Here is a 54,994-nt window from a genome sequence, read left to right on the forward strand (position 1 = left end):
GGCGTTCAAGCTGTGGATAACTTATTGGGTTTCGGTGCCTATTATACTTTGTTTTTTGTATACAAGGGGCGTATTGCATACGCCCAAAAAAGATCGAGCAATAGGGCGTATACAATACGCCCCTACAAAATGAGAATAAATAATGCAACCTCAATACTACATCGGCATTATGTCAGGCACGAGCCTTGATGGCGTGGATTTGGCGTTAATGGATTTTGGGCAATCTCCACCAAAAACCGTCGCTTGCGATTTTGTGTCCATGCCTGAAAAAATTCGGCAAAAAATCACCGCACTGGTGCAATCGGGGCAAACGACCTTACAGGAATTTGGCGAACTGGATCATCTATTAGGCAAACTTTATGCCGATTCAGTGAATCAATTCTTGCTGAAAGTGCGGTTAAAATCAGATGAAATTATCGCCATTGGTGGTCATGGTCAAACCGTGTGGCATTCCCCTAATTCAGATTATCCTTTCACGATGCAAATAGGCGATATGAATCTTGTTGCCACTCAAACTGGCATTACCACGATAGCAGATTTTCGCCGTAAAGATATGGCCGTTGGGGGACAAGGGGCACCACTTGTGCCGGCCTTTCATCAAGCCATGCTAAGTGCTCCTAACACATTTAGGGTCATTTTGAATATCGGGGGAATCAGCAATATTTCTGTGTTAGCCCCCAGTGCCGAAACCATTGGTTATGACGTGGGAGCAGGCAATACATTGTTAGATTGTTGGATTGAAAAGCACCTTGGCAAGCGTTATGACAAAAATGGCGAATGGGCGTCCAGTGGACAGGTTAACCAGTCTTTATTAGCGGATTTATTAGATGAACCGTTTTTTCAACAAGCCCCACCGAAAAGCACTGGGCGAGAGCTGTTTAATTTAGTTTGGTTAGAAAAAAAATTACAAAAACACACCGCACTTTTACCACAAGATGTGCAACGCACCTTGCTAGAATTTACCGTGCAAGCAGTGGCAAATGAGCTGAATAAATTAGCCAAAGACAATTTCCCCAACCAATTATTGGTATGTGGTGGTGGGGCGAAAAATCCGTTGATTATGCAACGCTTAACGGATTTATTGTCAACTTGGTGGGTGACCACGACCAATCATCTCGGGTTTGACATAGATTATATGGAAGCGGCTGCCTTTGCATGGTTGGCTTATCAACGCATCCATAATTTACCGAGTAATTTGCCTGCCGTCACTGGAGCAAAAAGTGCGGTCAGTCTTGGGGCAATTTTTCCGAGATAAGCTCCTTATTCCAAGCCATTTTTTGATTGTCCATATAAATCAAAAGTGCTAGGATTATCACATCCACAGAAGGGGGAAATATGATTACCAAAGAACAAGGCTATGATGAATTTTTAGCAGAGAAAGTCCGCTTAGGGCGTGAAGATATTGCAAATGGACGATTTTATACGTTAGAAGAAGCGGAAGCTCATTGGCAACGTACCATTGAACGCAAAGCCTTAGAGTTGGCGTTATTGGATGAAGAATTAGCTGAAGAGTTAAATTATGCCTAAAGATGTGATTATTTCTAAAGAAGCCAATAAAGACATTGATGATATTTTAGAAAGTATTTATCAATATACGCTATTTGCTTCTACGCCACAGAAATTATATGATGAATTTCGGCGTACCTTTAGGCTGTTAGGCATAGCACCTAAAATGGGAAAATTACAACCTGATGGTACAAGAATCATCTTTTGTCGCCATTATCGTATTATCTATCAAGAAGTTGATGATCGAGTAGAAATTCTTACCGTTATTCATTCTCGCCGATTATACCCCCAACCACACACTTACTAATATGACAGAAAAAAATCTACTCAACGCCCTCGGGCAAATGCTCACGGAGCAACGAAATCCTGACTCGACCAATATAGATCAAATGACCGCCTTGGAAATCGTGCGCTTGATAAATCAGCAAGATAAAGCCGTGCCGCAAGCCATTGAACAATGCTTGCCACAGATTGCGTTAGCCGTCGAAAAAATCGTACAAGCCTTTCAAACTGGTGGCCGATTGGTCTATATCGGGGCTGGCACCAGTGGACGATTAGGTGTGTTGGATGCGTCGGAATGTCCACCGACCTTTGGTGTTTCCCCTGACATGGTGGTGGGGTTGATTGCCGGTGGGGAACGTGCTTTGCGTCATCCGATTGAAGGAGCGGAAGATAATTTGGAGCAAGGCAGAATTGATCTGCAACAAATTAATTTTTCACAAAAAGATGTATTGGTTGGCATTGCAGCGAGTGGGCGTACGCCTTATGTGATCGGGGCATTGCACTATGCGAAAGAACTTGGAGCCACCACGGTGGCTATTGCTAGTAATCCAAATTCCAAAATGGCACAAATTGCCGATATAGCCATTGAAACCGTGGTTGGCGCCGAAATCTTAACTGGATCTAGCCGAATGAAATCGGGTACCGCACAAAAGCTAGTTTTGAATATGCTCACCACAGCAAGCATGATTTTACTCGGAAAATGTTATCAAAACCTGATGGTTGACGTGCAAGCTAGCAATGAAAAACTTAAAGCTCGGGCGATTCGTATTGTGATGCAAGCCACGGATTGTGATGAATATAAGGCAACTAAAGCCTTAAAATTAGCAGAAAATGATACCAAGTTGGCGATTATGATGATCTTGTCACAGCTTGATATTCAACAAGCCAAAGCCTTGTTGGCGGAGTATAACGGGCGATTAAGAGAGGCGTTGCCGTAATAAAAATATATCAATAGACTATTGAGAATTATTTTTATTTGATCTAAGATAAAGGCGATTTTTCATGTTATCCTCACTTCAAATTAAGGAGATTTATATGCGTTTAAAACTCATTGCTGCCGTTATTTCTGGTTTATTACTTTCTGCACCGGCTATGGCAGCGGATTTATCTAAAGAAACCAAAGACTACAAAGATTTTGTGGTGGCACAAATTGATGAATTGGTGACCCAAACCGAATCTTTTGTTGGAGCATTAAAATCGGGCGACGTAGAAAAAGCCAAAGCGATTTACCCACAAGCTCGTATGTATTATGAACGTTCTGAACCCATTGCAGAAAGTTTTGGGGACTTAGATCCACGTATTGATGCTCGTTTGGCAGATTTAACCGAAGAAGGCAAAACCGAAAAAGATTGGTCAGGTTTCCACAAAATTGAAAAAGTCTTATGGGAACAAAATACCACTAAAGGCACCGAAGAAACCGCCGATCAGTTACTCAAAGATGTAAAAGAGTTACGTGCTAAAATCCCAACCGCAGAAGTCACCCCTGAGTTAATGATTACAGGTGCGGTGGATTTGTTAAATGAAGTTTCCACTAGCAAAGTGACCGGTGAAGAAGATATTTTCTCCAAAACTGACTTGTATGATTTTAAAGCCAATATTGAAGGGGCTGAAAAAATCTATGAACTATTCAAACCTGAATTGTTGAAAAAAGACAAAGCATTAAGTGCTAAAATTGAAAAACATTTCAAAGAAGTGAATGATTTATTGCAAACTTATAATAAATCTAGCTCAGGTTATGAATATGTTCCATACAATAGCTTAACCGAAAAAGACACCAAAGCCTTGGCTGAGGCTGTGAATAAATTGGGTGAACCATTGGCTCAATTAGGTGTCATTTTAGGTAAATAATCCGTGGAGTCACTATGAGTCATACAAATAATGCTCGGCGTGACTTCCTAAAGAGTAGTGTTATTATCGGTGCTGGCCTCATGGCTAGCACCGCTTATTCTTTAGAACCACGCCAAAAAATCACCATTAAAAATATCTATCCATTTTTCAACACACACCAACAAGGCATCACTTCTCCTGCACAACATCATATTTACTTTATTGTGCTGGATTTGCATAGTCAAAATCTTGATGAAATTAAACAGATGTTTAAAACTTGGACAGCATACAGCCAACAATTAACACAAGGAAAAAATGTCCAGATATATAGCGAAAATGGCTATGTGCCTGCGGTAGATACCGGTGAGGCGGATAGCTTAAATCCTTATAATTTAACCCTAACGTTCGGCGTCAGCCCAAGTTTCTTTACTAAATTAGGTATTGAAAAAGCCAAACCCGCAGAATTAGTGGATTTACCGCATTTTCCACGTGATCAACTCAAAGATCAATTTGTCGGGGGCGATATTTGTATTCAGGCTTGTGCGGACGATCCACAAGTAGCTTTTCATGCAGTGCGCAATTTGGTTCGTGTGGCTCGTTCTGAAGTCACCATGCGTTGGAGCCAATCAGGGTTTAATTCCTTCGAGGGGACCGACACGCCACGCAATCTGTTCGGTTTCCGTGATGGCACCGGTAATCCACAAGGAGAAGAATTAGACAAAACCGTGTGGTACGACAAAAATAACTGGCTGAAAGGTGGTTCATTCCTCGTGGTGCGTAAAATCCAGATGTTCTTAGAAACTTGGGATCGTACCAGTTTAAGCGAACAACAAAATACCTTTGGTCGCCATCGTGATTCAGGCGCTGCCTACGGACAGAAAAAAGAATTTGACCCAGTGGATTTAGACAAAAAAGGTCAAGATGGACAACCGCTCGTGCCTGAAGATTCGCATACGCATATTGCCCATAAAACGGGGTTAAAATTATTACGCCGTTCTTTTTCCTATGCCAGTGGCATTGATCCACGCACAGGGCAATTTGACGCAGGTTTATTATTTGTGTCATTCCAAAAAGATCCACAACAATTTATTACCATACAAAATCATTTCGGCAATATTGATAAAATGAACGAGTACATTACCCATATCGGCAGTGGACTGTTCGCTTGTTTCGCAGGAGTAAAAGATGAAAATGACTACTTGGGCAAAGCCCTTTTTGAATCCCTTTAAATTGAGTTTATTATTAGGCTTATGTTTCTCCACTTCGGTTTATGCCAAAGTGGAATTGGGGGCGTTATTTGTGCATTTATCGGACGCTTTGTCTGCCGTTAAAAAAGAAAATACACAGCAAACAAAACAGTATTTACAAGCCTTACAACAAGAGTTTAATGCGATTCCAAACCATGATTCTGAGGCAGGCATACAAACAAGCAAAGCACTCGAAACCGCTATTGCTACCCCAACGTTAGCCAATGTAGAACAAATTTCTAAAGATCTGTATGCGTTTGAGAAAGAACAAAACCCCGTGAATCACGATAAAAATCGTCAAAAATTTGCCGAGCAAGTGGTGCCAACGTTGCAAGATTTAGAACAAGTGCTAGCGAGTAAAAACATAGATGACATTCAAGCAAAATTTCACCGTTTTGGTGCCACTTGGGGAGCGAATGAATTATCCATGCGTGGCGCCAGTTTAAGCCATTACGGCAAAATGGAAACGGCGATGTCTTTATTCCGTAGTGCTATGCAAGCCAATCCGGCCAATTATGAACAAATGCAGCAACAGTTAGCAGTGTTAAAAAACACGGTGGATGATTTTGTTAACAATAAATCTAACTAATTGATTTAATCAAGAGAAAAAGTGCGGTAAAAATACCGCACTTTTTTCTGCCTACATAATCATTTCCAGCTGTTCAAGCACATCTTCTGTACCAATTTTAGTCATATCATCTTTATGTAAATAATGCTGATTTTTACCATAACAACCAATGAGTTTAGGATCCGTTGCGCCATATAAGGTCACATTCGGCACATCCAACGCCGCTGTTAAATGCGCCAACCCTGTGTCCACGGACACCACCGCTTTGGCATTGGCAAGTTGATGGGCTAATTCAGTTAAACTGGATTTGGGTAACACAAGCACATTGGGTAAGCCTTGCGCAATCCACTCCGCTCGCTGTTTTTCTTTCTCATTCCCCCAAGGTAAACGAATCTCTATATTGGGATAACGTGCGGTGATTTTTTCCGCTAATTTTTTCCATTCGCTATCTACCCAATGCTTATCGGATCTGGTTGTGGCATGAATAAACATCATATAAGGCGTTGCTGACGATTGCTGTTGGAAATGCCGAGCTATGCCGTAATCCCCTTTGCTGTTGGGCAAGTGATAACCTAAGGATTGTGCGAATAATTGACGAATTCGCTCCACCGCATGTTGTTGATAAGGAATGGAAAATTTATGCCGATAAAAACAACTCGCCAAAGGTTCACGAATCGATTTTCGGTCATAACCGAATTTTTCACCCTGTGCCAAACGGGTTGCAAACAACGCACTTTTTATTAACCCTTGTGCGTCAATTACAACATCATATTGCGTGCTTTGTAATTGATTTTTATAAGATTGCCATTGCTGATAGGTTTGTTTATCCCACAAATTTCTCCGCCAACGGCGAATAGCGATAGGAATCACCTGATTGACTGCCGAATGCCAAGCCGGAATTTCCGCAAAATTTTCCTCCACCACCCAATCAAATTGCACATCACCTAACGCATGTTGTGCGTCGGTGAGTGCAGGCAAGCAATGTAATACATCACCAAGGGAGGAGGTTTTAATAATGCAAATTCTCGCCATTTCGCTGCTCTAATTGATTTAATAACGCCTGACTACTTGCCAAAAAATCATTCACTGAATCGCAGACTTGATGGGCCTTATCTTCGTCATAAGTATGCGAAGTAATATTTCGCATTTTGCGATACTCAAACCAATTTTCTACATTATCAATCAGCCCTTTTTCACCCGCCAAGCGCAACAGATCACGGAAATTACTTTGGTCAATTTCATCAGGACTGAGTGCGTCTTGTTCCAACTGCCGTTTCAGCATTTTAATACTCAACTCATAAACAAACTCAAAATTTTGAATTAAGCCTGCAATCAACGTATTTTGCACAGACATTTCCTGTTGTTCAAACCATTGTTTATTGGACACAATGTCATTGGCCGATTGCAAAGCAGAAAGGGCTTTTTGTAAACTGGAAAGATCTAATGTATTCGTCATTTACGCCCCCTTAATTTGCCAATAATTGGGTTAATTTTTCCATCACCATTTCAGGCGTAATATCCATTAAACTTTGGTGATACCCCTCGCTACTGTCTGCTCCTTTACGGATTTTTATTAAACCGCCCTCAATCAAGCGAATAATCACCGCTTTATCAGACAATGGCGGTGTATATTGTGGGCTCGTTGGTCCATAAACCGCCACCAACGGACGACCGACCGCTGCTGCAATGTGCATTAAACCACTGTCATTGGCCACCATGGCCGTACAATCCGCAATCAAATCCACCGCTTGATTAAGTTCCGTTTGCCCAGCCAAATTAACACAATAGCGTTGCAACGATTCAGGCAAACTTAAACGAATTTGTTCGCCGACGTCCACATCTTTGTTGGAACCAAACAGGCGAATACTATACCCCCGCTCAATCAGCTTTTCCGCTAATTTGGCATAATGATAATGCGGCCAACGTTTGGCGGGTCCAAATTCTGCCCCAGGGCAAAAACCTATGGCAGGGCGATTTTCTGCCAAATCAAATTGTGCGGTAAATATTTCTTTTGTTTTTTGCACCGCACTTTCGTCAACGGTTAAATACGGCGTAGGAATTGGCAAATCTTGAGCCGTTGGGATTTTCCCTTTTTCATACCCTAACGCCACATAACGCTGCACCATCATGGGATAGTCGTTTTTATTAGATCGTAAATCATTCAAAAAGAAATAACGGCTTTCCCCTTTCCAACCACGGCGAACAGGGATTTTAGCGAACAAAGGAATAAAGGTGGATTTCAACGAGTTAGGCAACACAATCGCCATATCATATTGATTACGCAAGGCTTTACCAATTTTATAACGTTCCCCCAAGGAAACCGCACCATGTCCAATCGGCATGGTCAACGCATGACGCACCTCAGGCATACGAGCCAACAACGGCTTACACCAATTCGGTGCCAGCACATCAAGCTGACAATCGGGATATTGCTGTTTTAATGTTTGGTACAGACTGTGCGACATCATCATATCGCCAACCCACGAGGGGGCAATGATTAGGATATTCATAGTTTTAAGATTTCATTCTTGAATTCAGTTTCAGTATATAAAATACCATTTTGTGTGATTTTCAAACTATCTAAAATATCCACATCCAAAAAGGCTTTGATGATATTGATTATACGGATAACTTCATAGTTATCTACATCAATTTCAAAGGAAATAGTTGTCATATTTCTGTTCCTATTGTTCAATGCCTTGAATGGTATACTCAGGCATTTCATCCATTTCTTGGTTTTCAGATGTTGAAATAATTTCGTACGTGGCGTCGAATTTCTTTAAAAGCCCTTCAAACAACATTAAATCTGATGTTTTGATATTGACGAGTAATGTTGTTACCGCCATTTTCTTGTCATCACTATATTTTTTCAACATAGTGAAAGACTAACAAAACTTATCTATCTAAGCAAGTTAGCTTTTGTTTTTCTGTTAATTTTTATCATTTGAAGTGTTTTTGGAATTGAATGGCAAATTAATTAGCGGTAAGTAAAACCATGGAATATTCGAAATTTTACCGCACTTTTCTCGTAAAAGTGCGGTATTTTTTAGGGAAATGTTGTTAAACCTTAGCTTTGCTTAATGCCTGTTCAAGATCCGCAATTAAATCTTCCACATTTTCAATCCCAATTGCTAGCCGCAATAAACCTTGTGTGATACCAATTTTATCCTGTAATTCTGCGGAATAAGATTCGTGGGTCATACTGGCGGGGTGGCAAATTAGGCTTTCTACGCCACCAAGACTGACGGCCAAATCAAACAATTCAAGGCTTTTGGCGAAGATTTTGCTGTCGTAACCGTCCTGTAAGGCTAAGGAAATCACGGCACCAATACCGCTCGCTTGTTTTTGTTGTATGGCTCGCTCGTGATCGCTATAAGATCCCGCATAATGCACGGCTTTCACGCCCGAATGTTGAGTTAAAAAAGTAATGATTTTTTGGGTGTTTTCCGCTTGACGATCAAGGCGCACACTGAGGGTTTTTAAGCCCTTGATCAACGCATAAGCGTCCATGGGGCTAAGTGTTGCGCCGAGGGTATTTTTCATAAATTGAATACGTTCAGCCAATTTCTCATGATTCGTCGCCACCACACCTGCGATCACATCCGCATGTCCGCCAATATATTTGGTGGCGCTGTAAACGACAATATCTGCGCCCAATGACAAGACTCGTTGATAATAAGGCGTGAGGAACGTGTTATCCACCACCACTAACGCCCCTTTTTGATGAGCAATATTGGCAATGCGTTCAATGTCGGTCACTCTTAACAACGGATTCGATGGTGTTTCAATAAAGATCATTTTGACATTATCATCAATCTCATCAATCACATTTAAATCGTCCACCAATTCGTATTCAATGCCTTGATTGGCGAAAATGCCATGTACATAACGATAAGTGCCACCATACACATTATTGTTTAGTAGAACCTTATCTCCTTGTTTTAACAGACTAAAAACGCTACTCGTTGCCGCCATGCCAGACGCAAACGCAAAGGCCTGTTTTGCACCCTCCACACGAGCAAACAAGTCTTCAAAATTATCTCGAGTCGGATTATGACTGCGAGAATAGGCAAAATCCTGCCATTCATCAATACCGTCTTGCACAAAGGTAGTAGCGAGAAAAATCGGCGGAATAATGGCTTTATGGGGGTTATGTTTGGCCTCAATGCCTTTCACAATCAGGGTGTCAAATTTCATGTTTTTCCTACCTTTAAACAAATCGGGATGAATATTTTTCTAATCGGGCTTGCCCATAGGTTAATAGGGTGCAAACCAATAAATACATCAACGCCGCCAACACATACAGCGTCAACGGGTCAAACACCCGAGCGGCGATACGTTGCGCGGCCATAAACATGTCCACCATGGTGATAGAGGCCACTAAGGAGGTTTCTTTTACCGTGCTAATAAAGGTGTTAGAAAGGGACGGCAAGGCAATGCGTACAGCTTGCGGTAACACCACGTAGCTCACAATTTGCGGATAAGATAAACCGAGAGACGTGGCGGATTCCCATTGTCCTTTTGATACGGAAAGAATAGCGGCACGCACGGTTTCACTGGCAAATGCGCCAATATTGAGGCTAAAAGTAATAATCGCTGCCGCCCACACATCTAAGCTAATACCAATGATCGGCAAGCCAAAATATACAATAAACAGTTGCACTAACAACGGCGTGCCACGGAAAATCCAAATATAAAATTGGCATAATTGGGTGAAAACGTTCACTTTGGCGACTTGAATCAGGGCGGTAAATAAGGCAATCACTAACCCGATAGCAAAGGAAATAATGCTCAGTGGAATGGTCACTTTCACCATGGCGTCCGCCATAATGGGAATTGATGTTAAACAAAGCTCGTAAATGCGAGAAAATTCTTCCATATTTAATCTGTTGGGGAAATGTTAAAAAAATACCCCAAAAATCACCGCAGTTTAGTGGCGATTTTTGGGGAGGGATAGTTATTCGGTAATATCTTTACCAAAATATTTTTCGGAAATGGCTTTTAATTTTCCCTCCGCTTTTAATTCCGCAAGGGCTTTGTTGATTTGGTCTAACAATTCGGTGTTGTCTTTTTGCAACAAGGCGGCTTGTTGATTACTTTCTTCACTGGTAAAGGCAATTTTTAACGGTGAATTTGGACGTTGTTTTAAGTAATCATATAAAATCACATCATCTTGCAAAACGGTGTCGGCACGTTTGTTGATAACCAACTCTGCACCTTTACTAAAGCCGTCCACGGTCACTAATTCTGCTCCGTGCGATTTGGCCAATTCACCCCAGTTACTGGTGGCTGAACTTGCATTTTTCTTGCCTTTCAAGTCCGCAAAAGAATGAATGTCGGTATTATCTTTATGAGCAATAATCACCGCATGGGTGACGGTGTACGGCGTACTGAAATTGTATTTTGGCTTGCGGGAATCTGTAATGGTCACTTGGTTGAACACCACATCAGATTTACCCGCATCAAATGCCGCCAACATGGCATCCCATGGGGCAGTCACATAATCAATTTTAAGACCTAACTTTTCCGCCACCGCTTGAGCGATTTCTACATCAAAGCCAGTGAGTTCATTCTTATCGTTATAAAATGAAAACGGGGAATAGGTGCCCTCGGTTCCCACGGTTAACACACCGTCTTTTAAGGTTTTGGCGTTCACAGATGTGGCTAATAGGGCGAATGCAGCGGTAGTGAAAAGTGTTTTGATTGAAAGTTTCATAATGGTTCCTTAAGTTGAAATAATAAAGTGATTTAATAGTAAAAAAAGGTGTTGCGCTTCGCAATCAAATTTTAATGCTTTGTTAGACTTTAACGTTACTTGATATTTCAAAAAGGAATAAGCGCCCCAAAAAAGAGGATACTGCGTTCCCCTTATTTTGGGCAATATTTATTTAAAAAACCTTGCTCACCGATGAGGGGGATATTGAACTCAACAATAGCGTGATTCGGCGAGTGATTAAAAAACGAAATGTCTTCCCGACAGACGAATCCGTGATTAAAATAGCCTGGCTTGCGATTAAAAGTGCATCTAAAAAATGGTCAATGCCAATCCGAAATTGGCGAGCAACATTGAACCATTTTGTGCTAGAATTTGGTGATCGTTTAAATGATCACCTTTAAGTGAAATTGGTGTTTACACAAAATGTGGGATAGGCCCTTTTTCACTATTAGCTAAGTTAGATTGGTGAACACTAGATAGTAAATCTGTTATCTCATTTTTTTGTAAATCATCAGGCATCATAGTATCTGCCCTAATTCAGAGCAACCCAATTTTCTAATTGAATATGAAAACGTTCAAAGTCTTGTGTATTATTACTCACTAGAATAAGGTCAAGGCTTTTGGCGTGGGCGGCAATTAAAGTATCAAAGTTGGGTTTATGTGGATAATCTTTCATAAGTTGAGCAAAACACACTGCGGCATTTTCGTCAAAATTCACTACGGGTACTAAAGAACGTAATTTATCAAACGCAGACTTAGGTTGGTATACACCACATCCTCGCAATAATTCCGCCCAAGTAATGCTACTGACCCCCACATCTCCGATTTGACAACGAGAGAATTTGTCAATGACGGAGGGGGGTTGATGTTTAAGCAGATAAATACAAATATTGGTATCCAATAAATATTTCATTACCAACTCCGCTCTTTATCATCTAAATCTATACGCTCAAATTCCCCTATTTGTTTACCAATTTGAGCAAAGATATCAGGTACGGAAGATAAATTTTCCATAGGTTGGATCGTAATTACCCCGTTGTTTTTGCTTAAAATTAATGGCGTATTATCGGGATAAGCAAAATCTTTCGGTAATCGAATGGCTTGACTATTCCCCGCCGTGAATGGTTTAGTATGAATGGTCGGCATACCGTTTCCTTACTTTTTTCTTGTAATAACAAAATATAATTACAAATATAAGCGAATTGTGACGAGATTGCAAGTCATTAACCTTTGTTTGGAGGGCAAAATTACGCTTAGAGATTTTATTGAGAACAGCTTAGGGTTAGACTATAATACAAACCATTACTAAATAAACATTACTTTGAGGTAATATATGAATCCAACCATTCCCCCAATTTTCATCATCAGCCTTAAACACTCACCTCGCCGAGAAGTCATTACACGGCGTTTTAATGCTTTAAATATTCCTTTTCAATTTGTTGATGCGGTTTATGGTAAAGACCTCAATGAAGAGCAACTTGCACAAGTTGATTATGAATTTTACCCTAAAAAGTATCGAGCGAAAAAACCGCTGACCATTGGTGAAATCGGTTGTGCAATGAGCCATATTAAGTTTTATGAATATATGGTTAAGCAACAGATTGAACAAGCTATTATTTTTGAAGATGATATTATCATTCATCACGATTTTAAAAGGATTATTTCAGATGTGTTGAAAAAAATACCCGCAAGACGAGAAATCATCTTTTTAGATCATGGTAAAACAAGATATTGGCCTTGTAAGCGTAAACTAGTGGGTAGTTATAAATTAGTACATTATCGCACTCCTCTATTTAAAACGTCTAGACGTTGTATTACTGCAACAGACGCATACTGGCTTACTCTCAATGGAGCAAAAAAATTATTAAATAATGCTTACCCTATCAGAATGCCATCAGATTATCTAACTGGATTATTACAATTAAACAAACTGAATGCTTATGGTGTTGAACCATCTTGTATTTTTAGAGAGGTTGCAGAATCGGAAATTGATCAACTTGAAGATAGATACAATTAAAAAACTAGAATGAATTACCTTTAGGCACGAAACAACGTAATACTCACGCTAAACTCAAAAAAATTCATTGAGTGGATTTTTCCGGATAAATATATCCGTTACTTTCACTAAAAAGTGCGGTGAAAAGCACCGCACTTTCAACATTTCTCATAAACTCAATGCGTTACACATAATCCAATGCCAATTTGCCTGCAGCCTCCACCCCGACTGCAACAGCTTTTTGTTCCGTGCTATGAATCGTCGTTTCATTCGGAATTTCTTGTTGGGTACGATTCACAATCACGCCAGCAATCATGCCTGCACGTAGCCCCAACGCACTACACATAGTGAACAATGTAGCAGATTCCATTTCAAAATTCATCACATTGAGTTCCTGCCATTGTTCTAGTGAACCACGAAAATGACGGTAGATTTTACCCGAAAAAGTGTCATAACGTTCTTGCCCAGGATAGAATGTATCAGACGATGCCGTAATCCCCACATAAGGTTGCACCCCTTGATTTTTCGCTGCGGCAAAAAGAGCATTGGTACAATCAAAATTGGCTACCGCAGGATATTCCAACGGTGCAAAATGGCCACTGGCACCATCTAAACGAACCGCCCCTGTGGTAATCAGTAAATCCCCCACATTAATATGTGGCTGAATTGCCCCTGTGGTGCCAATACGTAAAAAAGTACGTACGCCTAATTGAGCCAATTCTTCCACACAAATCGACACCGACGGACCACCAATGCCAGTGGAACAAACCACAATAGGTTGTCCACCGACATAGCCCAACCAAGAAGTAAATTCTCGGGTAGAAACCAAAAACTCAGGATTATCCATCAATTTCGCAATACGCTCACTACGAGCAGGATCACCCGGCACAATCGCCACTTTTGCCCCTTTTAACATGGCTTTCGTTAAGCCTAAATGAAAGACTTCTGACATATTATTCTCCTTTTTATTATGTGATTATTCATTTTTTACCGCATGATGGTATCTTTATTACAATAAATCAATACGAATAACAGCATGTGTGGGGTACTGACAATATTTGCATAGTGGGGAGTTTTTGGTTTTTTGGTGTAGGTGGTTGATTTTGTTTGGGTTGTGGGGTGTTTGGGGGAGAGTTATGCAAATAATGAAAATGGTGGGGAATGGTGGAAAATGGGCGGAAATTGCATAATTATTTGCATAGGTTTGGGCAAGAATGAGCGGGTTTTAAATGTTTTTTAAAATGGGTTTAAATTTTTTAAAATTGGCGTTTAAGTTTTTAAAATTGGCGTTTAAGTTTTTAAAGTTGGCGTTTAAGTTTTTAAAGTTGGCGTTTAAGTTTTTAGAATTAGGGGTTGGTTTTTAAAATTGGTTTTCGTTTGTTGTGGGGGAAGTTTTGGACTTCCCCTTTTTTTGTTGTTTTTTATTTGCCTTTCTTTGGCTAAAAATCTCGGTAGCCACGGACGACTTGGCCTATGATGTTGAGTTGGTTGGATTCTTCTTCGTTGAGTTTTATTGGGTCGTAGAAGTTGTTGTCGCTAATAAGTTCTATGCTGTCAAAGTTTCTTTTAATGCGTTTTACCCACATGGTGCCGGAGTGGTTTATTATAAAGATTTTGCCTTCGGTGAGGTCTTTTTTGGAGCAGTCCACTATGATTTCTTCGTTGTCGTCTAGGGTTGGGTACATGCTGTCGCCGCTGACTTTGAACATGGCACAATTCTTGGCATTTAAGCGGTTGCGGAGAAACCATGCACGCTCTACTTTAATTGTGTTTAATTCGGTTGGTTCGTCATTTTCGTAGCCGAAGCCTGCGGAAATTCGCACATCTCTATAATCCACAATATCATCATAGGTTTCATCTTCTTGTTGGAAATTTACGTTTTTTTCCGTTTCGTTGGGCTGCTCTTGCTCTGTGCTTGGGGTAAAGCCTAGTGCTTGTTGATTAATTGAGGTTTTCTCGCCTGTTAATAAATAATTTGGGGTTACCCCTAGCTGATCGGCTATGGTGATAATCATTGATGCTTGCGGTTCTCTTTCGTTTGTTTCCCACAACTGTAATGTAGAAAGTGAAACCCCTAGTGTGTCCGCTAATTCATTTCTTGTTTTTTTTAACAATTCTCTTTGTTTTCTAATACGAGTTCCAAGCTGAGTATCATTTTTAAACTTAATCTTCATAACTTTAAAAAAATCTCCATAAATTTTAAAACTTTTAAAAGTTACAATAATAACTATTTAAATCAATATTTTAAACATTATAGTTATAATTGTAGTGTTTATTTTATAACCAAACAACTTTAAAAGAGTATTTTTAAAGTTGTAATAGATTTTAAAAAGGTTTATTATCTCACTTGTTAAGTCAATGAGGTTATCCAATGAGTACATTAAATGACACTAAAAAAACAGCAATGGATTGGCATCGAGCCGACATTATTGCTGCTTTACATAAACGAGGGTGGTCTCTTAGACAACTCTCATTACAACACGGTTATAGTCAAGCTAGCACGCTAAAAAATGCGTTGGATAGACCGTGGATCAAAGGTGAGCGAATTATTGCCGAGGCAATTGGTATCCCTGCGGAAATAATTTGGGCAGGGCGTTTCGCTCAACGTCATCATAAAAAATTCGCTGAAAGATAGCGTAAAGAGTTTGTTATGGGTGAAAACAAGTTAAAAACACATTATTCAGCGAAAGAATTATTAGGTTTTAGTTTATCCCTTTTGCCTAGTTCTGTGCAAGGAATTATTTACCAAGCGAAAAAACAAGGCTGGAAAACACAAAAACGTAATGCTCGTGGCGGTGGGGTTGAATACGCCCTTGATTCTCTCCCTGAATCGGTACAAATGGCGATTCGGGAGCGGTTTGTGCGGGCGGTGGTGGCGGATAAGCCTCGGTTGCCTGTGGTGCGGGTGCGTGAGGTGGATTTGGCGAGCTTGACGGCACAACAGCGGGCGGTGGCGGATGCTCGGATGGCGTTGGTGGTGGCGGTGTTGGAATTGGAGCAGTCTATGTCACGTCAGAAAGCCATTCATTATTTTTGTGAGCAGGCAAAGTGCGGTGCGATTTCGGGGCGTTTTATGGGGTTGGTGCAGGTGGCTAATGCGAAAAATGGTAATGGGAGCGGTCGGGTGTTGAGTCCGAGGACGTTGCATGATTGGGTGTTGCGGTATGTGAAAGCGGAAACGCCTGAAGAGCGGTTGATGGCGTTGGTGCCGTTGCAACGGCAGGCGACGTCGCCTGATATGTTGGGTTGGTTGCCGGAGTTTTTGGCGGTGTATCGGCAGACCAATGGGGTTTGTGTGGCGGAGGCTTATGATGAATTTGCGCAACGGTGGCATGAGGCATTTTGGGATCAGCCGTTGCGGTTGGCTATGTTGCCAAGTTTGAGTACGGTGCGACGTGGGTTGGCGAAGTTGCCTGCGATCGTGCGTGAAGTAGGTAGAAAAACAGGTGCGGAGTTAAGAGCGATGAAAACGTATGTAAAAAGAGATTGGTCGGGTTTGCGAGCCAATGATGTGTGGGTGGGTGATGGTCACTCTATGAAGATGAAAGTGGCACACCCTGAGCATGGTCGTCCGTTTATTCCTGAAGTCACTTTGGTGATGGATGCGGCGAGTCGGTTTATTGTGGGCTGGTCGGTGAGTTTGGCGGAGAACTGTTTGGCGGTGGCGGATGCGATTCGCTCGGGGGTTGAGCAGTATGGGTTACCGGCGATTTATTATTCAGACAATGGCGGCGGTGAGAAGAACTGGATGTTAGATGGCGATATTACGGGGATTTTGCCACGATTGGGGATTAATCATCAGACAGGGATTCCGGGCAATCCGCAAGGGCGTGGGATTATTGAGCGGTTGAATAAGACGTTGTTGCTACGGATTGCTCGGCAGTTTGAGACTTATCATGGTTTGGGTGCGGATCGGGAGACGGTGCGGAAAACAAGTACGGCGGTGGTGTCGTTGGATAAGGCGATTCGGCAAGGGCGGACGGAGCTTACGGATAAACAGCAGTGGGCGAAGGGCAAGTTGCCTAGTTGGCATCAGTTTATTGATGCGGTGGCTGAGGGGGTGCGTTGGTATAACGAGGAGCATGTGCATCGGGAAATTGGCACGACCCCTGCGAAGAAGTATGCGCAGTTGTTGGATGAGAAATGTGTGTTGATGGTTTCCAAGGCGGAGGCACGGGATTTATTCCGTCCGCATGTGATTCGCACTGCAGAACGTGGCTGGGTGAGGGTGTTTAATAATTATTATTTTCACCGTGATTTGATTTTGGTGGATGGTGAAGAAGTGCAGGTGGCGTTTGATATTCACTGTGCGGAGAATGTGATTGTGCGAGGTCTTGACGGGCGGTTTTTGTGCGAGGCGGTGTGGAATGGTAATAAGCGTGATGCGTTCCCGAAAGCGTTTGTGGAGAAAGCGAGGGAAGAACGGGGCAGACGTCGGTTGAAGTTGAAAGAAGAACAGGTTGATGAAATTCGGGCGGAGATGATGCCGGCGATTGAGGTTAAGGAAAGCGAGGGGGCGGTGTTGTTGCATGGTATTCGGGTCAATGCTATGCCACAGGCTTGGGAGGATATGGAAGACATTCCGATGTTACCAAGTGAGATGAAACGTTATCAACAGAAAAAGGTGGGTTAGATGAAAGCACAATTACAGCAATATATGCAAGAAAACGGCATGACACAGATTCAGGTAGCGAATGCGATTGGTAAATCGGTGGCGGTGGTGAATCAGTATCTGAAAGGCACTTATAAGGGCAAAACCGAGGAAGTGGACGAGGCGGTGGGGCGTTTGATTGGTCGTCATCGGGACAAGGTGGTGGAACGCCGTTTTAATGGGGAGTTTGTGAATACTTATGCAGCGGAGCGGTGTTTAGATGCGGTGGCGATTGCGCATATTGAGGGGGAAATTTCGGTGATTACCGGTGCGGCAGGGTTAGGCAAAACCAAGGCATTAAAGCGTTATGTGGAGATGAACCCTGAAACCTTGTTAATTGAGGTGGAGCCAAGTTGTAGCCCGAAAGTGTTGTTAAAAAATCTGTGTCAGCAGTTGGGGTTAAGTGAGATTGGCTTGAATCATGATTTGTTTGAGCGGATTTGTGGCCGTTTGGTGGCAGGTCGGTTGTTGATTGTGGACGAGGCGGAATTGTTGAGTACGAAAAGTCTGGAATATATCCGTCGCATTCATGATTTGACTGGCTGTGGCGTGGTGTTGGCGGGTATGCCACGGTTGATTATTAACTTGAAAGGGAAATATGGCGAACTGGATCAGTTGTATAGTCGGGTGGGGATTGCTTGTGATTTGGGCAATAGCTTAAGTGAGGAAGATATTGGTTTGTTGGCGGAAAAAGGGCTAGGCAGACAGGATTTTAACACTGCCCTATTTAAAGCCAGTCAGGGCAATGCGAGACGGTTAAATAAGTTGATGCGTGGGGTGATTCGGGTGGCGGAAATGCACGGTCGGGAGATTGATGAACGCTTGATTCAGAGTTACGCCAATATGTTGATTAAGTAAGGAGGTGGCAGATGAAAGGTCGGCAAATTTATGCTCTTTATCGGGGGGATGAAAATTTGGCGGACGGGACGGCGGAGGAATTGGCAAGGTTTCTGGGGGTGAAGGTGAATACGGTATTACATATGTCGACACCGGCACATCATAGGAAAGATAAGGGGCAACAGTTAGTGGTTGTGAAGTTAGAGAAAGAAAAATTAGGTTAAACAATAGGAGAAAATCATTATGGCAAAAACAGCAAGTCGAATTAAAGCACCTACGCAGGCGGTGCGTGTGCAGTCGAGAGAAGAAGTGGAGATTGCGATTAAGCAGTTAGGCGATAAACAGCGTGAGTTGCAACGCTTGACGACCGCTCAGAATGATGAAATTGCGGTGATTACGGAGCGTTATGCGGAGCCGTTGCAAGCATTAAAAGGGGAGATTGGCGACCAACAACAGGCGATTCAGGCGTGGTGTGAGAGTCACCGTGATGAATTGACCCTTAACGGTAAGCAGAAAACGGGCTACTTCAATACGGGCGAGGTGCAGTGGCGTACTAATCCGCCGAGCGTGCGAATTACCAAGGCGGATCAGGTGGTGGAGAACTTGAAAACCTTGGGGATGTTGGAATTTATCCGCACCAAAGAGGAAATCAATAAGGATGCGATTTTGCTTGATCCTGAGAAAGCGAAAACGGTCAATGGAATTTCGATTAAATCAGGTGTGGAAGAATTTGTGATTAAGCCGTTTGAGCAAGATGTGAAGTAAGGAGGCGTTATGTTTGGTGAAACTTCTCTGGTGATTTGTACGGTGTTGTGTTTTGCATGGTTATGGTATTTGGCAGACCAATGGGAGAACAGACAATGACAGAGTATTTACCCTTTGCCTATTTGGCTTTTATGGCGTGGTTGGGTTGGCTGATAGCCCGTTATTTTTAAATTAAAGCCGTTTTCAATGCCATTTTAATGCGGTTTGAAGTGGCATTTATAAACGATTTTATCTAACACAACAAGGAGAAATTATGGCAAGTGTGAGTGAGAAAAAAGCGGTCTATTTAGAGTGGAGCGAGGCAGCCGTGGAGGCCGAACGCAAGGGCGATTATGCAGCCGCTGCGAGGGCGTGGCAAAGGGCGAAACTTTATGCTACAGGACGCAATTATTACTGGGCGAAAGATCGGATTGAGTTTTGTGATCGTATGATGAAAAAGCCGTTTAGGGGGGGGATGATGAACGGATTTAACTGCGATCTTGAAGATGTGTATTGCCAACTTGAAATGGCAAAATATTTTTATGAACAGGGTGATAAAAAAGAATCTCGCCTTTTTCTAAAAAGCGCAAGTCAAGAGTTGAAGAATATCATTTGGCGGTTGACGCCAGTAATTAACCAAGCATGTTCAACAGGAGAACACAATGAAAAACAGTGATTTTATTAAAATGACCAGCGTGAGTATTTATAGTCTCGCCTTTCCAACCAACAAACTGGTGGAAACTTTAGAAAACGCCACCTTTGATACGGTGAATGATGAAAAACTTGAACTGATCCGCAACCCTATCACAGGGGAAAAGGTGCATAAATTAGGCGAGAATGGCTTGTTTTTCTCCCTTCGGGCGGAATACAAACCGATTACCGCCACCATGCTGACCAGCAAAACTTATGCCATGATGCAAGATAATCCCGAAGGTCTAGCGGAAGATGAACTGCAACAACTGGCGTATGCTGAATTGATGCGAACACTGCCTGCGGTATCCGAAATCTACAACGTTTTCTACAACACTGAAACCCAATTATTGATAATGAACAACCGTTCAAAGCGGGCTAAAAAGGCATTAATTCAATTAATTGAGCTATTTGGTTTAGCCGGTGTGAAAAGCGTGATTGTATCTGATGAAAAATTAGGTTTAAACAAAAAATTTGAAGACTATTTAAACCACGGCACGCCGTTATTTAAAGGCGTTGAATTTGATTTTGAAGCAACGCTGGTGCGTGAAAATGCGGATGAAAAAGCCTATCTCACCTGCAAACATGTGGATCAACCAAGTGGCAAGGAAAAAGCCTTGCAAGACGGTTATGAAGTACAATCCTTGAAAATGAATTGCTTAGATGAAGTGAAATTTAAATTGGATAGACAGTTGAAGATCCGTTCCATGCGTTGGACAGGCATGGCGAAAACCGCTAACAAATTAGACCGACAAGGCACAGGGCGGACAGGCTTTTTTTATGGTTTTATCCAAAATCAATTTGATGTATTAAATCGGATTGAAAAGCATACATTATTAGCCTTTACGCAAGATACTAAACTCGAAACCTTTGCTTAAAAGTTATTTACAGCCCATTGTACGTTGTGGCAGTGGGCTGAATAATAGGTTTTAGATAGGAGAAAAGCGAATGCAATATACCAAAGCAAAGCTGATTCAGTTGATCCATATTGGCAAGCAACAACTGGGCATGGACGAGGTGAGCTATCGGGCGTTGTTGGTGCAGATGACGGGCAAGGATAGCTGTAAATTGCTTGGATTGGCGGAGCTTGAGGCGGTGTTTGGGATGATGAAACAAAAGGGCTTTAAGCCAACCACGACGAAGTTTAAGGGGCAGAAACGGGCAATTCCAAGGGCGGATAAGCAAAAATATTTAGCCAAAATTACCGCACTTTTGGCCAATCTTGGGTTGCCTGTGCAGTATGCGGACAGTATGGCAAAAAAAGCATTTAATGTTGATTTTGTGCATTGGTTGGAACCGTGGCAGTTGCATAAGGTGGTGCAGATGTTGGCGGTGTATGAGTACAGGAAACAGGGGGCAGGTGTTAGGGAACAGGGATTTGGCTAGGGGGAAATGACCTAGGGTTTGCACCCTAGGTTAGGCATGGTGTCGCCCCGCTGGGGCTGTTTTAGGATATATTTGATGAGCCTACTTGAAAAAGTGGGCTTTTTTGTGGTAGATTTGTGGCAATTCTTACATTATTGAGGCAGTCAAAATGAAAAAAATTGTATGTGTAATTTGTATTCTTTTTTCAGGTTTTAGTTACGCTAATTGGTTTTCATCTACTCCACCAAACTGCGATAAAGTAGATGATGTACTTAAACGAATGTTAGATCCTATCTGGAAAGATAGAGGATATACTGAAACCCTTGAAAAAGTTTCTTCTGTAAGAGAACAATACTTAGACTCAAAAAATAATACTCGTTACTGTTCCGCTGTTTTAGAAACACAAGAATATAAATTTGCTACGTCATACTCTATTTCACCTATGTCAAATGATTTTTTAGTTAAAATTGAAAATATGTCTCTCATTATAGATGAATCACTAGTTGCTAAAAATACGACTAACCTTTCAAATCAACTTGCAGAAGAAAAAATTAAAGCATTTGAAATGGCAAAAAAATATGGGGAAATGTCAGAAGCCTGTCTTTCATTAGATGTTGCAAAGAAATTTTATTTAGATGCTGCGAATGAAGAAGGTTACAAAAAAACGATGGAACTATTAAAGCAAAATTGTCATTAATCTTCATTTTTAAAAAAAAGACCGCACCTGCGGTCTTTTTTTTGCCTGAAATATCTAAAGTTTTGCAAATGTTGTGGTCTAATTTAGCGGAGAAACTGATTTTTAATGGGGTTTTAACAGGAGGCGTTATGGCGAGGGGGTTGCGTGATGTGGCGGAGTTGTTGCCTGATGTGGTGTTGGAAATGGTGGATTTGATTGGGTTTGCTCAGACAGAGAAAGTCATTCGGGCATTTGGTGGGGTGTCGTTTCGGTTTTCGGATGGGGCGGTGTATTTTCCGCAGTTAGTTGAACTGATTGGGCGTGAAAGTGCGGTGAAAATGCGGGAGTATTTTCGGGCGGAGCATGTGTATATTCCCCGCTGTGAAGTGGCGTTGCGTGCGTTGCGGAATGGGCAGTTTAAGGCGGAGTTTGATTATTTAACCCAAGCAGAGGGGAAAAGTGGTCGGCAGGCGATGTTGTGTTTGTGTCCGCAGTTTGGGATTTCGGATAGATTGGGGTGGGATATTGTGACGAAATCTGTGGCGGATGGGTCGCAGTTGGGGTTGTTTGCTTAGATGAAGTGAGTTTTACCCTCACCCTAGCCCTCTCCCAGAGGGAGAGGGAATGAGATAGGGAGATTTGTTTTTGAGGTGGGTTGTCTGCTGAATGCGGTCATCTCGGTGAAGTGATTAAAATAGATAAAAATAGTCCTTGAATATTGGTTATTTAAGGGCTTTTTTTATGGGCGTAACTATTGAAAAAATTGTGGTGCATTGTTCGGCTACCCGAAATGGGAAAACATTAGCCCGCAAGGGGTTGTCATCTGCGCAGGTGATTGATGGGTGGCATAAACAGCGAGGCTTTAAGCGACTTGAAAGCAATCGTCAAGGGTTTAATCCGCAGTTGGGGGCGATTGGCTATCATTATGTGATTGACGTTGACGGCACGGTTGCCACTGGGCGCAAGGTAGGCGAAACAGGGGCGCATGTGAAAGGGCATAACCTAAATAGTGTGGGGATTTGTTTAGTGGGTGGGATTACCGCAGACGGCAAAAACCATGGGGAATATACGGCAGCGCAATGGTATGCGTTGTATGAGCTGATTTGTGGGTTAGAACAACGTTTTCCGAATGCCAAAATTTATGGACACCGTGATTTGTCGCCGGACTTAAATGGGGACGGGACGATTAGTCCGAATGAATGGGTTAAGGCTTGTCCTTGTTTTGATGTGTGGGAATGGTTGGACAGTGGCAGTGTGATTAATGTGGATCATTTGTTTAAGGGGTAAGAAATGGAATTTATTCAAGTTGTATATATGTGTTTACTCATTGGTTTTCTTTTTAAGCTAGGCAGTGATATTGGTGAAATTATCGGGCATTTTTTAAAAGTCCGTTATGTAGCATGGTTTCGTAAGGACAAAACAAAATGAGAAAACGAGTAAAAAATACTACGGCTTACAAAGGCTATACCTACTTTACAGGGGGCTGTGGAAAATTGAGCAACAATGCTAAACGCAATAAAAAATTGAATGGTGGGCGTACTGCTGCACCCCTTTTTTATTTAACCGTTGGAAGTTATTAATTATGGCAATGAAAGAATTAATTACGAATGCCGACGGGCGATTATCTACCACGGCCACTATCCAATTTTTCGGTTTTGTGGCAGCGGTGGGGGTGATGCTTTATTCGGTGTATATGGATAAGGCGTATGTGCCGGAGTTGTTTAGTACGTTTTTATTTGCGTGCGTCGGGACAGCAGCGACGAAAGGCGTTGCCAATGCACTTCAGAGGACAGATAACAGAGGACGGAGGACAGAAGAACAATGAATTTGATTTTGATTGGGATTGTGTTGGCGCTGATTGGGGTCGCTGTGGGGTGGTTTAAGTGGTTTATGGCAAGCCGAGAGGTTGAGCGGTTGCTGGAAACGACGGCGACATTGGAAGAAGAAAAGGCGGCACTACAACAGCAAAAAGCGGTGGTGGAAACGCAGGTTAAACATTATCAGGTGAAACAGAAAAATGAAGAAAGTACTCGTCATCTTGAGCGTGATGCTGTTATTGAGCAGTTGTACGCCGAAGGCGATCTCCGTGATTAATACAAGCTGTGCGGGGTTCGGGTTGATTAAAGCCAGTCGACAGGATACCACGGAAACGTTGCGACAGGTGTTGGCACATAATCGTAATTACCGCTCTATTTGTGGTTCTGAACAGAAAGGAGGCGACAATGGAAGTGGAGATTAATGGGGCGATTGTGTTTAATTTCTTGGTGAGTATTGCGGTGTTTTTTATCGGGCTGTGGTTTAAGCGGTTGGATAATGATTTAAAAAGCATGCAAGGGGATATTGTGCGGATCCGTAGCAATTATCAGCGTAAGGATTTGGCGGAACAAGTCAGTCATGGGTTTGAGGCACAATTAGATCGGATTTTGCAGAAATTGGATTCGATTGATGAGAAGTTAGATCGGAAAGTGGACAAATAATAGGGGTGAACATGAAGAAACAACAGCGAAAATCAGCGGAAGAAAAGCTGGATTTGATTTTGCAGATGACGGAAATCATTAATGATAAAGTCGACCAACAAAATCAGGAAATTGCGGATTTGCAACGGCAGATTCGGGGATTGCAGGAAGATTTAAAGAGCCTCGCTCGTCGCAATCGCTATCAGTCTTTGGTGGCTGGCGGTTTGGGCGGTGGTTTGGTGGCGGTGGGGTTTGAGTTGATTCGCTTAAAACTCGGGGGCTAGGCAATGGCATTTGATGAGAAGACCAAGGCATTTGTGCGGCGTTTTTATGTGTTTGAACGGTTGAGCCTTGAACTGGCAGCGGAGAAAGCGGAGGTGTCGTTTAATACGGCACGCCGTTGGAAAAAGCAGGCGTTAAGCAAGGGGGATGACTGGGACAAGGTGCGTGATGCGCATGTGATGGCGGGCGGTGAATTGGAGAATGTGTCCCGTTCTTTGTTGACGGGGTTTATTCTGGAATATCGACAAGCCATGGCAAGCCTGAATGAGGCCGATTTAGACCCGCTTGAGAAAGCGGAAGTGTTGGCGAAGATGGCGGACAGTTTTACTAAGATGACGGCAGCGAGCAAGCGGATTATGCCCGAGGTGTCAGCGTTGGCGACGGCACTTAAAACGGTGGAATTGTTGGGCAAATTTATTCAACAGCATAAACCGCAGTTGTTGGCGGAATTTTTGGATTTGTTGGGGGCGTTTGGGGAAACGTTGGATAGCGAGTTTAAATAACCCTCACCCTAGATCTACCCTCACCCTAGCCCTCTCCCAGAGGGAGAGGGGATTTTTGTAGAAAGGGATTAATAAGAGAAATGGCAGATGAAAAGTAAAGAATTTTTGAAAGAGTTGCAAGCCTATGCGGAGAGTTTACGGCAAAAGGTGGAGGCTTGTTTTAGTGGGTGGGACGATAGCCCGACTGCGGTGTTGGCACGGCGTGAGAAAGTGTTTGACCCCGTGTCGGGCTATGATTTTTTTGTGAGCCATTATTTTCCGCATTATGTGCGAAGTGAAAGCCGGTCGGATTTGCATCATTATTTGTTTGAGCAGTTGCCAAAAGCGTTGCAAAAAGCGAGTTCTGCCCATTTGGCGATTGCTGCCCCTCGTGGTGAGGCAAAATCTACCTTGGTGTCGCAGTTGTTTAGTTTGTATTGTTTGGTGACGCAGCAAAAACGCTATGTGTTGATTGTGATGGACAGTATCGATCAGGCTTACCCGATGTTAGAGGCCATTAAGGTGGAGTTGCAGTTTAATCAGCGGTTGTGTATTGATTTTCCTGAAGTGACGGGCGTGGGGCGAGTGTGGCAATCGGGGACGATTATCACCACGGCGAATCAGAAAGTACAGGTGGCAGGGTCCGGCAAAAAATTGCGTGGCTTACGACATGGGGCGTTTCGTCCAGATTTGGTGGTGTTGGATGATATTGAAAATGACGAGCAAGTGCGCTCGCCTGAACAGCGGGATAAATTGCATGGTTGGCTGAAGAAAACCGTGTTGCCGTTAGGGGCAGCGGATGGCAAGTTAGATATTGTGTATATCGGGACGATTTTACATTATGACAGTGTGTTGAGCCGAACGCTTGCAAGTAAGGCGTGGCAGACGGCACGCTTTCAGGCATTGCGGAAAATGCCGGATGATATGGCGTTGTGGGATAAATGGGAAAGTTTTTATCTGAATGAGGGCGAGGCGGTGGCAGATGCCTTTTATGCCTCGCACAAGGCGGAAATGGACAAGGGGGCGGTGGTGTCTTGGGCTGCTCGTCCGTTGTTGGCATTAATGAAAATTCGGGCCAGAGATGGGCATGCCGTGTTTGATTCGGAATATCAAAATGACCCTGTAAGCGGTGAAGAGGCCATTTTTTCGCAGAGTATTCAGTATTGGACCACCCTACCTGATGATTTGGTTTATTTCGGGGCGGTTGACCCCTCTTTAGGCAAGGCGGGGGCAAGCCGTGACCCGTCGGCGATTTTAGTGGGCGGTTATCAGCGAGCCACAGGCAAGTTGTTTGTGGTGGAGGCGCAAGTGAAAAAACGGCTGCCGGATTTGATTATTGAAGATGTGATTCGGTTGCATCAGCAATACGGTTGTCAACGTTGGTTTGTGGAAACGGTGCAGTTTCAGGAATTTTTGAAAGATGAACTGGTTAAGCGTTCGGCGTTGCGTGGTGTGCCGGTGCCGGCGGTGGGGATTAAGCCAAGCAGCGATAAGATGTTGCGGATTGAGAGCTTGCAACCGCATATTGCGAATGGGTTGATTTTATTGCATAGCTCGCAGTCGGCTTTGATTGCGCAGTTACGGCATTTTCCGAAAGGGGATCATGATGACGGCCCTGATGCGTTGGAGATGTTGTGGAAAAATGCGTTAAGCAATTCAGCGGTGATTGAGTGGACGGCATTAAATGATAATTTGGCGTTTGGTGAGGCCATGAATGATGAAGATTATTCGGGTTTTTGGGATATTTAACGGGGGCGTAAATGGCGGATAAATTTTGGTTAAAAGTAAAAAGTGCGGTGAAAAAATGGGTTAATCCAACGCAGACCGACGAGGCAGAAGTGACGGCAAGTGGTCGGGTGATTGCGGATCATCCGAGTTTTAAAATTACCCCTGCCAAGTTGAAAGGCTTGTTGGAAGATGCCGAGGCGGGGGATATTACCGCTCAACATGAGCTGTTTGCGGATATTGAAGAGCGGGACGGCGATATTGCCGCCAATATGGGGACAAGAAAGCGTGCCATTTTGACGCTAGATTGGGGGATTTTTGCCCCTGAAAAGGCGACCCCGCAGGAAGAAAAATTGACCGAATCGGTACAGGCACTCTTTGAGCGGATGGGTTATTTAGACGATTTTTTAATGGACTGTATGGATGCGGTGGGGCATGGCTTTTCAGCTATGGAGATTGAATGGCAGTTGGTGGATGGTCAGCAGTTGCCGTTACGCTTTTTGGCGCGTCCGCAGTCGTGGTTTCGGTTAGATAAAGACGATAATTTGTTATTAAAAACTCCGGCTAACACCATGGGCGAACCGTTGCGCCCGTTTGGGTGGGTGGTGCATGTACATAAAAACCGTTCTGTGCAACTGGCACGTAATGGGTTATATCGTACGCTGGCATGGCTGTATATGTTTAAGCATTATGCGGTGCATGATTTTGCGGAGTTTTTGGAACTTTACGGCATGCCGATTCGGATTGGTAAATATGGTGCCGGTGCAACCGAGGGCGAGAAGAAAACGCTTTTACGTGCGTTGGCACAAATTGGGCATAACGCTGCGGGGATTATGCCAGAAAGTATGGCGGTGGAATTGCATAATGCCGCCAGTGGCACCAGTAGCGGGAATAATCCGTTTTTGCAGATGATTGATTGGTGCGAAAAATCCATTGCACGGTTGATTTTGGGGCAGACCTTAACCAGTGGCGCAGACGGCAAGAGTTCGACCAATGCGTTGGGAACGGTGCATAATGAAGTGCGACGTGATTTGTTGTTGTCAGATGCCAGACAGATTGAGCAAACCATTACGCAACAGGTGATTTTGCCGTATTTGCAGGTGAATGTGGATCCGAATATGGATGTGAGCCGTTTACCGTATTTTGCCTTTGATACGCAAGAGACGGAGGATTTAGCAACCTTTGCGGAGGCGTTGCCGAAGTTGGTAGATGTGGGCATGCAAATTCCTGAACACTGGGCGAAAGATAAACTGGGCATTCCTGAACCGAAAGAAGATGAACCGGTTTTAAAACGGGTTTTAACTGGCGTTCAAATGGGGAATGAAACCGCATTAAAAAATACCGCACTTTCTGCGTTCTCACATGGGGCGGGTTGCCCTTGTGGTTGTCAGGCGGTGGCGTTGGGGGCAACGATTGACCCAACTTCCCCGCAAGGACGGTTAGATGGGGCGATTGATGAGGCGTTAGGGTCGGTGGATTTTAATGCACAGTTAGATCCTCTGGTGCAAGTGGCGGTGTCGGCGTTGATGCGTTGTGAAAGCTATGCCGAGGCGAGCGATAAGTTGGCGGAGATTTACCCTGATTTGACCTCGGCTGAACATCAGCGGTATTTACGTAATGGCTTATTGGTGGCGGATTTGTTAGGGGGCGGTCGTGGCTGATGTGGGGTTTTTGTTAGGGCTTGAGCCGAAAAAGGCGATTGAATTTTTACAAAACAAGAAAGTGGCCGCAGGGAAACTTAATCAAGCGAGCATGATTGATAGTGCCACGGCAAGAGCCATCAGTATTGCCAATTTATCTAGCCTTGAGATGACCAAAGATATTTATCAATCGCTGGCAGAGGCACAGGCGAAAGGCATTGCGTTTGGGCAGTGGAAAAGGGATTTAGTCGCCCATTTTGCGAAAAAAGGCTGGGTAGCGGGGCATGATAAAAAAATCAGTCGGGGCATTGATGGCACGATTTTAGCCGACCCGAAAACGGGCGAGCTGTTTGGCACGCCTCGGCGGTTGGAAACGATTTTTCGGACCAATATGCAACAGGCCTTTGCCGCACAAAATTATCAGGCGTTGCGGGATAATGCGGACGAGCGCCCTTATTGGCAATACAGTGCGGTGAATGATGACCGCACTCGCCCGAGTCATGGGGCTATGGATGGGTTGATTTATCGCTTTGATGATCCGTTTTGGTCGGTGTTTTATCCGCCAAATGGGTTTAATTGCCGTTGTACGGTGATTGCCTTGGCGGATCGGGATATTGAGCGGGATAAGTTGTTTGTGTCGGATGGTGAGGACAATCTGGTTGAACATGAGCGTCCGTTAAAACAAGGTACGGAGAAAACCACGGCATTTAAGTTGCCTGATGGGCGGTTGGCAGTGACGGATCGGGGCTTTGATTATAATGTGGGGAAAATGAGCTATCGTCCGAATTTGGATAATTACCCTGAAACTTTGGCGCATGCGTTTGCGAAAAGGGAAATGAGTGGGGGTGAGTTTCGGTTTGAAGTGGCTCGCCTTGAAAAGGACATGGAGCAGATTAAACAGCGTTTAAATTTATCGGGGAAACTGAATGAAGATCAGATGATCACCGTTAGAAATCAGTTACGAAAAGAATATAAATTCGCTGCGGGGGTGTTTAGTCAAGCGATTAAAAAGCAGTTGAAAAGTGATACGGCAACGGTTTGGATTTCGGATGATACCTTGGTTAAACAGTTGAATAGTCGGTTGGGACAAGAGTTTGGGTTTGATGAATATGGGGTGTTGCCTGATGTGATTTATTCGCCTGATAAGGTGGTAAAAGGAAATAGAGAAAATCATTTTGAATTTTTGAAAGAGATTAATGGGAATCGGTATGTTGCGGTCATTAAGAATTTAAATAATGAGATTTTTTTACAGTCGTTCCGAATCGTGGAAAGTAAAAAATGGAGAAAATTATTTGGTAGCAACTAGGGGGTACTGCCACGCCCCACACGCACTCGTACACCTGAGCAGAACTGGTCATCCCAAGTAGGCCGCGGTCGGCAGAATTCACCGCTTTTCTAGTTGCTGTGGATAATATAAGCGGTTGTGGGTGGGATGTCAAGGGATATGTAGGATAAGCCACTAGGTAGGGCTCCCCACACCTACACACAGTCCAGATACTATTTCAATCCTACGCCCGCGATCTGGGAGATTCATCGCTTTTCTAGTGGCTTAATACCGTCTGGTGGGACTCGGACACCCCCACACACTCAATCCCAGTCCTACGACTTTCGTTAGCAGTTGCCGAGGTTCACTGCGGCAGACGGTATGGGGATAATATAAGCGGTTGAGGAAGATGTGTCAATGTATATGTAGGATAAGCCACTAGGCAGGGCTCGAACCCACTGCACACAGTCCAGATACTATTTCAATCCTACGCTCGCGATATCGAGATTCATCGCTTTTCTAGTGGCTTATAGCAACTAGGGGGTACTGCCACGCCCCACACGCTCTCAGTCACCTGAGCAGAGTAAACTCATCTCAAGTAGGCAGCGGTGGGCAGAATTCACCGCTTTTCTAGTTGCTGTGGATAATATAAATGGTTGTGGGTGGGGTGTCAAGGGTTACCCTCACCCTAGCCCTCTCCCAAAGGGAGAGGGGATTGGTTAGGTTTTTTTGGAGGGAATATGATTCAGGTTGAGATTGATGATCAGGTTTTGGTTGAGCAGTTGCGGAAGTTGCAACGGGGGGTTGTGCGACGTCAGCGGTTGATGAAAGCGTTGTCTGGGACGTTGAAAACGGCAGTAGATAAAAACTTTGCTCAGGGTGGGCGTCCTAAGTGGCAGGGGTTGAAGTATCGTCATGGGGTGCCGTTGGTGAATACGGGACATTTAAAAAATAGCATTCAGTCGGTGTATGATAATGATGTGGCGCAGGCAGGGACAAATGAGCCTTATGCAGGCATTCACCAATTCGGGGGTAAGGCGGGGCGCAATCGTCAGGTGACTATTCCTGCTCGTCCGTTTTTACGCTTGACTGCGGAAGATGAGGGGGATTTGGTGACGGATATTCAACGCTATTTACAGGGGTTATTGCAATAATTTGAAATCATGCGTCAATCGCTCGCTGTGGGTTTTTTAGGGGTAAGACGTAGGGTTGGTTAGATAAAAGTTTTTAAAAAAATTTAAAATGGTTTTAAAAGGGTTTTAAAACGGGTTGTGTTCTCTACCCTCACCCTAGCCCTCTCCCAGAGGGAGAGGGGATTTTTTTGGGGGGCTAGGGTTTGCACCCTAGGTTAGGAATAGTTATGCCCCTCTGGGGATATTTTTTTATTTCGCATTGCATTTCTGGTTTTCCATTTCATCTTTTCATTTCGTTTTGTTTTTTGGGTATTGGTTATCTGCTGAATGCGGTCATCTCTTTGGGCGTTTGGGGCGGGGGTATGCTGTGAGTATGGGCGTCATTGTGAGGAGATGGATTGCGTGGAAAAGTTAAAACTGGCGGTGGCTGGGTTTGAGTTGCAACAAGGGCAACATGGGCGGATTCAGTTGTTGCCCTATGGCGAGTTTCGGGCGGTAGATGGTCGCCCGACGGATGTGAAAGCGTGGATTGTGGCGGATAGCAACGGGCAAGATGTGGTGGATTTGGCGAACGGTCAGCAAAACCCCTTGCCGATTGATTATGAACATCAGATTTTGCATAGCAAAACCAATGGCAAAGAGGCACCGAGTGCGGGGTGGATGGAATATTTGTATTTTACCCCTCAGGGCATTTTTGCCGATGTGCGGTGGACGGATAAGGCAGCGGAGTATATTCGGTTGGGGGAATATCGCTATATTTCGGCGGTGTTTGCTTATGATACGGACGGTTTCGTGCGCAAGATTTTTCATGCGGCATTAACCAACTTCCCTGCTTTAGATGGGATGGACGAGGCTATTGTGATGGCCAGTTCAGCATTTGATTTATCAACAACAAAGGAAATGAAACCAATGGATAAAGAACTATTAACGGCGTTATGTGCGTTATTTGGGCGTGAGGGTGCCACTGAGGCGGAAATTAAAGCGGAAGTGTTAGCGCTGGCGGAAAGTAAGGGCGAAAGTGCGGTGGCATTATCGCAAGTTTATGCGGCGTTACAGGCTAAGGAGCAGAAAGTCGCCAGTCTGACGGCAGAAATGGGTAAGGTGGATCCGGCTAAATTTGTGCCAGTAGATCAGGTTGTCGCCTTGCAAGCGGATTTAAATGCGTTGAAAGCAGAGCGTGAGGGCGAGAAGAAAGCGCAGTTAATTCAAGCAGCGTTAAGTCAGGGCAAGTTGGCCCCTGCGTTGACAGACTGGGCGAACAGTTTGTCGGTGGCGGATTTATCGGCCTATTTAGATAAAGCCCCTGCGATTGCAGCGTTAAGTGGTGAGGTGCAAGCGAAAACTGATCCGAATGTTAATCAGGTGGCGTTATCAGCGGAAGAAGTGGCGGCAGCGAAGATGTTGGGTATGTCGGCAGCGGAATTTATCCAACAACATAAACAGTAATTATTAGGAGAATGAACATGAGTTTTAATAAATCTGCGGTATTAAGCATTTTAGACAGTCAATTTAAAAAGGACTTTGTGGCGGGGTTAGCGTTGACTAAACCACAATGGGGCGAGGTGGCAATGAAAATTGCCTCTAACACCAAAACCAATACTTATGGCTTTTTGGGTCAATTCCCGAAAATGCGTGAATGGGTGGGTGAACGTCAAATTCAAGCCATGCAAGCGCAAGGCATGAGCATTGAGAATAAAACCTATGAAACCACGGTGTCTATCCCTCGCACGGATATTGAGGACGACCAAGTGGGCTTGTTCCGTCCGATGGTGCAACAAGCGGCACAAAGTGCGGCGGAATTGCCGGACGATTTGGTGTTTGGTTTGCTGAAAAAAGGCAAAACCGAGCTGTGCTATGACGGTCAGGCGTTTTTTGACACCGATCACCCTGTTTACGAGAAAGTGGACGGTACGGGGTCTGCATCTCAGCAAAGCAATATTAGCAAAGGCAGTAATGCGGGTGAACCGGCATTTTATTTGCTTGATACTAGCAATGCGATTAAGCCGTTAATTTGGCAAGAACGCACGGCGCCTGAAATTGAAACCAAGTTTGATCCGAGTCAATCGGAGAAAGTGTTTATGGAAGATGTGTACCTGTGGGGGGTGCGCTCCCGTGGTGCGGCGGGCTTTGGTTTTTGGCAGTTAGCGCACCGTGTGGAAGATACCACGCTGAATGCGGAAAATATTATGGCGGCACTGGCGAAGATGAAAGCCTTAAAAGGTGACGGCGGTAAGCTGTTAAATCTGCGTCCGAATGTGTTGTTAGTGCCACCGAGTTTAGAGTTTAAGGCTCGTCAGATTTGTGAGGCAGAGTTGATTAATGGCTCGTCTAATATTCTGAAAGGGGTGTTAAAAGTGGTGGTGTCTAGTCAGGTGGTTGAGTAAGTATACCCTCACCCTAACCCTCTCCCAAAGGGAGAGGGGATTGGTTAGGGCAATATGTCTTTTGGAGTGAAGAATATGGCGAAGAAGAAAACGGAACAAGGGGTGGATGTGTTGGATAACGCACAAGAGGCGGTACAGCCAGATAATGAGGCAACGCAATTTGTTCAACCTAGCGGGGTGATGGTGCGATTGCGTGAGAATCATCCACTGGATAGCTATGGGCGTGCGGGTATGCGTTTTGGCAAGGACAAATGGGTGGAGATTAGCATAGATGAATTAAGCCATGCACAACTTGAAGCGCTTCTCCATGATGATTGGTTGCAAGTGGAATTTATCTCTCAAGGTTAGGTGATGTGATGGCAAGTTATGCGAGCGCAGCGGATTTTATTTTGCGGGTAGGCGAATTGCAGAGTTTGCAGTTGACCGACCGTGAGGGCAAGGGGGAGATCAATACCCTGTTGTTGGAATTGGCGTTGGCGGATAGCAGTTCGCAAATGGACGGCTATTTGACGGCTCGTTATGGTTTGCCATTGGCAGAGATTCCGCAGAATCTGGTGCGAATTTGCTGTGATTTAGCCCGCTTTCGGTTGTGCAGTATGTCAGATGTGGAAATTACCGAGGAAATTATTGCGCGCTATAAGTTGAGCTTGAAAGAGTTGGAACAGTTGGCGAGCGGTAAAATTTCGTTAGGTTTAGTGCCTGCGGACGACTTGGATAATTCAACGGCGGAAAATGCGGTGCAGTTTTTTAATGGCAATAATCGGGTGTTTGGACGTGATTACGAAAATTGAGAATGGGTTAGTTGAACGGCTGACAAGGGGCTTGGGACGACTTGCTGCGACGGTGAAAAGCTATGGCGGTGAGTTGGACGATAAGAGCCTTGGCACCAGTCGCTTGCCGTTGGTGATGGTGACTTATGGCGGTTCTCGTATTCATTGCAAAAATATTCGGGCGGGTCGGTATCAAAGCGAGGCGAGTTTTGCGGTGTTGGTGGTGACCCAATCGTTACGCAGTAATTTAGCCGGTCGGCAAGGGGGCGTGGATAGTCGGGAGATTGGGGCAAATACCTTGATTTCAGCGGTGCGCCGTTTGTTAGATGGGCAGACGTTGGGCGGGTTATGTCAGCCATTGCGACCGGTGCGGATTGAAACGCTGTTTAATCATGCGCAGGTGCAAGCCAAGACGTTGACGGCGTACAGCCTCGAATATGAGGCGGTGTTTGATGACTTGGCGCCGTTGGAAGATGGGCGATTCCCTGAGGTGACGCAAGATGAAAGCAGTGCTGATTATGTGTTTAATGCCTATTCGGGGGAATTATCGCCTGAGTATGGTTGGCTTGAACAGGTGACGGGCAAGATTTTTGATCCGACCACGGGGGCAACAGTGCCGTTTGATGTGGAAACGCAGACGCCATCAGCAGAAAGTGCGGTTAAAAAGTAAGGAGTTTTTTATGTTAGTAAAAGCGAAAGATGGCGTGAAAGTGCCGTTTGAAAATAACCCCGCTCAGGTGATTGAGCAAGAGGCGGTGAGCGTGGCAGATAGCTTGTATTATCGCCGTTTGGTACAGCAAGGGGATTTAGTGATTGTGGAAAACGTGGCAAAAACTAAAACCAGTGGCAAAGTGAAAACAGAGAAAGGAGCAGACTAATGGCAGTTGAATTTGAACATATTCCAACCAGTACTCGCCATCCAGGCGTATATACGGAATACAATACCAAAGGGGCGGTGAGTACACTTCCCACCAATGAGCAGGAAGTGTTAATTCTTGCCCCGATGACGAAAACGACAGAAAACGGTTTTACGGCGCCGGTGCGTGTATATTCGGATGTGGAGGCAGCGGAGGCCTTTGGGTATGGCTCATGGGCGCATTTGATGGCCCGTGTGGCGATTAAAAATAATGCGTTGATTCGTTTATCCATTGTGGGTTTGGCGGATCACCCTGCGGGGGTGGCAGCGACAGGCTCGGTGAGTTTAGCGGGTACCGCTGGCGGACAAGGGGTGGTGACGGTATCTGTTGCCAATCAGGATTTTAAAATTAGCGTGACCACAGGGGAAACTGCCGCACAATGTGCGACTCGTTTGGCGGCGTTGATTAATGCCACACCTGATGCGGTGGTAACGGCAGCAGTCAATGAGGGAACGTTAAGTTTCACCGCAAAATGCAAAGGCGAGATCGGTAATGAGATTTCAATCGGTACCCAAAATACGGTGACGGGCTTGAGCTTGTCCGCCACGGCGTTTAATGGCGGGCAAGAAAATGCGGAATTAACCCCTGCGTTAACTAGCGTGGCGGGGGAACAATATCATGTGATTATTTCGCCGTTTGCAGATGTGAAAAATGCCAAAGCCTTGGGCGAGCATTTAGCAGCGGTATCTAGCCCAACGGAGAAAAAGCCCGGTATCGGTGTATTGGGTTGGTCTGGCAGTATGGCCAGTGGTACCACCTTTACGCAACAGTTAAATGATGCTCGTTTGACTTGTGGTTGGTATAAAGGCTCGACGGATTCGGTGGCGTTGATTGCCGCAGGCTATGGAGCGGTGATTGCGGGAGAAGAAGATCCAGCTCGTCCGTTAAATACCTTGCAAGTGAAAGGCTTGGCGGAAGTGGATGCGACGCAGATTCCGTTATTTACGGAGGCGAATCAAGCGTTATTTCATGGTTTAACGCCGTTAAAAATCGTCAATCACAAGGTGCAGATTTTGCGTGCGATTAGTACATATACCAAATCGGCGACCAATACGGACGATCCGTCGTTGTTGGATTTAACTACGATTCGCACGCTAGATTATGTGCGTAAAGCGGTGGAACAGCGTATTGAGTTGCGTTTCCCTCGGGCGAAATTGTCAGCACGTACGCCAGCCAAAGTGAAGTCGGAAGTGTTGGATGTGTTGTTGCGGATGGAAGATTTGGAAATCTTGGAAAATGTGGCAGCGAACAAAGGCAAGTTGGTGGCAGAACGCAATGGGCAGGATGTGAACCGTTTAGATGTGGTGATCCCTGCGGATGTGGTGAACGGCTTGCATGTGGTGGCGAATCGTATTGATTTGATTTTATAGGAGTAGATTATGGCGTTGAAATATGCAAGTTTGGGCGTGGTGGACGTTGACGGTCAGGAAATTGAACTGACTAAGCTGGATGTAAAAGTCATCACAGGGCGAAAAGCGGTAAAAACCATTAACCGTAAAGGGCGTGTGAAAGGCTATGCGAAAGGCATTGCGGAGTTTAGTTTGTCTATGACGGTAGCAGTGCCATTAGATGGCTCAGAGCCTCTGTGGGATGATGTGGATGATGCCCGTGTGACGGTGGAAGAACAAAACGGAGAGCGTATTTCTTACTTAAACTGTTTTGTGACGGAAGTCGGCACCAGTTACACCGTGGATAACGAAGAATTGCGTGATATTCAAATGGTGGCGTGCGATAAGGTGGCTGAATAATGAACGGTCGCTTGTTGCTTGGGCTAGAGGTGGACGGGGCGGTTTACTTTGATTTTGAAGTGAACCTGCTCACGCTCGTTGGCGAATGTCGGGCGGTGGCGATGTTGGACGAGTTGGGCTTGGTGGGTTTGCCAGAGAATACGTTGTCGGCAGAGCAAATGCTGTTAATTGAGATGGTGTATTTGTCGCAACAGTTGAACATTGTGGGCTTGCCATCTGAACAGCTTTCGGCGGAATTTCTGTTAAACCATCTCACCCCAACGGATTATGAACTGGTGGGGCAATGTTTGGCGGATTTGCGAAAAAAGCGTATCGCCGCTGGGGAGCGCCTAAGCGAGAAACCCATCAGCCCGTAGTGCCTCTTTCGCTGTTTGAACTGGAAAAGGGGCTGCGAAGTGCGGTGCTTTTTTTGAGTAAATTTGGCTTTGGGTATGCGCAAGTGGCGAGCATGTGTCATGCAGAGCTTGGCGCTTGGGTGGACAGTGGGTTGTCGGCATTGGGGATTTCTCCACAGGATCGGCGCTCGGCGCAGGAAAACCATACGCAGTATGTGTTTCAACGGCGGAAAAACACGGTGGAAAAAACAAGCAATGTGGGTCAATAGACCCTAAGAAAAAGGGGCGTGATGCCCTTTTTTTATAGGGGTTAAATGAGGTTTAAATCAGGTTTAAAGAGGTTTTTATGGCAGATAATTTAGATTATACGGTATCGGTGCGATTTGATGATCAGGCCAGTGATGGGGTGAAAAAGGTCACGTCTGAAATTGAGAAAGGGGCGAAACAAGCCACGGAGGCGGTAAAACGGGGGCAACAGGAACAACAAAACAGTGCGAAGAAAACCGACGAGGTGCAACGGGGCTTGTCGGAGAAAGCCGCCAATTATGCACGGCGATTAAGTGCGGTGCGGTCGCAGTTGGGCGTGCGGTCAGAGCATCAGATTCGGCGTGAAATTCAGCGCACGGAGGCGGCCTATAATCGGTTGGCTCGTAGTGGCACGGCCTCAGCGGGGGAATTACGACGGGCATTTGCGGCGCAACAGCAACAGGTGAGAGCGTTGAATGCGGAGATGGGGCGTGTGTCTGTGGGGGCGAGAGTTGGCTCGGTATTTCAGGGCGTGGCAGGGTTAGCGGCTGGTGTGACGGCTGGCGCAATGGTATTGCGTGAGCCGGTAAAAAAAGAGATGAACTATGATCGGCAATTAGCCATGGTGGCAAATACCGCCTTTTCTGAGCGGGATGTACCTCAGCGTATTGCGGGCAAAAAGGAACTGCATGAGGCAGTGAAAAAAGCGGTGGAAGTTGGCGGCGGTAGCAAAGAAGATGCCTTGAGTTCGTTAGATACCATGTTGGCCTCGGGTGTGGTGAAAGCCGATACGGCAATGGCATTGTTGCCGACTTTGCAGAAAGGGGCGGTTGCCACGGGGGCAAGCTCGGAGGATTTAGCCAAGATTGCGATTTCGTCTATGCAACAGTTTGGGATTGGTGAGAATGACATTGGCAAGGTGTTGGATATGGCGGTGGCTGCGGGGCAAGCGGGGAATTTTGAGCTAGCAGATATGGCTCGTTGGCTACCGCAACAAATGGCAGCCGCCAAAAGTGCGGGATTGAGTGGCATTGATGGCTTGCAAACCTTGTTAGTGGCGAATCAGCAAGCAAGGGTTACCGCAGGGAGCAGTGATGAGGCGGGCAATAATTTGGTGAATTTATTAGCCAAAATTACCAGTAAGGAAACCACGGAACGCTTTAAGAAAATTGAATATACGGATAAAAAAGGCAAGAAATATGACGGCATTAACTTAATGCAGTCTATGGAAAATTATAAAGCCAAAGGGCAAGACAGTTTGCAAGCCTTTATGTCGATTATGGATGATGTGATCGGCAATGACAAAAATTATAAAACCTTGCAGAAAAAGCTGAAAACCGCCAAAACGGAAGAACGCAAAGCCTTATTGGAGCAGATGACGAACTTGGTGGAGGGAACGGCGATTGGGCAAGTGATTTCGGATCGTCAGGCGTTAATGGCGTTGTTGGGGATCCGCAATAATGTGCAGTTAGGCGAGGAAGTGCGTGAGCAAGTGGAACATTCTGATGGTGCGGTGGAAACCTCCCATCAGGTGATTAAAGATACCAATGATTATAAGACGGAAGATTTAAAAAATACCGCTGATTTTGCGCAAATGGCGAGCATGAAAGGGTTTAATAATGTGTTGGGTAATGTGAGTCAGCAGTTGGCGGATTATGGTAAGGAATACCCTGAGCTTGCCAGTGCGATTGCGGGCGCTGGCACAGGCATTAAAGCCTTGGGTGCAGCGGCTATGACGGCTGCTGGTGCAGTGGCGTTGCTAGGGGGCGGTCGTGGGTTAGGCGGGGGCATGTTACGTGGCGGATTGGGACGAGTGTTTACTACCGCTGCGACGGCTGGCACCGCAACAGCAACTGCTGGAGCAACGACGGCAACGGCAGGCACGACGGCTAGTGCAGTGGGTGCGGGGTTGCTTGCACCCGTTTTGGTCGGGGCGATTGGGTTGGGCTATTCCAGTAATTTAAATGCGGGCGAAAATGACACCGTGGCATTGCAACAAAAAGTGGCAAGTGGCACGGCGACGCCGACGGAGTTGGCACAAGCGGATAGCTTGTATGCTAATAATCGGGCGGAAGTTGAGCAGAAACGGGTTAAGCGTGAGGCGTATTTTCAACAGCAAGGGCGCCCAACGTTAAACGCTGAACAACAGGCGGAATATGAATCAGCGTTAGCGCCTATTCTGGCGGCGTTGGCGGCGAAAGAGAAACAAGCCAATAAGAAAAAAAGCGAAGATGCCAGAAGTACGTTGAATAACTTTTGGGCGAGTGATGAAGAAAAAACCGAGGCTCGGGCGTGGTTGGATAGTCAGAAAAAAGGCAAGTTGGGTGTTTCTGCTCGTGGGGAGACTGGGGGCTATTCAGGGTTGGCGAATGCAGAACTCGGCAAGCCGTCGTTATTGTCTGGGCAAAGTGTGGGGGCGATTGATTTTGCACCGTTGCAACAATCACAACAGCAAGGTTGGGAGGCGTTACGCTCGGGGTTGAGTGCGGATATTGCGGGATTGGGGCAGAAAATAGAAAGTTTGTTTATGGGCAAGGAAACCACGATTCAGAACAAGATTACGCTAGAAATGGACGGCCGTCCTGTGGCAGAGAAAACGTCAGAATATCAGTATCGGGAATTTAAGCGAGGGGGTTAAGAATGAGTTTAATGCGTGGTTGGACAATGTCGGTGCGTCAGGCGAAATTTGGCGGCGTGAGCTTTGATGTGTTGGCGGTGGAAGATAGCTTTGAGCGTGCGGTAGTGGAACATAGCTATCCGTTTGTGAATGGAGCAGATTTGGAGGCTATGGGGTTAAATCCGTTGTCGGTGAGTTTGTCGGCGGTGTTTTTTGGGGAAAGTTATTATGCGGATTTTCAGGCGTTTTTAAAAGCGTTGGAGAAAAATAAGCCTGATGTGTTAATGCACCCGATTCGAGGGCGGTTGCCGAATATGTTGTGTGTGTCGTCCAATTTTCGCCATGAGGCGGATTTAGTGGATTATGTACAGGTAGATTTGCGCTTTGAGGAGGCCTCCCCTGCGCAACCGATTTTTGTGTTTAACAATGCGTTATTGTCGCTGATTAATCAGGCGTTAGAGGCCATTGATAATCTGATCGAGACGATTTTGGATTATTACGATGTGGTGATGAAAACGGTGGTGACGGTGTTGAGTATTAAAAATCGGTTGCTTGGCATGCGTGATACTTTGTTGGGGCTGTTTGATGCGGTGTGTGAGATGTTTGGTAAAAAAGCTACCTCACCGTTGCGGTCGGGAACGGTGGCCGCAGCGAGCTTTCGGGGGCAAGCGGTGGCCACGGTGAAAACCTTAAGCGAGGTGTTAAATGAGGGGTTGATGGCGATTGCGGAAGTGGATCAGGTGCAACAGGAACAGGCCATAGCGCATGAAAGTGCGGTGGAAAATAGCGCTGTTTTTTCCGCCAAAAGCCGTTTTGATGAACTGTTGCGACAGGTGGAGGCGGTGTTGGCGTTGCCAGAGGATTTGTTGGTGGGGCGTGAAAGTGTGCCAACGGTGGATCAGGTGATGTCGGCGTTGGCAAACCCTGAGCAGGCGAAAACCAGTCAGGCAGGCTTTACCACGGAGAATATGGCGGTATTGGCTTGTACGGTGCGGTTGTTGTGTGCGGGATTGGTGGCGAAAGCGGCGGTGTTGTTGATTGAAGATGAGGCAGAAACGCTGTTGCCGACAGAGATTGAGCATATTTGCACGCAGGCGAGATGGCAGTTGTTGGGGGCGTTAAATGGGGTGCGTGCGTTGTTGGTGGAAGAAGAAAGCAAGCAAACGCTGCAACAGGGCGAATCGGGGGTGTATACCGCCATGCAGCACACCGCAGAGGGGTTGCGTGAGGTGGCTCATCAAATGACGGCGTTGGCGTTGAGTGCAATTAATCAGAAACCGCCGTTGATGGTGCGTGAGGCGCCGGTGTCGGGGGCGTTGGTGCAACAGGCGCATAGTTTGTATGGGGATTATTCTCGGGCGGACGAGTTGTTGCGGTTAAATCCGCATATTCGCTATCCAAATTGGGTGGAAAAAGGGACGGTGTTAAATGGCTATGCAAGATAGTGGGCAAGATAACGGTTATCCGTTTAATAATGAAATTGTGGTTGAAATTGACGGCAAACAGCATAAAAACTGGGCGAGCTATGATATTGATAGCGATTTTCTGATCCCTGCGGATGCTTTTAGTTTTGAATTGGGCAAGGGGTCGGATGACAATGTGGTGGCGGATTATTCGGGGCAGTCGGCGTTGGTGAAAATCAATGGGGAAACGGTGTTGACGGGGATTATAGACAGCGTGCAACATGAGATCAGCAAACAGGGGCGACGGTTAAGTTTAAGTGGGCGTGATCGGGCGGGCATTCTGTTGGACTGCTCGGCGCCACAGGTGAATGTGAAAGGCTTGACGGTGTTGGCGGCGGTGAAAAAACTGGTTGAGCCGTTGGGGATTACGCAAGTGAAGTTGAAAGCGGAGAGTAATCCGACACTGGACAAGGTGGATATTGAGGTGGGCGAGAGTGCGTGGGACGCTATTATTCATTGTGCCAATTCGGCGGGCTTGCATTGTTGGTTTGAGCCAGAGGGTGTGTTGGTTGTGGGCGGGGCGGATTATAGCTCGCCCCCTGTGGCGACCTTGTGTTGCAGTAAAAATGGTGATCGGAATAATTTTTCACAGGCGAGTTTGATGTTTGATGTGTCGCAGCAGTTTAGTGAGGTGACGTTTTTGGCGCAACGGCATGGGCGCTCGGGGGATAGCAATAAAAATGATTTGAAGTGGGTATATCGAGATCCTGAGGTGGCGGTGTATAAGCCGAAAACCGTGGTGGTGCCAGATGTGGAGGATTTGACTGCGTTGCAGAAATGGGCGAAGAAATATTTGTCGGACAGTCAGTTGGAGGGGTTTACGTTGACCATTACGGTACCCGATCATAAAACTCAGTCGGGGGTGCTTTGGGTACCAGGGCAACGGGTGCATGTGATTTGTGAGGAATTTGGCTTAGATGGGATTTTCTTTTTAATGGGTCGGCGGTTTATGTTGTCCCGTCAGGGCGGGTCGCAGACGGAATTACGCTTTAAGCAAGATGGGGTGTGGACGCCTGATGCTTATGTGGCGAAATCGGAAAAAGCGAGAAAACGCAAAGGCAAGAAAGGTAAAAAAGGCAAGAAAAAATTAGAGTTGGCCTCACTGGGTGCATAAATAACGGGTAAATAAGGGAGAACGTATGCGAAAAATGATTCGGCAAGTGAGAACGGTGGCGGAACAGGTGCAGTCTGGGGTGCGTCAGGCATTTCGAGGGGTGTTGAATTTGATGTTGTCAGGGGATGAAATCCAGAAAACGCAGGTGTCGGGCTTGGCGGGGGAAACGCTTTCTGATGTGGAATTGATGCAGCAGTTTGGGTTTACCTCTGTGCCTCCACAAGGCACGCAGGCGGTGATTTTACCGATTGGCGGGGCGACCACGCACGGGGTGGTGATTGCCACGGAATGTGGGGCGTTTCGGGTGAAAAATTTGCAAGATGGCGAGGTGGCGGTGTATGACAAAAGCGGGTCGTCTATTGTGTTAAAACAGGGGCGGTTGATTGAGATTGATTGTGATGTGTTGAAAATTACCGCCTCGAGCAAAGTGGATATTCATTCGCCGTTAGTAGAAACGGATCGGGTGTTGACGGCTCAGGGTCAGATTAATGGCAATGGGGGGATGGCAGTGCAAGGCGGTTCGGGGGCGAGCTTTACGGGTAATGTGGCACAATCGGGGGGCAGTTTTACGACCACTGGGGATATGACGGCGAGTGGCAAGTCGTTTTTAGCGCATACGCATAAAGAACAGGGTGATGGGGCTGCGACAAGTCCGCCGTTATAAAGAGAAAGTGCGGTGTTTTTTTAGCGAGTTTTTGGATTTTAAAGGGAGGAGATGTGCTGAATTGGCTCATCTCTTTTATTTGGGCAGAAAGACGAAAAATGGCGATTATGGATAGAGAAATTCACCCTCTCACTGGGGATTATACAGGTGAGCAGATTAATACGCTACAAAATGCGGTGTATGTGCGGTTGACTACCCCACTGGGTTCTTGGTGGGCGGACAGTTCGCTTGGGTCGCTGTTGCATACCTTGGCTCGTGAGAAAGATGTAGAACGGGTGCGATTGTTGGCGCAACAGTATGCTGAGGAGGCGTTGCAACCGTTGTTAGAGGATGGGCGTGCAGCGGAGATTAGCGTCACGGTGAATCAGTGGCATGCGGGAGCGTTGTTATTGCATATTACCGTGACGGATTTGAGCGGTCAGGCGTTTGTGTTTAAGCATAATGTAAAAGTGATTTAAAAGGGGTTTAAAGCATGTTTAATGTGCCAAGTTTTGAGGTGATTCGCACGACGATTTTGCGTGATTATCAGAGTTTGGATAGTCGGGCAGATGTGAGTGTGGACAGTGACCATTATGCCCGTGCGTCGGCGTTGGCTGCGGTGGCAGAGGGCGTGTATGCCCATCAAAAATGGTTGGTAAAACAGTTTTTCCCTGATACGGCGGATACGGCATTTTTGGAAAAACATGCGGCATTGCGTGGGATTCGGCGAAAATCGGCAACGCTTGCTAGTGGCGTAGGTAGTGCCACGATTACGGGGCAAGCGGGTGCGGTGATTGCGTCAGGCGTGCAGATTAAGACAGCGGATAATCGGTTTTATGTGGTGACGGAACAGGCTACGGTGAATGCTCAGGGGGTGGCTTATGCAAGTGTTCAAGCATTGGCGGTGGGCAGTGAGAGTAATATTTTTTCCTCAGTGAAAGCGACGTTTATGTCACCGCCTGCGGGTTGTCAGTCGGAATTGTTGTTGACGAATGTGGTGGGCGGGACAGATCCGGAAACGGATGCGTCTTTGTTAGCCCGTTTACTTGAGAAAATTCGCCGTCCTGCGGCGGGAGGCAATCGGTATGATTATAAAAACTGGGCCTTGGATGTGGACGGGGTGGATGCCGCTTATGTGTATCCGTTACGGCGTGGGTTGGGGACGGTGGATATTGCGATAACCAGTGATAATAATGTGCCGAGTGATGAAACGGTGGCAAGAGTGCAAGCCTATATTGATACGGTGCGACCGGTGACGGCGAAAGAAAGTTTGGTGGTGAAACCTAATGTAACGAAAATCAATTTTGTGATTAAGGTGGCGTTGTCGGGGGTGAGTTTGGCGGAGGCGCAGACTTCTATTCAGTCGGCGTTAGTGGCGTTTTTTAATGGCTTGAATCCTGGGGATAATTTTGTGGTGTCGCAATGTGAGGCGGTGGTGAGCGATTTGGTGGGCGTTGTCGATCGGAAATTTTTGACCCCAACGGCAAACAAAACAGCAGATACGGTGAATAAGATTGAATGGTTTCGGTTGGGGAATGTGCAGGTGCGGTTAATGGGGGCGTAATGGGTGAGTATTGAGCATAAACAAGTGTTGGCGGGGCTTTATCCACCCGTGGCGTATGATGTGGGTGGTGAACAGTTTTTGATTCAATGTGAGGTGGATGGGCGTGCCTTTGACCGTTTGCAGCAGAAAGCCACTGCGGTATTGAATGCGATTTCACCTGAAGAAAGTGGCTCGCTGTTGGTCGATTGGGAGCGTGTGTGTGGGTTGGCGACAGATTTAAGCCTGAGTTATAGCGAGCGAGTGAATCGGGTGATTGTGCAGTTAAATGCGGTGGGTGGGTTGTCTATCCCCTATTTTACCCAGTTGGCAGAGAGTATTGGCTATCAGATTGTGATTAAGGAATTTTCACCGTTGCAGCATGATTTGCCTGAGACTGGGGACTTGGTGCAATTTCGCCAAGAGCCAGAAGAAAATTTGATTTTTATGTGGCGGGTGACGGTGGGCAATGGGGACAGCAATATTGTGTATTTTCGGGCGGGGAATAGTTGTGCGGGCGAGCCGTTGGTGAGCTTTGGTGATGCGATTATTGAGGAATTTTTTCGGGATTTAAAACCGGCACATACTTATTGTTATTTTGCGTATTCAAGTTAATTGAGGGGAAAAGATGAAAGATTTATTGACAAAAATTGACAGCGAAGATGGGCTGTTTCATAACGGCAATCCTGCCACGGGAACGGTGGGGACAAGGGTGAATGATGTTTGGCTGAATGATGTACAAGCGAGCTTGCGAGATGTGGGGGGTGAGCTGAACTATTTGTTGAGCAAGGCGAATATGCGTCCCGTGCCGTCTGATACGACGCAGGTGTATAAGGCGATTAAAGCAGTGATTGGGGCGGAGCGTCCGCTTTATTCGGGGGTGGATAATAATGATGAGGGGGTGGTGGCGACGGCTAAGGCGGTTAAAGCGGCGTATGACCACGCCACAACAGGCATAAATAACGCGGCTACAGCCCAAACCACAGCAGATGGCAAAGTTTCTAAAACAGGCGATACGATGACGGGCAGTTTAACTGCGACGTCATTCATTATTTCATCGCATAGCGGAGCAATGCTTAGTGCATCAAATAGTGATGTTTATTTAAAAAATAATACAAGTGGGAAATTCTTTCAAATAAAAAATGATGATTGGGTAGCCTATGAAAATAATCCACTCTTACAGCAAAGAAAACTTTCAGGCGAAAATCTGAACGATTTATCAGATGCGAATAAACACGTGGGATTTTGGGGACAAAGCACAAATAGTAACGCTACATTAGCCTTGAATTACCCTGTTACTAAAGCAGGTTCATTGATGGTGCTACGTTCAGCGTATAACGTCCAGCAGGTATATTTCCCTTTTGATGAAAATGTGATTTATAAGCGAAATTTGAAATCTGGGTACAAAACTTGGAGTCCGTGGGTTAATCTTATTCCGACAGCTGCAACATTAAACGCAATCACTAATGATAAAAAATCCAGCGCGGTTAATTCCAGTTCTGAGGATACAGTGGCGACCAGTGCAGCAGTGAAACAAGCGTATGACCTAGCAAATGGTAAAGCAGATAAATCCGATTTTTCTATTTTGCATGATTTAATCGTCGGTATTCCTTTCCCTTATCCATTATCTACCGTGCCAAGTGGTTGTTTGGCAATGAATGGACAGAAATTTAACACATCCACTTATCCAATTTTAGCGAAAAAATACCCTAACGGGGTATTGCCTGATTTACGGGGTGAATTTATTCGGGGCTGGGATAATGGGCGTGGGGTGGATAGTGGACGTGCATTGTTGAGTTCGCAAGGTGATGCGGTTCGGAATATTACGGGTGCATTCAAGATTACCGACGTTTATGCGAATGACTTTTGTAGTGGTGTTTTTTATGGTTTGAGTAAACCTAAAAGCGAACGAGTTAGAACCGACGAAAACTATCATATAGATACTTTAAATGCACCATTAGTTGATTATCCCCATGCTGAAAAAATAGGGATAGATGCGAGTAGAATTGTACCAACAGCGGAAGAAAACCGCCCACGCAATATCGCTTTCCACTACATCTGCCTAGCCGCATAAACCCAAATAAAGGAGTTAAACAATGATCCAATTTGACCAACAGGGCTTTGCCCTAGAAAGCGGTGAAATCACCGTTTATCAAACCGACAACAACAATGAGTTTTCGAGAGCCACCACGGAATTTATCAGTATTGGTGGTAGCCTGTCTGCCAATAGCTATTTAGATGCCCCACCGAAAGTGAAAAAGGGCTTTGCGATTATTCGTGAAAATAACGGTTGGCAATATGTGGAAGACCACAGAGGCGAAACCGTGTATTCTACCCTTGACCGTTCAAGTCTTGAAATTAAAGAACTCGGCAAAATTCCCGAAAATTACACCGCAGTTAAACCTGAAAATGACTATTGCGAATGGAACGGCACGCAATGGGTGGTTTCCGTTGAAAAACAAGCGGAAATCAAAGCTAATCAACAAACCCAAATGTGGGAAAAAATCAAACAAAAACGCTACGATAACGGACGTAATGGTGTGTATGTGAAATCGGTAGATAAATGGTTTCATACTGATGATGTTAGCCGTCAGCAATATACATTTCTACGAACCCTAGAGAGCTTTCCTGATACCGATTGGAAAGTGATGAATAACAGTTTTGTTAAATTAAATAAAGCCTTGTTAGATGAACTTTCTCTGGCTATGTTCAACCACGAACAAGCCGACTTTAGAAATGCAGAAATGCACCGTATCAAGATGTTGCAAGCAGAAAATCCTCTAGATTACGACTATTCAACTGGTTGGAGTGCAATTTATGGAAACTAAGATTTATTTAGCTTTTTACAAAAATAAGCGTTCATGGCGACAAGAGCCGTTAAAAGCCTTAGCAGATTGTGTCACCCGAAAATTGACAAAAGGGCAATATTCTCATTGTGAAATTGTGGTGGAGAAAGTTGTATTTACCCAAGGCAGTCACTATGAACAGGAAAGCAAGTTTGAGTGCTATTCTGCCTCTGTTCAAGACGGTGGTGTACGGTGTAAGGAAATCAATGTGAAAGATGGTAAGTGGGATTTAATCGAACTGAAAAACATCACTGAAAGCCAAATCAAAGCCTACTTTGAACAAACCAAAGGCAAGGCTTACGACTGGTGGGGAGCGTTAGGCGTGGTGCTAGGCATTAAGCAAAAACGCAGTAAATTTTTTTGTAGTGAGTGGTGTTTTAATGCCATCTACAACAGCCAAAACGGCTGGCGGTTTAGTCCGAATGATTTGGCGGTGATGGTGAGAAATTAAGGGGACTTCAATGAAGAAAAATTTAATCGCATTAGCTGTTGCAGCTACAATAGCTCAAGCACATACTAAAAATAGCAAGCAAGCAAGCAAGCAAGCAAGCAAGCAAGCAAGCAATTTCTAGTGTAAGTTATTTTAAACAAGCTCCGCTACCTTTTATTGGACAAAAGCGGATGTTTTTAAAATATTTTGAACGCATATTAAATGAGAATATTCCCGATGACGGCGAGGGGTGGACGATTGTAGATGCCTTTGGTGGTAGCGGTTTGTTGAGTCATGTGGCGAAACGATTAAAGCCGAAAGCTAGAGTAATTTATAATGATTTTGACAGCTATGCAGAACGTCTAAAACATATTGATGATATTAACCGTTTGCGTAGGTTGATTGCTCCGCTACTTGCTACTACACAAAAGCAAAAGCGTGTAGATAGAAAGGTTAAACAACAGATTATTGATGTGATTAATGAGTTTGATGGCTATATTAATGAGCATATTCTATGCAGTTGGCTTTGTTTCAGTGGGCAGCAGATCAAAGATTTAGACGCATTATTTAAAGAAGATTTTTGGAATTGTATTCGCCAGTCAGATTACCCAAGTGCAGACGGTTATTTAGATGGTTTAGAAGTGGTGAACGAGAGTTTTCATAAACTACTACCACAATTTAAAGACGACCCGAAAGCCTTATTGGTGTTAGATCCTCCATATTTATGTACACATCAAGCTAGCTATAAGCAAGCCACTTACTTTGATTTGATTGATTTCCTGCGATTGGTGGGTTTGACTCGCCCACCGTACATTTTCTTTAGTTCCACTAAAAGCGAATTTATTCGGTTTATTGAGTATATGGTGGAAGATAAAAAAGATAATTGGCAAGCGTTTGATAACTGCGAGCGAATCGTGGTGAAAACGTCGGTGAGTTATAGTGGGAAATATGAGGATAATTTGGTTTTTAAATTCGATTAAAAGTCAGTTTTATTTGCATAGTTTTTGATAGGGACCATGCAAATAATTGTGGAGTTTTATGCAAAAAGTTTTGGCGGTTTACACATGCAGGCAAGTGAAACCATAAATGAAAATTTAAGTGCTTTGCAGATAGGTTTGCAATGGTTAGTTTTGGATCTAAATTTCAGTTGTCGACAAAATGTCGACAGTTCAGATTTTACGTATAAGACATCCGTCTTTAACACTGCACCAGTAAGCACCCTATGTTACAATTCTAACAAAATCAATTCAACAAAGTATAAATCAAATAAAATGTTAATTTTGTGACAAAGATCACAGATTTAAAAAATTTTTACTGTAAAATAGAAAAAAGTTAAAATAATCACAAAAACCAAACAAAAAAGGACATTATTATGAAACCAAATGAATTAGCGAAATTTATTGACCATACCGCTTTAACCGCTGAAAAAACGGAAAAAGATATTATTCAACTCTGCCAAGAAGCCCTAGAGCATCATTTTTGTTCGGTGTGTATCAATTCGGGTTATATTCCGTTGGCGAAACAACAATTAGCAGGTTCGGATGTGAAAATCTGCACAGTAGTGGGTTTTCCATTGGGGGCGAATTTGTCGGCGGTGAAAGCCTTTGAAGCAGAACAAGCGATTGTGGCTGGGGCGGAAGAAATTGATATGGTGATCAATGTGGGTTGGATTAAATCGGGCAAGTGGGATGCGGTGCAGGCAGATATTCAAGCGGTGCTTGCGGCGTGCAAGGGTAAAACCTTGAAAGTGATTTTGGAAACCTGTTTGTTGACGAAAGATGAAATTGTCAAAGCCTGTGAGATCTGCCGTGACTTGAATGTGGGTTTTGTGAAAACATCCACTGGCTTTAATAAAGGCGGTGCGACGGTGGAAGATATTGCGTTAATGCGTCAAACCGTGGGTGAAAAATTAGGCGTGAAAGCATCAGGCGGGGTGCGTGATACGGAAACGGCGATGGCGATGATTAACGCTGGGGCAACTCGTATTGGTGCCAGTGCAGGGATTGCAATTATTAGCGGTTTGCAAGATAATCAGGGCGGATATTAATTCCCCGATTCTAACCTAATGTCAAGCGAGCCTGTTATGGATAAAAAAGTACAATCCCGTATTCAGAAACTGGAATTTTTACTGAAACAGATGGACAAAATCCATTTGCGAGATGCGGCGGATATGCTGAATGTGTCGGAGATGACCATTCGCCGTGATTTAAGCACCAATACAGGCTCGGTGGTGTTGTTAGGGGGCTATATTGTTAAAGATCCGCAGAAAGCCAATGATAATAACTATTTGATTTTTGAGCAAGAAACCAAACATATTGCGGAAAAAATGCAGGTAGGGAAATTGGCGGCGGAGCTAGTGCAAGATGGCGATGTGGTGTTTTTTGATTGTGGTTCCACCGTTCCTTTCATCGCCTCTCAAATCAATTCTTCGATAAAATTCACCGCACTTTGTTGTTCCATTAATAGCTTTTTGGTGTTACAAGAAAAACCGAATTGCCACGTGATTTTGTGCGGTGGGCATTATTCCAGACACAATTCTTTTTTAACGCCAATTCAGCTCAATACCGAACTGGATGCTATTTGCACCACTAAAGCCTTTATTTCGGCGGCTGGCGTGGATGTGAAACAGGGCGTGACCTGTTTTAATGTAGATGAAGCCAAAACCAAACACAAGGCCATGGCGAAAACCCAACAATCCATTTTGGTGTTTGATTCATCTAAAATTAACAAAGTACAACAAGCCTATGTGGGAAATTTGCAACAGTTTGATATATTCGTTTGCGATCAAGCATTGCCTGCTGAATTTAATGTGATTAAATCATCAATTTTAACCGAATAAATCACATTCAATAATTGCGAACTATCTCATTGAAATGTAAACTAAGTATAGGGGGCTGTTGATGTTTTGACATCCCCAAAGGTTAATATGTTTATAGGTTGAATGAGATGAAAGTTAGCAAGCAGTTACTGCCTTGGTTGATATTGAGTTATGTTGTGGGTTATCCCATGATGACGTTGGCTGAGCAAGGTGATCCGTCAGAGCCTACGCAACAGAATAGCGAGCAAAAAACGGTGACGCCAAAGGTCAAGGTACGTTTGCAAGGCATTCAAGATGAAAAATTAAAAGAGAATGCACAAATTTATCTTGATGAGATTGATGCGGATGAATCTGATGGTTCAGAGCGTCATCAAGAATTAATCCGCACCGCCCTGTATAAAGGGTTGCGTGTGTTGGGTTATTACGATTTTCAACTCCATTTCACCCTATCACCGAACGGAAAAGAGCTGATTGCCAATGTGGAGCTTGGCAAACCGGTACGCATTGAACAAGCGGATGTCCAAATGAAAGGTGCGGCGGCCACGGATGACGCCTTTCTGGCGTTAAATAAAGATTTGCCGAAAAAAGGCGATATTGTCAATCACGAAACCTATGATGATTACAAAAGTGCGGTGCAAAAATTAGCGGTTCAACGGGGCTATTTTGATGCGGATTTTTCTGTTCATCGCTTGGAAGTCATGCCATCCACCTATCAGGCGTGGTGGCGTTTACTGTTTGAAAGTGGCGAGCGTTATCGTTATAGCGAGTTTCGTTTCCAAAATTCACAGATCCGTGAAGATTATTTGCGTCATATTTTAACTTTACAACAAGGCGATCCTTATTTATTAACGGATGTGCTGAAAACCAATAATGATTACACATCAACAGGTTGGTTCCAATCGGTGCTGATGAAACCGACCTTAAATGAAGACAGCAAAACCGTGGATTTTGACGTGTTAATGTATCCGAAAAAGAAAAATTCCATGGAAGTGGGGATTGGTTATTCTTCCGATGTGGGGCCACGTTTGCAGTTAGGTTGGAAAAAGCCTTGGATTAATAATCGTGGGCATAGTTTTAGCTCCAATTTCTACGTATCTTCGCCTAAACAAACCATTGAGATGTCGTATAAAATGCCGTTGTTGAAAAATCCATTGTACGAATATTATCAATTTAGTGCAGGGATTGAAAACGAAAATGACAGCAGTACCGATACCAAATCCACCGCGATTACGGTGGGAGGATTGCGTTATTGGGACTACCCTGACGGTTGGCAGTATTCCCTTGGGGTGCGATCTCGCTACGATAAATTTACCCAAGCCGATGTGGAAGATAAAACCTTTTTGCTGTATCCCACCGCAAGCGTGAGCCATAAATATTTAGAGGGCGGTATTTTCCCCACTTGGGCTCACACATTCAGTTTAACCGCAGATGTCGGGCAGAAGATTTGGCTATCGGATGTGAATTTTATCAGTTTACGTGCATCCGGTGCGGTGATTAAAACCTTTGCGGAAAATCATCGTGTGGTGGGACGTTTGGATCTTGGTTGGTTACACGCCGATGACTTCCATCGTATGCCACCGTCTATGCGTTTCTTTGCCGGGGGCGATCGCAGTGTGCGTGGCTATGGATATAAGAAAATTTCGCCAAAAGACAGTAATGGTAAGCTAATTGGTGCATCACGTTTAGCCACCGGTTCCGTTGAATATCAATATCAAGTCTATCCAAGTTGGTGGGTTGCGACATTTTATGATGCAGGTTTAGCCGCCAGTTCTTATGACACCGATGAATTGCGTTATGGTGCGGGTATGGGCGTACGTTGGGCATCGCCAGTGGGTGCCATTAAATTTGATATTGCGACGCCAGTACGAGATAAGGACGATAGCAAAAATATTCAATTTTACATAGGATTAGGGGCGGAGATTTAAGGATGACAGACGCAGTTAAACAACCAGAAAATACACCGCAATCTAGCCCAACCACAAAGGGCAAAAAAAGCAAAATTTTACACCGCAGTTTGGTGGCGACTGGCGTGCTTGCCGGTATCACTGGCTTAGCTGGTGTGGGCGTGGCTGGCATTATGGGCACCGAAAGTGGCACCCAATGGGCAGTCGGTTTAGCGGACAAATATGTAGATGGTTTAACCATTGGCGAAGTGCAAGGCAAATTGCAGAATGGCTTAGTGCTAAAAAATGTCGAATTTCAATCCGCCGGCGTGGCTACCAATATTGCTCAGGCCGAACTCAAATTTGATTTTGGTTGCTTATTGAAAGCGGATATTTGCATTGAAAATTTACATCTACAACAGCCTGCTATTCAGATTGACAGCAGTAAATTGCCACCGTCTGAACCAGAAGAAGAAAAAGAACAAAGTGAAATGCGGCGAATCACTTTGCCCGTTTCGGTCGCCGTGAAAAATGTGGAAGTGGATAATCTGGCGTTAGGCATTGATCATAATCAGATTCATCTTGGCAAATTCAAAAGTGCGGTGTTTTTAAACAATGAAAATGGTTTAACCCTTGAACCGACACAGATTAATGATGTTGCCTATATTCTGACGAACAATACCCAAGAGCAAGCAGAAAAAGACAAACAAGCCCAGATTCAAGCCGAAAAAAGCCCAAGCGAACCCATCAACTGGCAACAAATCGAGCAACGTTTAACCCCGGCTTTACTTGCCAATGTGAGTGAAATTATTTTGCCGTTTGATATGCACGTTCCTGATATTTCGGGTAAAAATTGGCAATATCAACAATTCACTGATGGCAAATTGGTGCAACAAATTGATGTGCCAAGCGTACAAGTGCAAGCGGATGCTACTGGTTCAAATGTAGCATTACAAACGTTACACATTGACAGTTCAGTCGGCAATATCCAAGCACAAGGCAATATGCAGTTGGATCAAGACATGCCACTGAATTTAACCTTGCATTCTGATTTGGATACCTTTAAACAAGGCGATGAGATTTTATTGCCAAAATCCGTGGTGGATCTGTCCGTCAGTGGAAATCTAAAAAAGACCACCGCACTTTCTCTGACCACACAAGGTGTCGCCAAGGCCACACTCAATGCGGACGTCCAACTTAATCAGGAAAAAACACCGTTAAATCTCACCTTAAATGTGGCTGAATTTGATTATCCGTTTAGCCAAACAAGCGATCCGCTTAAGGTGCAAAATACTACGCTAAATGTGAGCGGTAATTTGCTTGATTATCAGTTAGCGTTAACTGGCCAAGTCAAAGGCATGTCCGCACCGTCAACGGATCTGGCGTTACAAGCCAGCGGTGGCATTTCACACACGGACATTGAAAAATTACAGGTCAATGCGTTAGACGGTTCACTCACTTTGGGCGGAAAATTAAACTGGCAAGACGGCGTGGAATGGCAAGCGGATACGGATTTAAGCAAAATTAATCTGGGTGCCTATTTGTCTGCATTCCCAGCGGTGTTATCGGGTAAACTCACCCATTCAGGACAAGTGAAAGGCAATCAATGGGCAATCGCCGTACCTGAATTAAATATTCAAGGTTCGCTGTCGAAAAATCCACTTAGCCTAAAAGGCAGTTTGACGTCAGATAATCAGGTCTTGTTAAACACGTCACAAATTAGCTTAAATTATGGCGTGAACCACATTGTGGCCAAGGGTAAATTAACCGAACAATCGGATTTTGCATTAGACATTAACGCCCCCAACTTAAAAGGGCTGTTGCCTGATTTATCCGCAGCGTTAATGGGTAAAGCCCATATTAAAGGCAAAATCACCGAACCGAATTTAGATCTTGATTTAGTCGGCAGTCATATTCAATTCCAACAGTTAAAAATTGCCAAAGTCAGTGCCAAAGGTAACGTCAGCACGGAACAACAAATTCAAGGCGATCTGAATGTGGAATTAAGCGGATTAAGCCAAGGCGAGATAAAATTGAATCAAGCGAAATTAACCGCATCAGGCAATGAAACAGCCCACCAATTACAATTACGCTCCAGTGGCGAACCAGTAGCCGGCGGCTTAAATTTATCCGGTAGTTTTGACCGCAGTTCG

The 54,994-nt window shown here is 44.8% G+C and carries 69 protein-coding genes and 1 pseudogene (1 of these 70 cut by a window edge); 58 read left to right on the forward strand and 12 right to left on the reverse strand.

From position 1 onward, the window contains the following. Nucleotides 1-142 precede the first annotated feature (142 nt). The 7 genes from ACTG7X_RS09680 (at nt 143) to ACTG7X_RS09710 (ending at nt 5,451) form a co-directional block, all read left to right on the forward strand. The gene (locus ACTG7X_RS09680; protein WP_439258261.1) at nt 143-1,255 is read left to right on the forward strand and encodes an anhydro-N-acetylmuramic acid kinase; all 1,113 of its coding nucleotides are present in this window, start codon (nt 143-145) and stop codon (nt 1,253-1,255) included. Nucleotides 1,256-1,335: 80 nt separating this feature from the next. Continuing rightward, nucleotides 1,336-1,527 (forward strand): hypothetical protein, encoded by a 192-nt coding sequence (locus ACTG7X_RS09685; protein ID WP_439258262.1) that lies wholly within the window; start codon nt 1,336-1,338, stop codon nt 1,525-1,527. After that, entirely contained in the window at nt 1,520-1,813 is a 294-nt protein-coding gene (locus ACTG7X_RS09690) for a type II toxin-antitoxin system RelE/ParE family toxin (protein ID WP_439258263.1), read from the forward strand. The genes ACTG7X_RS09685 and ACTG7X_RS09690 overlap by 8 nt, the downstream gene beginning before the upstream one ends. Nucleotide 1,814: 1 nt before the next feature. Further along, complete coding sequence (gene murQ, locus ACTG7X_RS09695; protein WP_439258264.1) at nt 1,815-2,726, forward strand: N-acetylmuramic acid 6-phosphate etherase; 912 nt, start codon at nt 1,815-1,817, stop codon at nt 2,724-2,726. 97 nt (nt 2,727-2,823) lie between these two features. Further along, nucleotides 2,824-3,636 (forward strand): iron uptake system protein EfeO, encoded by an 813-nt coding sequence (gene efeO / locus ACTG7X_RS09700; RefSeq protein WP_439258265.1) that lies wholly within the window; start codon nt 2,824-2,826, stop codon nt 3,634-3,636. 14 nt (nt 3,637-3,650) lie between these two features. Then, on the forward strand, nt 3,651-4,844 hold the full coding sequence (gene efeB / locus ACTG7X_RS09705; protein ID WP_439258266.1) for an iron uptake transporter deferrochelatase/peroxidase subunit: 1,194 nt from the start codon (nt 3,651-3,653) through the stop codon (nt 4,842-4,844). Then, nucleotides 4,801-5,451 carry a hypothetical protein gene (locus ACTG7X_RS09710; protein WP_439258267.1) on the forward strand — a complete coding sequence of 217 codons (651 nt, stop codon included), beginning with the start codon at nt 4,801-4,803 and terminating at the stop codon, nt 5,449-5,451. The genes efeB and ACTG7X_RS09710 overlap by 44 nt, the downstream gene beginning before the upstream one ends. A gap of 51 nt (nt 5,452-5,502) precedes the next feature. Here the strand turns inward: ACTG7X_RS09710 and rfaC are convergent, their stop codons facing one another. The 8 genes from rfaC to ACTG7X_RS09750 all read right to left on the reverse strand — a co-directional run bounded on the left by rfaC (nt 5,503) and on the right by ACTG7X_RS09750 (nt 11,146). Then, complete coding sequence (gene rfaC / locus ACTG7X_RS09715; protein WP_439258268.1) at nt 5,503-6,462, reverse strand: lipopolysaccharide heptosyltransferase RfaC; 960 nt, start codon at nt 6,460-6,462, stop codon at nt 5,503-5,505. Continuing rightward, nucleotides 6,440-6,886: a nucleotidyltransferase substrate binding protein gene (locus tag ACTG7X_RS09720; RefSeq protein WP_439258269.1), complete on the reverse strand. Its 447-nt coding sequence runs from the start codon at nt 6,884-6,886 to the stop codon at nt 6,440-6,442. The genes rfaC and ACTG7X_RS09720 overlap by 23 nt, the downstream gene beginning before the upstream one ends. 10 nt (nt 6,887-6,896) lie before the next feature. After that, nucleotides 6,897-7,940, reverse strand: coding sequence for a lipopolysaccharide heptosyltransferase II (gene waaF, locus ACTG7X_RS09725; protein WP_439258270.1), 1,044 nt, complete (start codon nt 7,938-7,940; stop codon nt 6,897-6,899). Then, the gene (locus tag ACTG7X_RS09730) at nt 7,937-8,104 is read right to left on the reverse strand and encodes a hypothetical protein (protein WP_439258271.1); all 168 of its coding nucleotides are present in this window, start codon (nt 8,102-8,104) and stop codon (nt 7,937-7,939) included. Before ACTG7X_RS09730 ends, waaF begins: the two co-directional genes overlap by 4 nt. 10 nt (nt 8,105-8,114) lie before the next feature. Continuing rightward, complete coding sequence (locus tag ACTG7X_RS09735) at nt 8,115-8,276, reverse strand: hypothetical protein (RefSeq protein WP_439258272.1); 162 nt, start codon at nt 8,274-8,276, stop codon at nt 8,115-8,117. A 214-nt stretch (nt 8,277-8,490) separates the two neighbouring features. After that, nucleotides 8,491-9,627 carry a trans-sulfuration enzyme family protein gene (locus ACTG7X_RS09740; protein WP_439258273.1) on the reverse strand — a complete coding sequence of 379 codons (1,137 nt, stop codon included), beginning with the start codon at nt 9,625-9,627 and terminating at the stop codon, nt 8,491-8,493. Between the two features lie 13 nt (nt 9,628-9,640). Next, the gene (locus tag ACTG7X_RS09745) at nt 9,641-10,309 is read right to left on the reverse strand and encodes an amino acid ABC transporter permease (RefSeq protein WP_439240542.1); all 669 of its coding nucleotides are present in this window, start codon (nt 10,307-10,309) and stop codon (nt 9,641-9,643) included. A 78-nt stretch (nt 10,310-10,387) separates the two neighbouring features. After that, nucleotides 10,388-11,146 carry an amino acid ABC transporter substrate-binding protein gene (locus tag ACTG7X_RS09750; RefSeq protein ID WP_439258274.1) on the reverse strand — a complete coding sequence of 253 codons (759 nt, stop codon included), beginning with the start codon at nt 11,144-11,146 and terminating at the stop codon, nt 10,388-10,390. A gap of 203 nt (nt 11,147-11,349) precedes the next feature. Between ACTG7X_RS09750 and ACTG7X_RS09755 the strand changes: the two are divergent. Then, nucleotides 11,350-11,547, forward strand: a pseudogene (locus ACTG7X_RS09755) (IS256 family transposase); the annotation flags it as partial. 131 nt (nt 11,548-11,678) lie between these two features. On the opposite strand, the gene ACTG7X_RS09760 reads toward ACTG7X_RS09755, so the two are convergent. Both ACTG7X_RS09760 and ACTG7X_RS09765 read right to left on the reverse strand, forming a co-directional pair. Continuing rightward, nucleotides 11,679-12,059 (reverse strand): type II toxin-antitoxin system VapC family toxin, encoded by a 381-nt coding sequence (locus tag ACTG7X_RS09760; protein WP_439258275.1) that lies wholly within the window; start codon nt 12,057-12,059, stop codon nt 11,679-11,681. After that, the gene (locus ACTG7X_RS09765; protein WP_439258276.1) at nt 12,059-12,292 is read right to left on the reverse strand and encodes an antitoxin; all 234 of its coding nucleotides are present in this window, start codon (nt 12,290-12,292) and stop codon (nt 12,059-12,061) included. Before ACTG7X_RS09765 ends, ACTG7X_RS09760 begins: the two co-directional genes overlap by 1 nt. Before the next feature lie 187 nt (nt 12,293-12,479). Here ACTG7X_RS09765 and ACTG7X_RS09770 point away from each other — a divergent pair, with 187 nt between their 5' ends. After that, nucleotides 12,480-13,163, forward strand: coding sequence for a glycosyltransferase family 25 protein (locus ACTG7X_RS09770; protein ID WP_439258277.1), 684 nt, complete (start codon nt 12,480-12,482; stop codon nt 13,161-13,163). Between the two features lie 163 nt (nt 13,164-13,326). Here ACTG7X_RS09770 and udp read toward each other — a convergent pair whose 3' ends face one another. Both udp and ACTG7X_RS09780 read right to left on the reverse strand, forming a co-directional pair. Beyond that, nucleotides 13,327-14,094 carry a uridine phosphorylase gene (gene udp, locus ACTG7X_RS09775; protein ID WP_439258278.1) on the reverse strand — a complete coding sequence of 256 codons (768 nt, stop codon included), beginning with the start codon at nt 14,092-14,094 and terminating at the stop codon, nt 13,327-13,329. A 487-nt stretch (nt 14,095-14,581) separates the two neighbouring features. Next, on the reverse strand, nt 14,582-15,316 hold the full coding sequence (locus ACTG7X_RS09780; RefSeq protein ID WP_439258279.1) for an XRE family transcriptional regulator: 735 nt from the start codon (nt 15,314-15,316) through the stop codon (nt 14,582-14,584). Between the two features lie 197 nt (nt 15,317-15,513). Here ACTG7X_RS09780 and ACTG7X_RS09785 point away from each other — a divergent pair, with 197 nt between their 5' ends. From ACTG7X_RS09785 to tamB, 49 genes are all read left to right on the forward strand, one after another. Continuing rightward, nucleotides 15,514-15,777 (forward strand): helix-turn-helix domain-containing protein, encoded by a 264-nt coding sequence (locus ACTG7X_RS09785; RefSeq protein ID WP_439258280.1) that lies wholly within the window; start codon nt 15,514-15,516, stop codon nt 15,775-15,777. A 15-nt stretch (nt 15,778-15,792) separates the two neighbouring features. Next, the gene (locus ACTG7X_RS09790) at nt 15,793-17,775 is read left to right on the forward strand and encodes a Mu transposase C-terminal domain-containing protein (protein ID WP_439258281.1); all 1,983 of its coding nucleotides are present in this window, start codon (nt 15,793-15,795) and stop codon (nt 17,773-17,775) included. Further along, a complete protein-coding gene (locus ACTG7X_RS09795; RefSeq protein ID WP_439258282.1) occupies nt 17,776-18,651 on the forward strand; it encodes an AAA family ATPase in 876 nt (291 codons plus the stop codon). 11 nt (nt 18,652-18,662) lie between these two features. Then, nucleotides 18,663-18,854 (forward strand): hypothetical protein, encoded by a 192-nt coding sequence (locus tag ACTG7X_RS09800; RefSeq protein ID WP_439240927.1) that lies wholly within the window; start codon nt 18,663-18,665, stop codon nt 18,852-18,854. Between the two features lie 19 nt (nt 18,855-18,873). Next, on the forward strand, nt 18,874-19,395 hold the full coding sequence (locus ACTG7X_RS09805) for a host-nuclease inhibitor Gam family protein (RefSeq protein ID WP_439258283.1): 522 nt from the start codon (nt 18,874-18,876) through the stop codon (nt 19,393-19,395). Between the two features lie 253 nt (nt 19,396-19,648). Continuing rightward, the gene (locus ACTG7X_RS09810) at nt 19,649-20,050 is read left to right on the forward strand and encodes an ANR family transcriptional regulator (protein ID WP_439258284.1); all 402 of its coding nucleotides are present in this window, start codon (nt 19,649-19,651) and stop codon (nt 20,048-20,050) included. Then, entirely contained in the window at nt 20,037-20,942 is a 906-nt protein-coding gene (gene rdgC, locus ACTG7X_RS09815) for a recombination-associated protein RdgC (protein WP_439258285.1), read from the forward strand. Before ACTG7X_RS09810 ends, rdgC begins: the two co-directional genes overlap by 14 nt. Nucleotides 20,943-21,012: 70 nt before the next feature. After that, nucleotides 21,013-21,450 (forward strand): gp16 family protein, encoded by a 438-nt coding sequence (locus tag ACTG7X_RS09820; RefSeq protein ID WP_439258286.1) that lies wholly within the window; start codon nt 21,013-21,015, stop codon nt 21,448-21,450. A gap of 148 nt (nt 21,451-21,598) precedes the next feature. Next, nucleotides 21,599-22,126, forward strand: coding sequence for a hypothetical protein (locus ACTG7X_RS09825; protein ID WP_439258287.1), 528 nt, complete (start codon nt 21,599-21,601; stop codon nt 22,124-22,126). A gap of 128 nt (nt 22,127-22,254) precedes the next feature. After that, nucleotides 22,255-22,680 carry a mor transcription activator family protein gene (locus tag ACTG7X_RS09830; protein WP_439258322.1) on the forward strand — a complete coding sequence of 142 codons (426 nt, stop codon included), beginning with the start codon at nt 22,255-22,257 and terminating at the stop codon, nt 22,678-22,680. Between the two features lie 166 nt (nt 22,681-22,846). Continuing rightward, complete coding sequence (locus ACTG7X_RS09835; RefSeq protein ID WP_439258288.1) at nt 22,847-23,392, forward strand: N-acetylmuramoyl-L-alanine amidase; 546 nt, start codon at nt 22,847-22,849, stop codon at nt 23,390-23,392. Nucleotides 23,393-23,395: 3 nt separating this feature from the next. Next, nucleotides 23,396-23,533 (forward strand): hypothetical protein, encoded by a 138-nt coding sequence (locus ACTG7X_RS09840; RefSeq protein ID WP_439258289.1) that lies wholly within the window; start codon nt 23,396-23,398, stop codon nt 23,531-23,533. Then, on the forward strand, nt 23,530-23,685 hold the full coding sequence (locus tag ACTG7X_RS09845) for a hypothetical protein (protein ID WP_439258290.1): 156 nt from the start codon (nt 23,530-23,532) through the stop codon (nt 23,683-23,685). Before ACTG7X_RS09840 ends, ACTG7X_RS09845 begins: the two co-directional genes overlap by 4 nt. 2 nt (nt 23,686-23,687) lie before the next feature. Beyond that, a complete protein-coding gene (locus tag ACTG7X_RS09850; RefSeq protein WP_439258291.1) occupies nt 23,688-23,930 on the forward strand; it encodes a DUF2644 domain-containing protein in 243 nt (80 codons plus the stop codon). Further along, on the forward strand, nt 23,927-24,199 hold the full coding sequence (locus tag ACTG7X_RS09855) for a DUF2681 domain-containing protein (RefSeq protein WP_439240905.1): 273 nt from the start codon (nt 23,927-23,929) through the stop codon (nt 24,197-24,199). Before ACTG7X_RS09850 ends, ACTG7X_RS09855 begins: the two co-directional genes overlap by 4 nt. Continuing rightward, nucleotides 24,192-24,344: a hypothetical protein gene (locus ACTG7X_RS09860; RefSeq protein WP_439240902.1), complete on the forward strand. Its 153-nt coding sequence runs from the start codon at nt 24,192-24,194 to the stop codon at nt 24,342-24,344. Before ACTG7X_RS09855 ends, ACTG7X_RS09860 begins: the two co-directional genes overlap by 8 nt. Next, complete coding sequence (locus tag ACTG7X_RS09865) at nt 24,328-24,582, forward strand: hypothetical protein (protein ID WP_439240900.1); 255 nt, start codon at nt 24,328-24,330, stop codon at nt 24,580-24,582. Before ACTG7X_RS09860 ends, ACTG7X_RS09865 begins: the two co-directional genes overlap by 17 nt. 11 nt (nt 24,583-24,593) lie before the next feature. Continuing rightward, the gene (locus ACTG7X_RS09870) at nt 24,594-24,845 is read left to right on the forward strand and encodes a hypothetical protein (protein WP_439240898.1); all 252 of its coding nucleotides are present in this window, start codon (nt 24,594-24,596) and stop codon (nt 24,843-24,845) included. Nucleotides 24,846-24,848: 3 nt separating this feature from the next. After that, entirely contained in the window at nt 24,849-25,346 is a 498-nt protein-coding gene (locus ACTG7X_RS09875; RefSeq protein ID WP_439240896.1) for a DUF1804 family protein, read from the forward strand. Between the two features lie 87 nt (nt 25,347-25,433). Then, on the forward strand, nt 25,434-27,074 hold the full coding sequence (gene terL / locus ACTG7X_RS09880) for a phage terminase large subunit (RefSeq protein ID WP_439258292.1): 1,641 nt from the start codon (nt 25,434-25,436) through the stop codon (nt 27,072-27,074). A gap of 11 nt (nt 27,075-27,085) precedes the next feature. Next, entirely contained in the window at nt 27,086-28,711 is a 1,626-nt protein-coding gene (locus ACTG7X_RS09885) for a DUF935 domain-containing protein (RefSeq protein ID WP_439258293.1), read from the forward strand. Continuing rightward, nucleotides 28,704-29,996, forward strand: a complete 1,293-nt coding sequence (locus ACTG7X_RS09890) for a phage minor head protein (RefSeq protein WP_439258294.1) — start codon at nt 28,704-28,706, stop codon at nt 29,994-29,996. The genes ACTG7X_RS09885 and ACTG7X_RS09890 overlap by 8 nt, the downstream gene beginning before the upstream one ends. A 698-nt stretch (nt 29,997-30,694) precedes the next feature. Further along, complete coding sequence (locus ACTG7X_RS09895) at nt 30,695-31,108, forward strand: phage virion morphogenesis protein (RefSeq protein ID WP_439258295.1); 414 nt, start codon at nt 30,695-30,697, stop codon at nt 31,106-31,108. A gap of 306 nt (nt 31,109-31,414) precedes the next feature. Then, nucleotides 31,415-32,533 (forward strand): phage protease, encoded by a 1,119-nt coding sequence (locus tag ACTG7X_RS09900; protein WP_439258296.1) that lies wholly within the window; start codon nt 31,415-31,417, stop codon nt 32,531-32,533. A 17-nt stretch (nt 32,534-32,550) separates the two neighbouring features. Continuing rightward, the gene (locus tag ACTG7X_RS09905; protein WP_439258297.1) at nt 32,551-33,471 is read left to right on the forward strand and encodes a Mu-like prophage major head subunit gpT family protein; all 921 of its coding nucleotides are present in this window, start codon (nt 32,551-32,553) and stop codon (nt 33,469-33,471) included. A gap of 75 nt (nt 33,472-33,546) precedes the next feature. Beyond that, on the forward strand, nt 33,547-33,819 hold the full coding sequence (locus ACTG7X_RS09910; protein ID WP_439258298.1) for a hypothetical protein: 273 nt from the start codon (nt 33,547-33,549) through the stop codon (nt 33,817-33,819). Nucleotides 33,820-33,827: 8 nt separating this feature from the next. After that, a complete protein-coding gene (locus ACTG7X_RS09915; RefSeq protein ID WP_439258299.1) occupies nt 33,828-34,262 on the forward strand; it encodes a gp436 family protein in 435 nt (144 codons plus the stop codon). Further along, the gene (locus ACTG7X_RS09920; RefSeq protein WP_439258300.1) at nt 34,222-34,911 is read left to right on the forward strand and encodes a phage protein Gp37; all 690 of its coding nucleotides are present in this window, start codon (nt 34,222-34,224) and stop codon (nt 34,909-34,911) included. Before ACTG7X_RS09915 ends, ACTG7X_RS09920 begins: the two co-directional genes overlap by 41 nt. A gap of 10 nt (nt 34,912-34,921) precedes the next feature. After that, entirely contained in the window at nt 34,922-35,119 is a 198-nt protein-coding gene (locus ACTG7X_RS09925) for a DUF2635 domain-containing protein (RefSeq protein WP_439258301.1), read from the forward strand. Next, nucleotides 35,119-36,528, forward strand: a complete 1,410-nt coding sequence (locus ACTG7X_RS09930) for a phage tail sheath subtilisin-like domain-containing protein (protein ID WP_439258302.1) — start codon at nt 35,119-35,121, stop codon at nt 36,526-36,528. Before ACTG7X_RS09925 ends, ACTG7X_RS09930 begins: the two co-directional genes overlap by 1 nt. A 9-nt stretch (nt 36,529-36,537) precedes the next feature. Beyond that, nucleotides 36,538-36,906, forward strand: a complete 369-nt coding sequence (locus ACTG7X_RS09935; protein WP_439240870.1) for a phage tail tube protein — start codon at nt 36,538-36,540, stop codon at nt 36,904-36,906. Then, nucleotides 36,906-37,262 carry a hypothetical protein gene (locus ACTG7X_RS09940; protein WP_439258303.1) on the forward strand — a complete coding sequence of 119 codons (357 nt, stop codon included), beginning with the start codon at nt 36,906-36,908 and terminating at the stop codon, nt 37,260-37,262. The genes ACTG7X_RS09935 and ACTG7X_RS09940 overlap by 1 nt, the downstream gene beginning before the upstream one ends. A gap of 53 nt (nt 37,263-37,315) precedes the next feature. Further along, a complete protein-coding gene (locus ACTG7X_RS09945) occupies nt 37,316-37,510 on the forward strand; it encodes a hypothetical protein (RefSeq protein WP_439258304.1) in 195 nt (64 codons plus the stop codon). Nucleotides 37,511-37,587: 77 nt separating this feature from the next. Next, entirely contained in the window at nt 37,588-40,125 is a 2,538-nt protein-coding gene (locus ACTG7X_RS09950) for a phage tail tape measure protein (protein ID WP_439258305.1), read from the forward strand. A 2-nt stretch (nt 40,126-40,127) separates the two neighbouring features. Further along, nucleotides 40,128-41,549, forward strand: a complete 1,422-nt coding sequence (locus ACTG7X_RS09955) for a DNA circularization protein (RefSeq protein WP_439258306.1) — start codon at nt 40,128-40,130, stop codon at nt 41,547-41,549. Next, nucleotides 41,533-42,681 (forward strand): phage baseplate assembly protein, encoded by a 1,149-nt coding sequence (locus ACTG7X_RS09960; RefSeq protein ID WP_439258307.1) that lies wholly within the window; start codon nt 41,533-41,535, stop codon nt 42,679-42,681. The genes ACTG7X_RS09955 and ACTG7X_RS09960 overlap by 17 nt, the downstream gene beginning before the upstream one ends. A gap of 25 nt (nt 42,682-42,706) precedes the next feature. Beyond that, on the forward strand, nt 42,707-43,345 hold the full coding sequence (locus ACTG7X_RS09965; protein WP_439240860.1) for a phage baseplate assembly protein V: 639 nt from the start codon (nt 42,707-42,709) through the stop codon (nt 43,343-43,345). Nucleotides 43,346-43,452: 107 nt separating this feature from the next. Next, nucleotides 43,453-43,803, forward strand: a complete 351-nt coding sequence (locus ACTG7X_RS09970; RefSeq protein ID WP_439258323.1) for a phage GP46 family protein — start codon at nt 43,453-43,455, stop codon at nt 43,801-43,803. A gap of 14 nt (nt 43,804-43,817) precedes the next feature. After that, complete coding sequence (locus ACTG7X_RS09975) at nt 43,818-44,888, forward strand: baseplate J/gp47 family protein (protein WP_439258308.1); 1,071 nt, start codon at nt 43,818-43,820, stop codon at nt 44,886-44,888. Between the two features lie 9 nt (nt 44,889-44,897). Continuing rightward, complete coding sequence (locus tag ACTG7X_RS09980) at nt 44,898-45,479, forward strand: YmfQ family protein (RefSeq protein ID WP_439258324.1); 582 nt, start codon at nt 44,898-44,900, stop codon at nt 45,477-45,479. 13 nt (nt 45,480-45,492) lie between these two features. Further along, nucleotides 45,493-46,938, forward strand: coding sequence for a tail fiber protein (locus tag ACTG7X_RS09985; RefSeq protein ID WP_439258309.1), 1,446 nt, complete (start codon nt 45,493-45,495; stop codon nt 46,936-46,938). A 22-nt stretch (nt 46,939-46,960) separates the two neighbouring features. Continuing rightward, entirely contained in the window at nt 46,961-47,692 is a 732-nt protein-coding gene (locus tag ACTG7X_RS09990; protein WP_439258310.1) for a DUF4376 domain-containing protein, read from the forward strand. Next, nucleotides 47,682-48,161, forward strand: coding sequence for an enoyl-CoA hydratase (locus ACTG7X_RS09995; protein ID WP_439258311.1), 480 nt, complete (start codon nt 47,682-47,684; stop codon nt 48,159-48,161). The genes ACTG7X_RS09990 and ACTG7X_RS09995 overlap by 11 nt, the downstream gene beginning before the upstream one ends. Before the next feature lie 10 nt (nt 48,162-48,171). Continuing rightward, on the forward strand, nt 48,172-48,282 hold the full coding sequence (locus ACTG7X_RS10000) for an adhesin (RefSeq protein WP_439258312.1): 111 nt from the start codon (nt 48,172-48,174) through the stop codon (nt 48,280-48,282). A gap of 49 nt (nt 48,283-48,331) precedes the next feature. After that, nucleotides 48,332-49,120: a hypothetical protein gene (locus ACTG7X_RS10005; RefSeq protein ID WP_439258313.1), complete on the forward strand. Its 789-nt coding sequence runs from the start codon at nt 48,332-48,334 to the stop codon at nt 49,118-49,120. 392 nt (nt 49,121-49,512) lie between these two features. Further along, nucleotides 49,513-50,187: a deoxyribose-phosphate aldolase gene (deoC, locus tag ACTG7X_RS10010; protein WP_439258314.1), complete on the forward strand. Its 675-nt coding sequence runs from the start codon at nt 49,513-49,515 to the stop codon at nt 50,185-50,187. A gap of 36 nt (nt 50,188-50,223) precedes the next feature. Next, complete coding sequence (gene deoR, locus ACTG7X_RS10015; RefSeq protein WP_439258315.1) at nt 50,224-50,979, forward strand: DNA-binding transcriptional repressor DeoR; 756 nt, start codon at nt 50,224-50,226, stop codon at nt 50,977-50,979. A 170-nt stretch (nt 50,980-51,149) separates the two neighbouring features. Further along, nucleotides 51,150-52,883 carry an autotransporter assembly complex protein TamA gene (gene tamA, locus ACTG7X_RS10020; protein WP_439258325.1) on the forward strand — a complete coding sequence of 578 codons (1,734 nt, stop codon included), beginning with the start codon at nt 51,150-51,152 and terminating at the stop codon, nt 52,881-52,883. A gap of 2 nt (nt 52,884-52,885) precedes the next feature. Next, on the forward strand, nt 52,886-54,994 hold the 5' portion of the coding sequence (tamB, locus tag ACTG7X_RS10025; RefSeq protein ID WP_439258316.1) for an autotransporter assembly complex protein TamB. It continues 1,827 nt past the right edge of the window; 2,109 of the gene's 3,936 nt are visible here — the first part of the coding sequence; its start codon is at nt 52,886-52,888; its stop codon lies beyond the right edge, outside the window.

Origin of the sequence: Lonepinella sp. BR2271 (assembly GCF_051851515.1) — a bacterium.
Classification (GTDB): domain Bacteria; phylum Pseudomonadota; class Gammaproteobacteria; order Enterobacterales; family Pasteurellaceae; genus Lonepinella.

Coding starts and splice junctions, on each gene's coding strand:
- ACTG7X_RS09855 (WP_439240905.1), top strand. CDS start 23,927: ATGAATTTGATTTTGATTGGGATTGTGTTGGCGCTGATTGGGGTCGCT.
- ACTG7X_RS09760 (WP_439258275.1), bottom strand. CDS start 12,059: ATGAAATATTTATTGGATACCAATATTTGTATTTATCTGCTTAAACAT.
- ACTG7X_RS09780 (WP_439258279.1), bottom strand. CDS start 15,316: ATGAAGATTAAGTTTAAAAATGATACTCAGCTTGGAACTCGTATTAGA.
- ACTG7X_RS09940 (WP_439258303.1), top strand. CDS start 36,906: ATGAACGGTCGCTTGTTGCTTGGGCTAGAGGTGGACGGGGCGGTTTAC.
- ACTG7X_RS09970 (WP_439258323.1), top strand. CDS start 43,453: ATGGATAGAGAAATTCACCCTCTCACTGGGGATTATACAGGTGAGCAG.
- ACTG7X_RS09745 (WP_439240542.1), bottom strand. CDS start 10,309: ATGGAAGAATTTTCTCGCATTTACGAGCTTTGTTTAACATCAATTCCC.
- ACTG7X_RS09825 (WP_439258287.1), top strand. CDS start 21,599: ATGAAAAAAATTGTATGTGTAATTTGTATTCTTTTTTCAGGTTTTAGT.
- ACTG7X_RS09805 (WP_439258283.1), top strand. CDS start 18,874: ATGGCAAAAACAGCAAGTCGAATTAAAGCACCTACGCAGGCGGTGCGT.
- ACTG7X_RS09770 (WP_439258277.1), top strand. CDS start 12,480: ATGAATCCAACCATTCCCCCAATTTTCATCATCAGCCTTAAACACTCA.
- ACTG7X_RS09835 (WP_439258288.1), top strand. CDS start 22,847: ATGGGCGTAACTATTGAAAAAATTGTGGTGCATTGTTCGGCTACCCGA.
- ACTG7X_RS09765 (WP_439258276.1), bottom strand. CDS start 12,292: ATGCCGACCATTCATACTAAACCATTCACGGCGGGGAATAGTCAAGCC.
- ACTG7X_RS09870 (WP_439240898.1), top strand. CDS start 24,594: ATGAAGAAACAACAGCGAAAATCAGCGGAAGAAAAGCTGGATTTGATT.
- ACTG7X_RS09900 (WP_439258296.1), top strand. CDS start 31,415: ATGCGGTCATCTCTTTGGGCGTTTGGGGCGGGGGTATGCTGTGAGTAT.
- ACTG7X_RS09990 (WP_439258310.1), top strand. CDS start 46,961: ATGATCCAATTTGACCAACAGGGCTTTGCCCTAGAAAGCGGTGAAATC.
- ACTG7X_RS09920 (WP_439258300.1), top strand. CDS start 34,222: ATGGCAATAATCGGGTGTTTGGACGTGATTACGAAAATTGAGAATGGG.
- ACTG7X_RS09950 (WP_439258305.1), top strand. CDS start 37,588: ATGGCAGATAATTTAGATTATACGGTATCGGTGCGATTTGATGATCAG.
- ACTG7X_RS09955 (WP_439258306.1), top strand. CDS start 40,128: ATGAGTTTAATGCGTGGTTGGACAATGTCGGTGCGTCAGGCGAAATTT.
- ACTG7X_RS09910 (WP_439258298.1), top strand. CDS start 33,547: ATGGCGAAGAAGAAAACGGAACAAGGGGTGGATGTGTTGGATAACGCA.
- ACTG7X_RS09865 (WP_439240900.1), top strand. CDS start 24,328: ATGGAAGTGGAGATTAATGGGGCGATTGTGTTTAATTTCTTGGTGAGT.
- ACTG7X_RS09735 (WP_439258272.1), bottom strand. CDS start 8,276: ATGGCGGTAACAACATTACTCGTCAATATCAAAACATCAGATTTAATG.
- ACTG7X_RS09905 (WP_439258297.1), top strand. CDS start 32,551: ATGAGTTTTAATAAATCTGCGGTATTAAGCATTTTAGACAGTCAATTT.
- waaF (WP_439258270.1), bottom strand. CDS start 7,940: ATGAATATCCTAATCATTGCCCCCTCGTGGGTTGGCGATATGATGATG.
- ACTG7X_RS09740 (WP_439258273.1), bottom strand. CDS start 9,627: ATGAAATTTGACACCCTGATTGTGAAAGGCATTGAGGCCAAACATAAC.
- ACTG7X_RS09685 (WP_439258262.1), top strand. CDS start 1,336: ATGATTACCAAAGAACAAGGCTATGATGAATTTTTAGCAGAGAAAGTC.
- murQ (WP_439258264.1), top strand. CDS start 1,815: ATGACAGAAAAAAATCTACTCAACGCCCTCGGGCAAATGCTCACGGAG.
- ACTG7X_RS09935 (WP_439240870.1), top strand. CDS start 36,538: ATGGCGTTGAAATATGCAAGTTTGGGCGTGGTGGACGTTGACGGTCAG.
- ACTG7X_RS09810 (WP_439258284.1), top strand. CDS start 19,649: ATGGCAAGTGTGAGTGAGAAAAAAGCGGTCTATTTAGAGTGGAGCGAG.
- ACTG7X_RS09710 (WP_439258267.1), top strand. CDS start 4,801: ATGAAAATGACTACTTGGGCAAAGCCCTTTTTGAATCCCTTTAAATTG.
- ACTG7X_RS09975 (WP_439258308.1), top strand. CDS start 43,818: ATGTTTAATGTGCCAAGTTTTGAGGTGATTCGCACGACGATTTTGCGT.
- ACTG7X_RS09720 (WP_439258269.1), bottom strand. CDS start 6,886: ATGACGAATACATTAGATCTTTCCAGTTTACAAAAAGCCCTTTCTGCT.
- ACTG7X_RS09785 (WP_439258280.1), top strand. CDS start 15,514: ATGAGTACATTAAATGACACTAAAAAAACAGCAATGGATTGGCATCGA.
- ACTG7X_RS09730 (WP_439258271.1), bottom strand. CDS start 8,104: ATGACAACTATTTCCTTTGAAATTGATGTAGATAACTATGAAGTTATC.
- ACTG7X_RS09875 (WP_439240896.1), top strand. CDS start 24,849: ATGGCATTTGATGAGAAGACCAAGGCATTTGTGCGGCGTTTTTATGTG.
- efeO (WP_439258265.1), top strand. CDS start 2,824: ATGCGTTTAAAACTCATTGCTGCCGTTATTTCTGGTTTATTACTTTCT.
- ACTG7X_RS09925 (WP_439258301.1), top strand. CDS start 34,922: ATGTTAGTAAAAGCGAAAGATGGCGTGAAAGTGCCGTTTGAAAATAAC.
- deoC (WP_439258314.1), top strand. CDS start 49,513: ATGAAACCAAATGAATTAGCGAAATTTATTGACCATACCGCTTTAACC.
- ACTG7X_RS09965 (WP_439240860.1), top strand. CDS start 42,707: ATGCGAAAAATGATTCGGCAAGTGAGAACGGTGGCGGAACAGGTGCAG.
- rfaC (WP_439258268.1), bottom strand. CDS start 6,462: ATGGCGAGAATTTGCATTATTAAAACCTCCTCCCTTGGTGATGTATTA.
- deoR (WP_439258315.1), top strand. CDS start 50,224: ATGGATAAAAAAGTACAATCCCGTATTCAGAAACTGGAATTTTTACTG.
- ACTG7X_RS09690 (WP_439258263.1), top strand. CDS start 1,520: ATGCCTAAAGATGTGATTATTTCTAAAGAAGCCAATAAAGACATTGAT.
- rdgC (WP_439258285.1), top strand. CDS start 20,037: ATGAAAAACAGTGATTTTATTAAAATGACCAGCGTGAGTATTTATAGT.
- ACTG7X_RS09985 (WP_439258309.1), top strand. CDS start 45,493: ATGAAAGATTTATTGACAAAAATTGACAGCGAAGATGGGCTGTTTCAT.
- ACTG7X_RS09930 (WP_439258302.1), top strand. CDS start 35,119: ATGGCAGTTGAATTTGAACATATTCCAACCAGTACTCGCCATCCAGGC.
- ACTG7X_RS09885 (WP_439258293.1), top strand. CDS start 27,086: ATGGCGGATAAATTTTGGTTAAAAGTAAAAAGTGCGGTGAAAAAATGG.
- ACTG7X_RS09750 (WP_439258274.1), bottom strand. CDS start 11,146: ATGAAACTTTCAATCAAAACACTTTTCACTACCGCTGCATTCGCCCTA.
- ACTG7X_RS10005 (WP_439258313.1), top strand. CDS start 48,332: ATGTTTTTAAAATATTTTGAACGCATATTAAATGAGAATATTCCCGAT.
- ACTG7X_RS09800 (WP_439240927.1), top strand. CDS start 18,663: ATGAAAGGTCGGCAAATTTATGCTCTTTATCGGGGGGATGAAAATTTG.
- ACTG7X_RS09790 (WP_439258281.1), top strand. CDS start 15,793: ATGGGTGAAAACAAGTTAAAAACACATTATTCAGCGAAAGAATTATTA.
- ACTG7X_RS10000 (WP_439258312.1), top strand. CDS start 48,172: ATGAAGAAAAATTTAATCGCATTAGCTGTTGCAGCTACAATAGCTCAA.
- ACTG7X_RS09820 (WP_439258286.1), top strand. CDS start 21,013: ATGCAATATACCAAAGCAAAGCTGATTCAGTTGATCCATATTGGCAAG.
- efeB (WP_439258266.1), top strand. CDS start 3,651: ATGAGTCATACAAATAATGCTCGGCGTGACTTCCTAAAGAGTAGTGTT.
- ACTG7X_RS09895 (WP_439258295.1), top strand. CDS start 30,695: ATGATTCAGGTTGAGATTGATGATCAGGTTTTGGTTGAGCAGTTGCGG.
- ACTG7X_RS09795 (WP_439258282.1), top strand. CDS start 17,776: ATGAAAGCACAATTACAGCAATATATGCAAGAAAACGGCATGACACAG.
- ACTG7X_RS09995 (WP_439258311.1), top strand. CDS start 47,682: ATGGAAACTAAGATTTATTTAGCTTTTTACAAAAATAAGCGTTCATGG.
- ACTG7X_RS09960 (WP_439258307.1), top strand. CDS start 41,533: ATGGCTATGCAAGATAGTGGGCAAGATAACGGTTATCCGTTTAATAAT.
- udp (WP_439258278.1), bottom strand. CDS start 14,094: ATGTCAGAAGTCTTTCATTTAGGCTTAACGAAAGCCATGTTAAAAGGG.
- ACTG7X_RS09830 (WP_439258322.1), top strand. CDS start 22,255: ATGGCGAGGGGGTTGCGTGATGTGGCGGAGTTGTTGCCTGATGTGGTG.
- ACTG7X_RS09840 (WP_439258289.1), top strand. CDS start 23,396: ATGGAATTTATTCAAGTTGTATATATGTGTTTACTCATTGGTTTTCTT.
- tamA (WP_439258325.1), top strand. CDS start 51,150: ATGACGTTGGCTGAGCAAGGTGATCCGTCAGAGCCTACGCAACAGAAT.
- ACTG7X_RS09850 (WP_439258291.1), top strand. CDS start 23,688: ATGGCAATGAAAGAATTAATTACGAATGCCGACGGGCGATTATCTACC.
- ACTG7X_RS09845 (WP_439258290.1), top strand. CDS start 23,530: ATGAGAAAACGAGTAAAAAATACTACGGCTTACAAAGGCTATACCTAC.
- ACTG7X_RS09915 (WP_439258299.1), top strand. CDS start 33,828: ATGGCAAGTTATGCGAGCGCAGCGGATTTTATTTTGCGGGTAGGCGAA.
- terL (WP_439258292.1), top strand. CDS start 25,434: ATGAAAAGTAAAGAATTTTTGAAAGAGTTGCAAGCCTATGCGGAGAGT.
- ACTG7X_RS09680 (WP_439258261.1), top strand. CDS start 143: ATGCAACCTCAATACTACATCGGCATTATGTCAGGCACGAGCCTTGAT.